Origin of the sequence: Stenotrophomonas sp. AS012628, assembly GCF_010608305.1 — a bacterium.
Classification (GTDB): Bacteria; Pseudomonadota; Gammaproteobacteria; order Xanthomonadales; family Xanthomonadaceae; genus Stenotrophomonas; species Stenotrophomonas geniculata.
The window spans coordinates 41,275-98,945 of the sequence record NZ_VMBJ01000001.1 but is presented as its reverse complement, the minus strand read 5'-3'; the positions used below and the strand labels follow the sequence as shown (position 1 = coordinate 98,945).

General features: G+C 65.9%; 48 protein-coding genes. 22 read left to right on the top strand and 26 right to left on the bottom strand.

From position 1 onward, the window contains the following. Nucleotides 1–417 precede the first annotated feature (417 nt). The gene (locus G5A07_RS00430) at nt 418–978 is read left to right on the top strand and encodes a fasciclin domain-containing protein (protein WP_043395883.1); all 561 of its coding nucleotides are present in this window, start codon (nt 418–420) and stop codon (nt 976–978) included. Nucleotides 979–1,074: 96 nt separating this feature from the next. Here the strand turns inward: G5A07_RS00430 and G5A07_RS00425 are convergent, their stop codons facing one another. Together G5A07_RS00425 and G5A07_RS00420 are read right to left on the bottom strand one after the other, a co-directional pair. Continuing rightward, nucleotides 1,075–1,287, bottom strand: coding sequence for a hypothetical protein (locus G5A07_RS00425; RefSeq protein WP_010485683.1), 213 nt, complete (start codon nt 1,285–1,287; stop codon nt 1,075–1,077). A gap of 106 nt (nt 1,288–1,393) precedes the next feature. Further along, entirely contained in the window at nt 1,394–2,575 is a 1,182-nt protein-coding gene (locus tag G5A07_RS00420) for a serine hydrolase domain-containing protein (RefSeq protein WP_111098463.1), read from the bottom strand. Nucleotides 2,576–2,869: 294 nt separating this feature from the next. On the opposite strand from G5A07_RS00420, the gene G5A07_RS00415 reads away from it, so the two are divergent. Then, on the top strand, nt 2,870–4,117 hold the full coding sequence (locus tag G5A07_RS00415) for an arsenic transporter (RefSeq protein WP_019337719.1): 1,248 nt from the start codon (nt 2,870–2,872) through the stop codon (nt 4,115–4,117). Between the two features lie 24 nt (nt 4,118–4,141). Here the strand turns inward: G5A07_RS00415 and G5A07_RS00410 are convergent, their stop codons facing one another. The 5 genes from G5A07_RS00410 to G5A07_RS00390 form a co-directional block, all read right to left on the bottom strand. Continuing rightward, nucleotides 4,142–5,575 carry a porin gene (locus G5A07_RS00410; protein ID WP_191862320.1) on the bottom strand — a complete coding sequence of 478 codons (1,434 nt, stop codon included), beginning with the start codon at nt 5,573–5,575 and terminating at the stop codon, nt 4,142–4,144. A gap of 134 nt (nt 5,576–5,709) precedes the next feature. After that, a complete protein-coding gene (locus G5A07_RS00405) occupies nt 5,710–6,486 on the bottom strand; it encodes an ABC transporter permease (protein WP_005409726.1) in 777 nt (258 codons plus the stop codon). Further along, entirely contained in the window at nt 6,470–7,303 is an 834-nt protein-coding gene (locus G5A07_RS00400) for an ABC transporter ATP-binding protein (RefSeq protein ID WP_143993698.1), read from the bottom strand. Before G5A07_RS00400 ends, G5A07_RS00405 begins: the two co-directional genes overlap by 17 nt. Before the next feature lie 14 nt (nt 7,304–7,317). Beyond that, a complete protein-coding gene (locus tag G5A07_RS00395; protein ID WP_191862318.1) occupies nt 7,318–8,376 on the bottom strand; it encodes an ABC transporter substrate-binding protein in 1,059 nt (352 codons plus the stop codon). 76 nt (nt 8,377–8,452) lie between these two features. After that, the gene (locus tag G5A07_RS00390) at nt 8,453–9,574 is read right to left on the bottom strand and encodes a 4-oxalomesaconate tautomerase (RefSeq protein ID WP_019337723.1); all 1,122 of its coding nucleotides are present in this window, start codon (nt 9,572–9,574) and stop codon (nt 8,453–8,455) included. A gap of 109 nt (nt 9,575–9,683) precedes the next feature. Between G5A07_RS00390 and G5A07_RS00385 the strand changes: the two genes are divergently transcribed. Further along, nucleotides 9,684–10,586: a LysR family transcriptional regulator gene (locus G5A07_RS00385; protein WP_010485668.1), complete on the top strand. Its 903-nt coding sequence runs from the start codon at nt 9,684–9,686 to the stop codon at nt 10,584–10,586. A 61-nt stretch (nt 10,587–10,647) separates the two neighbouring features. Here the strand turns inward: G5A07_RS00385 and G5A07_RS00380 are convergent, their stop codons facing one another. The 3 genes from G5A07_RS00380 to G5A07_RS00370 form a co-directional block, all read right to left on the bottom strand. Then, nucleotides 10,648–11,028 (bottom strand): hypothetical protein, encoded by a 381-nt coding sequence (locus G5A07_RS00380; RefSeq protein WP_019337724.1) that lies wholly within the window; start codon nt 11,026–11,028, stop codon nt 10,648–10,650. Between the two features lie 276 nt (nt 11,029–11,304). Continuing rightward, complete coding sequence (locus G5A07_RS00375) at nt 11,305–12,189, bottom strand: methylenetetrahydrofolate reductase (RefSeq protein ID WP_019337725.1); 885 nt, start codon at nt 12,187–12,189, stop codon at nt 11,305–11,307. Beyond that, on the bottom strand, nt 12,189–13,103 hold the full coding sequence (locus G5A07_RS00370) for a LysR family transcriptional regulator (protein WP_019337726.1): 915 nt from the start codon (nt 13,101–13,103) through the stop codon (nt 12,189–12,191). Before G5A07_RS00370 ends, G5A07_RS00375 begins: the two co-directional genes overlap by 1 nt. Nucleotides 13,104–13,178: 75 nt before the next feature. On the opposite strand from G5A07_RS00370, the gene msuE reads away from it, so the two are divergent. From msuE to G5A07_RS00355, 3 genes are read left to right on the top strand one after another with little or no spacing between them, the layout of a single operon-like run. Beyond that, the gene (msuE, locus tag G5A07_RS00365; RefSeq protein ID WP_043395912.1) at nt 13,179–13,766 is read left to right on the top strand and encodes an FMN reductase; all 588 of its coding nucleotides are present in this window, start codon (nt 13,179–13,181) and stop codon (nt 13,764–13,766) included. A 56-nt stretch (nt 13,767–13,822) separates the two neighbouring features. Continuing rightward, nucleotides 13,823–14,800 carry a DUF1852 domain-containing protein gene (locus G5A07_RS00360; protein ID WP_109814153.1) on the top strand — a complete coding sequence of 326 codons (978 nt, stop codon included), beginning with the start codon at nt 13,823–13,825 and terminating at the stop codon, nt 14,798–14,800. A gap of 39 nt (nt 14,801–14,839) precedes the next feature. After that, a complete protein-coding gene (locus tag G5A07_RS00355) occupies nt 14,840–15,874 on the top strand; it encodes a methionine synthase (RefSeq protein ID WP_049433748.1) in 1,035 nt (344 codons plus the stop codon). On the opposite strand, the gene G5A07_RS22350 is transcribed toward G5A07_RS00355, so the two are convergent. The 4 genes from G5A07_RS22350 to G5A07_RS00340 all read right to left on the bottom strand — a co-directional run bounded on the left by G5A07_RS22350 (nt 15,831) and on the right by G5A07_RS00340 (nt 18,878). After that, complete coding sequence (locus G5A07_RS22350) at nt 15,831–16,403, bottom strand: hypothetical protein (protein WP_262405764.1); 573 nt, start codon at nt 16,401–16,403, stop codon at nt 15,831–15,833. The two genes, G5A07_RS00355 and G5A07_RS22350, sit on opposite strands and share 44 nt — an antisense overlap. 78 nt (nt 16,404–16,481) lie before the next feature. Beyond that, complete coding sequence (locus G5A07_RS00350; RefSeq protein ID WP_191862317.1) at nt 16,482–17,297, bottom strand: trypsin-like serine protease; 816 nt, start codon at nt 17,295–17,297, stop codon at nt 16,482–16,484. A 134-nt stretch (nt 17,298–17,431) separates the two neighbouring features. Further along, nucleotides 17,432–17,743, bottom strand: a complete 312-nt coding sequence (locus G5A07_RS22555; protein ID WP_316248764.1) for an excalibur calcium-binding domain-containing protein — start codon at nt 17,741–17,743, stop codon at nt 17,432–17,434. A 130-nt stretch (nt 17,744–17,873) separates the two neighbouring features. Further along, nucleotides 17,874–18,878, bottom strand: a complete 1,005-nt coding sequence (locus G5A07_RS00340) for a PHB depolymerase family esterase (RefSeq protein ID WP_191862315.1) — start codon at nt 18,876–18,878, stop codon at nt 17,874–17,876. A 221-nt stretch (nt 18,879–19,099) separates the two neighbouring features. Between G5A07_RS00340 and G5A07_RS00335 the strand changes: the two genes are divergently transcribed. Genes G5A07_RS00335 through G5A07_RS00320 form a run of 4 tightly spaced genes read left to right on the top strand, consistent with a single transcriptional unit; the run spans nt 19,100 to nt 26,024 of the window. Next, the gene (locus G5A07_RS00335; protein WP_191862426.1) at nt 19,100–21,274 is read left to right on the top strand and encodes a TonB-dependent receptor; all 2,175 of its coding nucleotides are present in this window, start codon (nt 19,100–19,102) and stop codon (nt 21,272–21,274) included. Nucleotides 21,275–21,306: 32 nt separating this feature from the next. Continuing rightward, nucleotides 21,307–22,185 carry an alpha/beta hydrolase gene (locus G5A07_RS00330; RefSeq protein ID WP_010485642.1) on the top strand — a complete coding sequence of 293 codons (879 nt, stop codon included), beginning with the start codon at nt 21,307–21,309 and terminating at the stop codon, nt 22,183–22,185. Continuing rightward, nucleotides 22,182–22,658 (top strand): MaoC family dehydratase, encoded by a 477-nt coding sequence (locus G5A07_RS00325; RefSeq protein ID WP_049448092.1) that lies wholly within the window; start codon nt 22,182–22,184, stop codon nt 22,656–22,658. Before G5A07_RS00330 ends, G5A07_RS00325 begins: the two co-directional genes overlap by 4 nt. 36 nt (nt 22,659–22,694) lie before the next feature. After that, on the top strand, nt 22,695–26,024 hold the full coding sequence (locus G5A07_RS00320; RefSeq protein WP_191862314.1) for a PAS-domain containing protein: 3,330 nt from the start codon (nt 22,695–22,697) through the stop codon (nt 26,022–26,024). 4 nt (nt 26,025–26,028) lie between these two features. Here G5A07_RS00320 and G5A07_RS00315 read toward each other — a convergent pair whose 3' ends face one another. Further along, entirely contained in the window at nt 26,029–26,703 is a 675-nt protein-coding gene (locus G5A07_RS00315; RefSeq protein ID WP_010485636.1) for a response regulator transcription factor, read from the bottom strand. A gap of 129 nt (nt 26,704–26,832) precedes the next feature. Here G5A07_RS00315 and G5A07_RS00310 point away from each other — a divergent pair, with 129 nt between their 5' ends. Then, on the top strand, nt 26,833–28,479 hold the full coding sequence (locus G5A07_RS00310) for a fatty acid--CoA ligase (RefSeq protein WP_191862313.1): 1,647 nt from the start codon (nt 26,833–26,835) through the stop codon (nt 28,477–28,479). Between the two features lie 19 nt (nt 28,480–28,498). Here the strand turns inward: G5A07_RS00310 and G5A07_RS00305 are convergent, their stop codons facing one another. Together G5A07_RS00305 and G5A07_RS00300 are read right to left on the bottom strand one after the other, a co-directional pair. Continuing rightward, entirely contained in the window at nt 28,499–29,098 is a 600-nt protein-coding gene (locus G5A07_RS00305) for an NADPH-dependent FMN reductase (protein ID WP_010485632.1), read from the bottom strand. Nucleotides 29,099–29,235: 137 nt separating this feature from the next. Further along, nucleotides 29,236–30,885 (bottom strand): ABC transporter ATP-binding protein, encoded by a 1,650-nt coding sequence (locus G5A07_RS00300; protein ID WP_262405763.1) that lies wholly within the window; start codon nt 30,883–30,885, stop codon nt 29,236–29,238. 173 nt (nt 30,886–31,058) lie between these two features. On the opposite strand from G5A07_RS00300, the gene G5A07_RS00295 reads away from it, so the two are divergent. The 4 genes from G5A07_RS00295 to G5A07_RS00280 are packed head-to-tail and all read left to right on the top strand — an operon-like array spanning nt 31,059 to nt 36,995. Further along, on the top strand, nt 31,059–33,443 hold the full coding sequence (locus G5A07_RS00295) for a TonB-dependent receptor (protein ID WP_191862312.1): 2,385 nt from the start codon (nt 31,059–31,061) through the stop codon (nt 33,441–33,443). A 10-nt stretch (nt 33,444–33,453) separates the two neighbouring features. Continuing rightward, nucleotides 33,454–34,917: a DUF3526 domain-containing protein gene (locus G5A07_RS00290; protein ID WP_191862311.1), complete on the top strand. Its 1,464-nt coding sequence runs from the start codon at nt 33,454–33,456 to the stop codon at nt 34,915–34,917. Then, entirely contained in the window at nt 34,914–36,272 is a 1,359-nt protein-coding gene (locus G5A07_RS00285; protein WP_191862310.1) for an ABC transporter permease subunit, read from the top strand. The genes G5A07_RS00290 and G5A07_RS00285 overlap by 4 nt, the downstream gene beginning before the upstream one ends. Before the next feature lie 12 nt (nt 36,273–36,284). Continuing rightward, a complete protein-coding gene (locus tag G5A07_RS00280) occupies nt 36,285–36,995 on the top strand; it encodes an ABC transporter ATP-binding protein (RefSeq protein ID WP_191862309.1) in 711 nt (236 codons plus the stop codon). Here G5A07_RS00280 and G5A07_RS00275 read toward each other — a convergent pair. The 3 genes from G5A07_RS00275 to G5A07_RS00265 form a co-directional block, all read right to left on the bottom strand. Next, on the bottom strand, nt 36,992–38,764 hold the full coding sequence (locus G5A07_RS00275) for an asparagine synthase-related protein (protein WP_262405762.1): 1,773 nt from the start codon (nt 38,762–38,764) through the stop codon (nt 36,992–36,994). The genes G5A07_RS00280 and G5A07_RS00275 overlap by 4 nt on opposite strands. Before the next feature lie 81 nt (nt 38,765–38,845). Beyond that, nucleotides 38,846–39,547, bottom strand: coding sequence for a lasso peptide biosynthesis B2 protein (locus G5A07_RS00270; RefSeq protein ID WP_049481139.1), 702 nt, complete (start codon nt 39,545–39,547; stop codon nt 38,846–38,848). A gap of 83 nt (nt 39,548–39,630) precedes the next feature. Continuing rightward, on the bottom strand, nt 39,631–39,783 hold the full coding sequence (locus tag G5A07_RS00265; RefSeq protein WP_162531805.1) for a hypothetical protein: 153 nt from the start codon (nt 39,781–39,783) through the stop codon (nt 39,631–39,633). 192 nt (nt 39,784–39,975) lie between these two features. Between G5A07_RS00265 and G5A07_RS00260 the strand changes: the two genes are divergently transcribed. Next, nucleotides 39,976–40,902 (top strand): hypothetical protein, encoded by a 927-nt coding sequence (locus G5A07_RS00260; RefSeq protein WP_191862307.1) that lies wholly within the window; start codon nt 39,976–39,978, stop codon nt 40,900–40,902. A 68-nt stretch (nt 40,903–40,970) separates the two neighbouring features. Here the strand turns inward: G5A07_RS00260 and G5A07_RS00255 are convergent, their stop codons facing one another. Together G5A07_RS00255 and G5A07_RS00250 are read right to left on the bottom strand one after the other, a co-directional pair. Continuing rightward, the gene (locus G5A07_RS00255; RefSeq protein ID WP_191862306.1) at nt 40,971–41,714 is read right to left on the bottom strand and encodes a FadR/GntR family transcriptional regulator; all 744 of its coding nucleotides are present in this window, start codon (nt 41,712–41,714) and stop codon (nt 40,971–40,973) included. Nucleotides 41,715–41,816: 102 nt separating this feature from the next. Then, the gene (locus G5A07_RS00250) at nt 41,817–44,705 is read right to left on the bottom strand and encodes a TonB-dependent receptor (RefSeq protein ID WP_191862305.1); all 2,889 of its coding nucleotides are present in this window, start codon (nt 44,703–44,705) and stop codon (nt 41,817–41,819) included. A 241-nt stretch (nt 44,706–44,946) separates the two neighbouring features. On the opposite strand from G5A07_RS00250, the gene G5A07_RS00245 reads away from it, so the two are divergent. From G5A07_RS00245 to G5A07_RS00220, 6 genes are read left to right on the top strand one after another with little or no spacing between them, the layout of a single operon-like run. Then, nucleotides 44,947–46,386, top strand: a complete 1,440-nt coding sequence (locus G5A07_RS00245) for a polysaccharide lyase 6 family protein (protein ID WP_191862304.1) — start codon at nt 44,947–44,949, stop codon at nt 46,384–46,386. Further along, the gene (locus G5A07_RS00240; RefSeq protein WP_019336530.1) at nt 46,383–48,611 is read left to right on the top strand and encodes an oligoalginate lyase; all 2,229 of its coding nucleotides are present in this window, start codon (nt 46,383–46,385) and stop codon (nt 48,609–48,611) included. Before G5A07_RS00245 ends, G5A07_RS00240 begins: the two co-directional genes overlap by 4 nt. Continuing rightward, entirely contained in the window at nt 48,608–49,912 is a 1,305-nt protein-coding gene (locus tag G5A07_RS00235) for an MFS transporter (RefSeq protein WP_191862303.1), read from the top strand. The genes G5A07_RS00240 and G5A07_RS00235 overlap by 4 nt, the downstream gene beginning before the upstream one ends. A 60-nt stretch (nt 49,913–49,972) precedes the next feature. Next, nucleotides 49,973–50,725, top strand: coding sequence for a glucose 1-dehydrogenase (locus G5A07_RS00230; RefSeq protein ID WP_049409649.1), 753 nt, complete (start codon nt 49,973–49,975; stop codon nt 50,723–50,725). A gap of 14 nt (nt 50,726–50,739) precedes the next feature. After that, nucleotides 50,740–51,927, top strand: a complete 1,188-nt coding sequence (locus G5A07_RS00225; protein WP_049481124.1) for a GDSL-type esterase/lipase family protein — start codon at nt 50,740–50,742, stop codon at nt 51,925–51,927. Between the two features lie 10 nt (nt 51,928–51,937). Next, a complete protein-coding gene (locus G5A07_RS00220) occupies nt 51,938–52,957 on the top strand; it encodes a sugar kinase (protein WP_019336526.1) in 1,020 nt (339 codons plus the stop codon). Nucleotides 52,958–52,974: 17 nt separating this feature from the next. On the opposite strand, the gene G5A07_RS00215 is transcribed toward G5A07_RS00220, so the two are convergent. The 4 genes from G5A07_RS00215 to G5A07_RS00200 all read right to left on the bottom strand — a co-directional run. Continuing rightward, nucleotides 52,975–53,973 (bottom strand): retropepsin-like aspartic protease, encoded by a 999-nt coding sequence (locus G5A07_RS00215; protein ID WP_262405761.1) that lies wholly within the window; start codon nt 53,971–53,973, stop codon nt 52,975–52,977. Nucleotides 53,974–53,994: 21 nt separating this feature from the next. Further along, complete coding sequence (locus G5A07_RS00210; protein WP_191862302.1) at nt 53,995–55,446, bottom strand: S41 family peptidase; 1,452 nt, start codon at nt 55,444–55,446, stop codon at nt 53,995–53,997. An 87-nt stretch (nt 55,447–55,533) separates the two neighbouring features. Beyond that, complete coding sequence (locus tag G5A07_RS00205; RefSeq protein ID WP_191862301.1) at nt 55,534–57,108, bottom strand: CocE/NonD family hydrolase; 1,575 nt, start codon at nt 57,106–57,108, stop codon at nt 55,534–55,536. Nucleotides 57,109–57,262: 154 nt separating this feature from the next. Continuing rightward, the coding region (locus tag G5A07_RS00200; protein WP_191862300.1) for a YadA C-terminal domain-containing protein at nt 57,263–57,671 on the bottom strand (409 nt) is incomplete at its 5' end.

Sequence of the window (57,671 nt, the reverse complement as noted above, 5' to 3'; positions counted from 1 at the left end):
GACCTCGGGCCCGGGGTGCCACGGAAACTGCAGGTGCTCATGAAAGTCCCCTCTGACATACGATCGAATGGATGTACCGCCCCCTCCCAGGGGCACGCACGGGCGTGGCCCGCATTCCAAACCGAACAGCACGGGTGCTCGGGCACGCCGCGACTTACACTTGCTTTTCAAGCCTGCCAGGACAAACACGCGGCAAAGAAGGCAGCCTCCCGGACCCTGGATCCCCGTCCGACTGGTAGCGCTACCATCTCGTTGCAGCGGAGAGTAATCACCGAGGTTCGCCGTTGTCACCATGCAGCGCAGCAAAACCGGCAGCGCGCGAAACAGCTGCTGACTCGGCCGTTGCTGCATCCGGTCACGCTCGCCCGCCGTAGGAAAGATGCCCGCGCTTGCGGGTCATCCAGAAAGGAACGCACCGTGAACGCTCTTCAGCGCATCGCCGCCGCAGTCGGCTTCGCCGTACTCGTTTCGTCCGGCTCCTCAGTTTTCGCCGCCAACACCGTCATCGTGGGCGGGGCAGAAATGTACCCCACCAGGACCATCGTCGAGAACGCCGTCAATTCCAAGGATCACACCACGCTCGTTGCAGCGGTCAAAGCAGCCGGCCTGGTCGACACCCTCAACGGCACCGGGCCCTTCACTGTTTTCGCGCCCACCAATGCGGCCTTCGAAAAACTGCCTGCAGGCACTGTCGATACGCTGGTGAAGCCGGAAAACAAGGCACGGTTGACCCGGATCCTGACCTACCACGTCGTCCCGGGCAGCTACAGTTCGGCCCAGCTTCTGGCCGATGCCCGCAAGCACGGCGGCAAGGCCACCCTGAAGACCGTACAGGGTGAGCCTCTCACCGTGGCGCTCCACGATGGCAAGCTCTGGGTGATCGATGCAGAGGGTGGCAAGGCAGGCATCAGCGTTGCAGATGTCAGCCAGTCCAACGGCGTCATCCACGTGGTCGACACCGTGCTGATGCCCAAGTAGGCGTCCTCATGCAACGGGCATCCGGCGCGATGCCCGTTGCCCGGGCCGGTCATTCCGCCGTCAGCATGCGGATGCCCGGCCGGCATGGCGCAGTGGCTACCACACCGGTCCCAGCAGCTTCGTCACTTCGGCCTCCAGTTTCTGCGCGGCCTCGTCCTGGGAGGCGACCTTGATGCACAACCCCGACTGTGCCGGTCCCGGCACCAGCTGGTAGCGGTTGATGGTGCCGCCACCTTCACCGTCCAGCGCTACCCGCGCCACTACCGTTCGGCCATTGGCGTGGAAGGTCCAGTCCTGATAATCAAACATGCTTCAGTAGGTGTGCGGCCAAGATGTCATCCCACTTTAGGCGGCACGACAGTGAAGAACGCTCCAGGAAGATGTTCAGCGCGCGTGGACATGATGACGACAGGGCCTATTGCAGTGTCCGCGCCAACTGCAGGACATCGGCGAAGAAGGAGGGATAGTCGTCCTGTGGAGCGCTGTGGCTCTCGCGCCGGTGGATCAGGCGCACTGCGACGACACGCTGTTCCGGGATGATCATCATGTATTGGCCCAGGTAGCCGTTGGCGGCGAAGCCGACGACCGGCCCCCGTGTGATGTCGTAGAGATCGGCAAGCTTCAGCCCTCGCCCGGAGATCTGGCTGCCGTAACGCTGCGACCAGTCCGCGCCCAACTGATCGGCAAGGAAGGCCACCAGCGCGCTGCGGCTTTCGAATGCACGCCCTGCACTGGCCTGCAGTGCGCGCTGCACGTCGTCGTCCACCCTCCTTTGCACCAGCAGATCCTGTAGCCGGGGCTTGAGCTGGTAGCGTTCCCAGGCCGGTACCCGCCACCACAGCAGCCCGACATCTGGCGCACGGGCGCTTTCGGTCGTCATCAACGCGACCGACTGCTCACTCAGGAGACGTTTGCCATCCGGCGCCACGCCTCCTTCCAGCAACAGTTGCCCGATGGCGGCAAGATCGGCCGCGCGCAGGGACAGCCCGGCCATGCCCAGCGGGGTGCCTGCCTCATCCTTCATCCAGGTGTAGTGGGCAATGCCCAGGGGCTTGAAAAGACGCGCGTCCACATAGGCATCCAGCGGCTCGCCTGCCAGGCGCTCGACAATACCGGGCAGCAGGTTGGTGGCCTTGTTGTTGTAGGAGAACACGGTACCCGGGGCATCGCTCAGCTCGGCGGCCAGTGCCAGCCTGACCAGGTCCGGGGCCCCTTCCAGCTCTTCGCCCGCGTTCGCCACGTTCTGCAGGCCCGAGGTATGGTCCAGCAGCATGCGCACGGTAATGGCGCGCTTCCTGCCCTGCTTCCATTCGGGATAGATCTGGCTGACCGGCGTATCGATCGAAGCCAGCTTTCCTTCGTCCAGCAGCAACGCAATGGCGAGCGCGACGACCGACTTGGTGGCCGACATCAGGTGAACCGATTCCTGCCCCGCGGCGGGCTTCAGCTCAAGCAGCGTTTCCCGGTCGTGCATCACCAGGACCGCATCGGAATGCGCGGCGCGCGCGTTGCGCTCGATCGCGGCAAGGGCTTCGGCACGCGTCGCCGCTTGGGTGGGCCCGGCGATGCCGAACACCAGGGCCAGGGCGCAGGACAACCAGCAGGATCTTGGCATCGCAATCTCGTCCAATGAGCGTGTGTGCAGTTTGACTACATGTGTAGTCAAACTGCAGTGCCTGAAGTCATGCCGCGCTTGAGTGCTGAAGGTGGGCTGGGCGCCGCCCCGGCCCACCTGCAGCGCGGTCGACTGCAGCGGTCGCCATGCCGCGCCGCACGGTATGATGCGGCGACCCGGAACCTGCGATGATTGCAGCGGCCGCCCATCCGCTGATCGCGCGCGCCAGGACCCCCTGCGCCGGGGTCGCTGCCGGTGCCGCTGAAGCCCCACTCCATGCTCGCCCCCCAAGCCCCCCTCGTGATCTGGGCAGCGGTCGCCGTTGCCACCATCGGCCTGCTGTTCCGTCCTTTCCGCATCCCCGAATATGTGTGGGCGTTGTGCGCTGCCGCCCTCTTGCCGTTGCTGGGCGCGGTGTCGCTGCACACCGCATGGGGCGCGGTGGCCGAAGGCCGCGACGTCTACCTCTTCCTGGTCGGCATGATGATGCTGGCCGAACTGGCGCGGCGCGAAGGCCTGTTCGATTGGGTGGCGTTGTACGCGGTCCGGCATGCGGGCGGATCCGGGCGACGCCTGTTCGACCTGGTATTCCTGGTCGGCACGCTGGTGACGGTGTTCCTGTCCAACGATGCAACGGCCGTGGTGCTGACCCCGGCGGTCTACGCCGCCTGCAAGGCGGCGCGCGCCAATCCCCTGCCCTACCTGTTCGTCTGTGCCTTCATCGCCAATGCGGCCAGCTTCGTGCTGCCCATTTCCAATCCGGCCAACCTGGTGGTGTACGGCCAGCACATGCCGCCGCTGCTGCAGTGGCTGGCGCAGTTCGCGCTGCCGTCGGCGGCGGCGATCGGTGCCACCTACCTGGTCCTGCGCTGGGTGCACCGGCGCGAGATCGCCCAGCCGCTGGTGGCCGCGCCGGCGCATCGCCCGTTGACCGACGGCGGCCGGCTGAGCGCACTGGGCGTGCTGTTCACCGGCACCGTGTTGCTGGTCACGTCCGCCTTGAACGGGCCATTGGGCCTGACCACGTTCTGCGCGGGCACGCTGACTGTGGCGGTGGTGGCGATCCGCCAGCGGCGCAGCCCGCTGCCACTGCTGCGCCACGTGTCCTGGGGCGTGCTGCCGCTGGTGGCGGGACTGTTCGTGCTGGTGGAAGCGGTGGCGCAGACCGGTGTCATCCAGAGCGCGGCCGACGCCCTGCAGGCCCTGGCGCAGGCATCTCCCCGCCAGGCCAGCTGGCTGGCCGGTGGCGCGGCTGCGCTGCTGAGCAACGTGGCCAACAATCTGCCGGTCGGCCTGGCCGCCGGTTCGCTGGGGCAGATGGCCGACCTGCCGGCGCAGACCCGTGCCGCATTGCTGGTCGGTGTGGATCTGGGACCCAACCTGTCGGTCACCGGTTCGCTGGCGACGATGCTGTGGCTGGTGGCGCTGCGCCGCGAGGGCGAGCATGTCAGCGCGCTCGACTTCCTGCGCGTCGGCGCGCTGGTGATGCCGCCGGCGTTGATCGGAGCGTTGCTGCTGCTCTGATCGGCGCGCGAGCGGCATGCGCTTCTAGAATGCCACCTGCAGGCGGGTATTGAAGGTGGTGCCTTCATCCCTGCCCTGGCCGGTGCCGCTGCGCTTGCGGGTCTGCCAACGGATCGCCTCGAACATCACGCGGCTGAAGTCGTTGAGATACCAGTTCGCACCCAGCGTCCACGCGTGGCCGGTACCGCCACTGGGCAGCTCGGCATAGTCCACATCCTCGTAGCGCCCCTTCAGTTCCCATGCCCCGGCGCCGCCGCGGGTGACAGGATCGGCCACCTTGACCCGGCCCCAGGTGCCGGCCTTGCCCGAATAGGCCGGCCTTGCACCGGCCAGGAACCAGCCAGCCGAAATCGCCCAGGCCTGGTGGTCCAGATCGTAGCGCCCGCTGGCGTCGGCCCCGCGCAGGTTGCGCGTACCCCATTCGCCGGTCGCCCAGGCCGGCCCGAAGAAGCCTGCCAGTTCCGCGCCATGGGCCGTGCTGCGCTCGGCGCCCAGCAGTGTGCCCGGCGCGATCTTGACCAGGTCGTTGAAGTGCCCGGCGATGGCCGAACTGCGGACGACGCCGCTGGCCCCTGCGGCGATCTCCTCGTGGAAGGCCCAGGCCCCCAGGTGCACCGTGACCGCTTCGTTGGCCACCGGGTTCCAATGCACGCGCGTGGCCCAGGTCTGGCTGTCGTTGTCGGTGCCGGTGTTGTTGAGATCGTTGCCGGCCACCGACAGGCTGGCATGCCAGTCCTTGCCGTACACGCGCTCGGTCAGGCCGACACCGAACAGGCCGCGCTGCGGCAGCATCAGCGTGCCGACCACGTTGCGGTCCTGGAACGGCGTGTTGGACGTGCTGCTGGAGCCGTCGATACCCCGGTCGTTGAGGCGGTTGCCCACGGTCAGGTCGGCCGGCAGCCCGAACAGGCGGTGGTCCACGGTGGCGTAGACCGACTTCCACGCCACCGCGTTGTCGGCGAAGTCACCTTCCACCGCCCAGCCGAGGATGCCGTAGCGGCCTTCGGCGCCCAACCGCACCGAGCGGATCTCGGTACCGGAGATGTTGCGGTCACTCACTGAGGATCCATCGGTGCTGGATGCGTCGACGAACAGGCGTCCGCGCGGACGGAACACCACGCTGCCATCGGCACTGCTGAATTCCGGTGCGCCCTTGGACCAGGTGACCTTGGGCGCCTTGGCCTGGCTGGATTCCAGTGCGGCAATGCGGGTGTCCAGCGCGGGAGCCTGCGTTGCGACCGCCGCGCCGGAAGTGCCGCGCCCGCCTTCCACGGCACGCAGGCGCGCCTCCAACTGCTGGATCTGCAGCGCCTGCTGCTGCACCAGGCGTGATAGTTCGGCCTGGCTCAGTGGTGCGGGAGGGGACGAAACAGCCTGGGCGCCAACATGGCCACTGGCCAACAGCAGGCCAAGCGCGACCGGCAGCACTGCCAGCGGCAGCACGGTGGAATGATTCATGGGCTCTCTCTCCGGCCAGCCGGCCCCCTGGCCCGGCGCTGGCCTGTTGCGGTGGTGCGGGGGAAGATCGGGGGAGGAAGTGCGCGCCGCCGGATCGGTCCGGCGGCGCGGCGGGCCGGCTCAGCGCGGCCGGTTCAGCTGGTGGCCTGTGCCTGGGCGTTGGGACGCCAGGTGATCAGCTTGTTCTCGACCACGTCCAGCAGGGCGTCGATGACCAGCACGAAGGCGGCCAGGATGATGATGCCGGCGAACACGCCCACGGCATTGAAGTTGCCCTCGGCCTGCGCGATCAAGTAACCCAGGCCCGCCGAGGCCCCGAGGTACTCACCGATGATCGCGCCGACCACCGCGAAGCCCACCGAGGTGCGCAGCGAGGACAGGATCCAGCTGGCTGCTGCAGGGAAGTAGACATGGCGCAGCAGGTCGCTACGGCTTGCGCCCAGGATGCGGGCATTGGCCAGCACCACCGGATTCACCTCGCGCACGCCCTGCATGGCATTGAAGAACGTGGTGAAGAACACCAGGGTGACCGCCAGCGCCACCTTCGACCACAGGCCCAGCCCCAGCCACAACACGAAAATCGGCGCCAGCACTACGCGCGGAATTGCGTTGAAGCCTTTGATGAAGGGGTCGAGGATACGCGCCGAGCGTCGGCTCAGGCCCAGCCACACGCCGCCAGCCACACCCAGGCCGGTGCCGATGATGTAGCCCAGCGCGGTTTCGGTCAGGGTGATGTAGACGTGCTGGTAGAACGAGGTATCGGACAGCCAGGTCCAGGCCTGCTGCACGATCGCTGTTGGCGAAGGGAAGAAGAACGGATCGATCACGCCCAGCGCGATACCGCCTTCCCAGCCGCCGAAAACGGCGACTACCAGGGCCAGCTGGATGAATTTGTCAGTCTTGGCGTGCATAGCTCTTCTCCACTTCGCCGCGCAGGCAGGCCCAGATGTCGCGGTACAGGTCGGTGAAACGGTCATCCAGCTTGATCTCGGCCACATTGCGCGGACGCTCCAGATCCACGTCGAAGCTGCGCACCACGCGGCTGGCTGGGCCGGAGGACAGCACCACCACGCGATCCCCCAGGGCGATCGCTTCTTCCAGATCGTGGGTGATCAGGATCACCGAGCGCCGGTCCTCCTGCCACAGGCGCAGCAGCTCGTTCTGCATCAGGTGCCGGGTGTGGATGTCCAGCGCCGAGAACGGTTCATCCATCAGGATCACCTTCGGCTCGACGATCAGCGCCTGCGCCATCTGCACGCGCTTGCGCTGGCCACCGGACAGCTGATGGGGGTAGCGATGCTCGAAACCGGCCAGGCCGACCTTGGCCAGCCACGCGTTGGCCTTGGCCTTGCGTTCGGCTTCGGGCACGCCGCGGAAGCGCAGGCCGAGTTCAACATTCTGGTAAGCCGTCTTCCACGGCAGCAGCGCATCCTGCTGGAACAGGTAGCCGACCGACTCCTGCACACCGCTGACGGTGCGGCCGTCGATGCTGACCTGCCCGGAAGACGGCTTCAGCAGACCCGCCACGGAATTGAGGATGGTGCTCTTGCCGCAGCCGGTCGGGCCGACGATGGCAAGGAACTCGCCGTCACCCACCTGGATGTCGACATCACGCACGGCGGTGAATTCGCCGAAGGACATGGTCACCTTGTTGAGGGCGACCATGGTCTGTGCAGGCTCCAGCTGCGGCGCGCCGTTGAGCTGGCGCACGGTGGCATTGAGGGCCATGGGGTTACCTCCGCTTACGGTTGGGCCGCCGGCGCCGCAGCGTTGGCACGCTCGACGAAGGCATTGGTGTAGGTCCTGGACAGATCGATGTTGGCCTTGGCCACATCCGTGTTGAACTCGCGCAGCACCTTCAGTGGGGTTTCCAGGTCGGCCGGCGTGAAGTGACCGTCCCGGGTAAAGATCGCGCGGGCGTTCTCCACCGCGCGGGCATAGGTGGCGCGGTCGCCGGAGACGTAGCTGTCCGGCAGGGCCGCGACGATCTCCTCGGCGCTGTTGTCGGCGATGAACTTCAGCGCCATCTGCTCGGCCCGGGCAATCTTCGCGGCCGCCTCCGGTCGCTTGTCCAGGAAGCTCTGGTTGGCGTACATCACCGAGGTCGGGTACAGGCCGCCATAGACCTGGCGGGCGCCGTCATCGCTGCGCGCGTCGAGGAGGATCTTCCCGACCTTGCGCTCGGTGATCAGGGTGGCGGCCGGGTCGTAGTTGACCAGCAGGTCGATCTTGCCCTGCTCCAGCGCGGCGACCGCTGCGGCGCCCGAGCCGACGCCGATCAGCGAGATGCTGTCGGCCGGAATATCATGCTGGGCGAGGAAGTGACGGACGAAGAAGTCCGACGATGAGCCCGGCGCGGTGATCCCGACCTTCTGGCCCTTGATGGTTTCTGGTCGCGCCGGATCGAAGCTGGCATCCTCGCGGCCGGCCATCACCAGCCCCGAATTGCGCGAGAGAAGTACGAAGGCCACCACGTCCTTGCCCTTGGCCTGCATCTGGATGGTGTGGTCGTAGAAGCCGACGGCCACGTCGGTGGAATTGGCCACCAGCGCCTGCAGTACCTTGGAGCCGCCCTGGGCGAAGTTCTCGGTCTTCACTTCGAGACCGACATCCTTGAAATAGCCCTTTGCGTCGGCGATGAAGAACGGCAGGTTGTTGAGGTTGTAGGAGCCGACGCTGATGCGTACCGGTGCATTGTCACCACCGCCGGCGGATGCGCCTTCGGTGCGCCCGCTGTTGCTGCATCCGGCCGCGGCCAGACCAGCCGCGCACAGCGCGGCCATCAAGAACTGCTTGTACATCATCCCTCCCAGGAGTGAAGCATCTACGTTGTGGTGGCGGGGCAGGCACGCCTGTGCCGACCCAGCCGGTTTCAGATCATGCCGCTGACGTCCATTGGCGGTCTTGGGTGCTACTGGCCGTGGCATGCGCGGGCGACGTTGCATATACCCGACCGTCGAACAGCCGGCGTGCGGTGCGGACCACGCTGGCAATCACCGGCGAATCGCCCGAGCTGCGACTGAGACCCACCTCCAGGGCCCCGCTCGGATGTTCGAGGGTAATGCTGCCGGGAACGGACAGGCATCCGACCAAAGTGTGGGCCAGCGTGCCCGGCGTGACGGCGGCGGTGGCCAGGCCGACCGCGCCGGTAATGGCCAGTGCGGTGTGGCATTGGTGCGGCATGAAATAGCGCACCTGCAGATCGCCCCCCTGTTGCGGCGCCGACAGCAGCACCGGCTTGGGAATGACCTTGTTGCCGGCGTCGGCGATGCCCATGCGGGCACCTGCCTCGATGCGCAGCGCTTCCAGCCGGCGCATGAACGCCGCGTCCGCGTTCAGTTCGGCGGGCGAAGCATCACCACGTACGCCCAGGTCTTGGGCACGCACCAACATCATCGGCATAGCGCAGTCCACCAGGCTGACCGGGACGCCATCGATGCATTCCTGCGCGTGCCCGCTGGGCAGCAGCTTGCCGGTGCGGGCGCCCGCGGCATCAAGGAAGGAAAGCCTGACCGGCGCAGCCGAGCCCGGCGCGCCGGCAATGCGCGTATCGCCGCGGTAGACCACGTTACCGCCCGGCGTTTCCACGGTCGCGATGATCAGCTTGCCGGTGTTGACGTTGTGGATGCGCACCTCGGTCTGCGGATCCTGAGCCTGCACCAGCCCCCGCTCGATGGCATACGGGCCCACCGCCGCCAGCATGTTGCCGCAGTTGGGCGAGGTATCCACCACCTGCTGCTCTACCCGTACCTGGGCGAACAGGTAGTCGACATCGGCGTCCGGACGGCTGGAGCGGTCGATGATCGCCACCTTGCTGGTCAGCGCGTTGCCTCCGCCGATGCCATCGATCTGCAGCGGATGCCCCGATCCCATCACTTCCAGCAGCAGGCGATCGCGTTCGGCGGTGTCCGCCGGCAGGTCGCTGGCCAGGAAGAACGGGCCCTTGGAGGTGCCGCCGCGCATGAGCACGCAGGGAATGCTGAGCAGATCGTTGGACATACGTGTGCTAGATTGATGCGTATAGGGGATGAATGACCCCTCTGTGATTCGATACTGGCATGACCCCAATTGATCTGTGAATTGCTGATTTTTTGATGATTGATACCTGATGAGCATCAATTGCGAAATCCTCGATCTGCGTGCGTTCCTGCTGGTGTCGGAGACACGCAGCTTTCATCGGGCCGCGGAAATCCTTCACGTCTCCCAGCCAGCACTCAGCCGGCGGATCCAGAAGCTGGAACAGGCGGTGGGGTCGCCGCTGCTGGAGCGCACCACGCGCAGCGTCAGTACCACCGCTGTCGGCGAGAACCTGCTGCCGCTGGTGCGCCGCATGCTGGAGGAATTCGATGGATCACTGTTCTCGCTGCGCGGCCGCGAAGACACCCGCGGCGCGACAGTGACCATCGCCTGCCTGCCGACGGCGGCGTTCTACTTCCTGCCCAGCGTGATGGCGCGTTTCCACGAAGCGCACCCGAACGTGCGCTTCCGCATTCTGGATATCCCGGCCACGGAGGGACTGCAGGCAGTGGAACGTGGCGAAGTGGAGTTCGGCATCAACTTCATGGGCGCCAACGATCCGAATCTCGATTTCGACGTACTGGCAGAGGACCCGTTCGTGCTGGCGTGCCGTCGCGATCATCCGCTGGCGCGCAAGCGCAAGGTGGAATGGGCCGACCTGGCCGAGCACCAGTTGATCACCGTGCATCGCACCAGCGGCAACCGCACGCTGCTGGATGGTGCGCTGGCGCGCGAGAACCTCAAGTTGAGCTGGCACTACGAAGTGACCCACCTGTCGACGTCACTGGGCATGGTCGAGGCGGGCATCGGGGTGTCGGTGCTGCCGAAGATGGCTACGCCAGATGGGGATCACCCCACCCTGGTGACGCGCGCGATCGGCAACCCGGTGGTGTCACGCACGATCGGCATCGTCCGCCGCCGCGGCGCCCTGCTCTCGCCCACGGCGGAGCGATTCCTGCAGATGCTGATGAGCCAGTGGCGTGGGGAGGCGTGAGCAGCCCCGCAGTTCACGCACCCATCCGTTCCGGCACACTGGGCGCTGACAGGGTCGCCCTTCATGACGAGGCCGCGAAGATCGACGCAATACCTGCAAGCGATCCCACGGCCACCCATGAGAGCGTGGCGAATGCAGTCAGCAGTACCTTCCGGTGGACGGCCTGCGCTTCGTTCTGGGCCTCCGACCGTCGCGCATAGGGCCTGGAGAAACCCAGCAGTTCGCCGGTGACAGTCAACACCCCCATCAGGATCAGTGCGGTCACGCAGAAGCCGAACATGGAGCCTATGAAGGCCAAATGGCGGGTGTCGCCGATAGCCGGCTGAGTCCCGGCCAGGGCTTCCACAAGTTGCCCCGTCCACCGTGCGGGCAGCCAAGCCAGGGCTGCGACAATGCCGAAGTGACTGGCCACGTTGATCCAGAACCAGGATGTGGTCTTCATGACGTCAGCGTTTCCGGTGTTGGCCAGTGGCGGGCATCGTGACGCCTGCGCCAGCCCCGCGCAACGCTGCATGGGGAAGCCAGCCAGCGGCCGGCACTACCAGGTCAATCAGCCTGCGGTTTCCAGCCCCTTGCCTGCCGCATCCATCCGCAACGAGGCCAGGTACCGGCAGTACTTGCCGACGAACATGAGCGGTCCCTTGGTGAGCGGTGGCGAGGGGCCCTCGCCTTGGCGCTCACTATTCGCTTCCGCCCCAATGGCGACCAGTGACAGCTGTCAGTCTTCGTGGATTACGCCGCGCGCACCGCGACCACGCTGCCGGTACTGCTCGATCCACTCCAGCGAGGGCGCAACACCGCCGAACGGGAACAGGTGCGGACTGACCTGGCCATGCGCGCTGGTCAACCCCTTCACCAGGCGATCGACGAAAACCTCCGGCCCCGCCGTTCCGAGCAGGCGGCCGATCGAGATGCCATACCGGGCGAGCATCGATGCACTGGCGCCTACGCCGCACATCGCCGCATAACGCAGCAAGCGGGTGATGCTGGCCGGACCCGGCACACCGACCAGCACCGGAACGGTGATGCCACGCGTGCGCAGTGCATCCAGCCAGGTCAGCACGGTATCGGCATCGAACGCGAACTGGGTGACGATCAAGGGGGCCATGCCGCGTGCTTCTATGCGCTGGCATTTGTGTTGAAGCGCCTGCCAGCGTTCGTCACTGCTCATTACCGGGTGGCCTTCCGGATGCCCGCCGATGGCGGCGACCTTGATACCGTGTCGCTCCAGAAGGCCGGTCTCGATGATCGACGCGCTGTCTGCAAATGGTCCGATGGGCGTGGCCAGGTCACCCGCGATCAGCAGGCAACGCGCGACCCCGGCTTCGCCGGCGGTACGTTCCAGGAAGCGTTCAAGCGCTGCGTGTGACCCGATACGCCGCGCGGAGAGATGCGGCATCGGCTCGAAGCCGAGCTCGCGCACCGCGCATGCGGCGGCCAGGCGTGCGTCGTCGTCCTCGCTGGCCAGCCAGGGAATGGAGATGATTGTGCCGCGCGGTATGCGGGCCGCCTCGGCGCGCAGCGCAGGCATGGCTTTCGCGCTGACTTCCAGTGAAAAGGCGTTGATGAAGGCTTCCGCGTGCGCTGAGGTACCGACCGGCATCAGCGCGCCTCGCGTGCATTGCCGGCAAGCGGCGAGCTGTTGCGGGCCAGTTCGATGAAGGCCTGCAGGTAGTCGATACCGGTATCGGCCTCGCGCGCGCCCAGGTAGATCTGCTTGGGGATGCCCTTGGCGCCCAGCCGTACGGGCACCACGTCCATGCGCGTGGCGTACTCCTCCACCAGCCAGCGCGGCATGGCAGCCACGCCGCGGCCGCTGGCCACCATCTGCATCATGATGTCGGTGGTTTCAATGGCCTTGTGGCGCCGCGGCGTGATGCCGGCCGGCAGCAGGAACTGGTTGTAGATGTCCAGGCGCTCGAACGGCACCGGGTAGCTGATCAGCACTTCCTGGCCGAGCTGGCGCGGCTTTACGTAGTCCACCTTGGCCAGGGCGTGGTTGCTGGCCACCACCAGCACCTGCTCGTAGTCGAACACGGGAATGAACTTCAGGCCTGGCTTCAGCAATGGGTCGGGGGTGACCAGCAGGTCGATCTCATAGCCGAACAGCGCGCCGATGCCGCCGAACTGGAACTTCTGCTTGACGTCCACATCCACGTCCGGCCATGCCGCCAGGTACGGCGAGACGATCTTCAACAGCCACTGGTAGCAGGGATGGCACTCCATGCCGATGCGCAGCGCGCCGCGCTCGCCCTGTGCGAACTGGCCCAGCCGCTCCTCGGCCAGGTCCAGCTGCGGCAGCACGCGGTTGGCGACTGCCAGCAGGTATTGCCCGGCCTGGGTCAGCCGCAGGCTGCGGCCTTCGCGCAGCCACACATCGGTGCCGAGCTGCTGCTCCAGCTTTTTCATGCTGTGGCTCAGGGCTGACTGGGTCAGGTTGAGCACGCCGGCCGCGGCGGTGAGCGAGCCCTGCTGCTCAACCTGCTGCACGATGCTGAGGTGGATCCGTTCCAGCATGACGATGAATCTCGCTCATGGATTGGTGAAGTAATACCATTTTACGTCATGGAAGGCACTGACTAGGATCGGGTCATGCTTTCACCTGCCCACCCCCTTCGAATCGTCGCCGTCTCCGGCGGATTGCAACGCCCTTCCAGGGCCGCCACGCTGGCCGAGCATCTGCTGGACCTGATCGGCGAGGACATCCATTGCGAGCAACACCTGATCGAACTGGGCGAGCTGGCGCCGCAGCTGGCCGGCGCACTGTGGCGCTCACAGTTGCCCGACGCTGTGGAGCGGCAGCTGGTTGCTGTTGAACAGGCCGACGTACTGGTGGTGGCAACGCCGGTCTACCGCGGTTCGTACACGGGGCTGTTCAAGCACTTCTTCGACTTCATCCACCAGGACGCACTGGTCGACACCCCCATCCTTCTGGCCGCCACCGGTGGCAGCGAGCGCCACTCGCTGGTGATCGACCATCAGCTGCGCCCGCTCTTCAGCTTCTTCCAGGCGCGCACCCTGCCATTGGGTGTCTACGCCACCGATCGCGATTTCGCCGACGGCCGCGTGCACAGCGACGCCCTGATCGAGCGGGCGCGACTGGCGGTACGGCGGGCCATGCCGCTGCTGGCGCTGCCCCGCCATCGTGCCACCGCCCTTGAGGCCGCCGCAGCGCTTTGAATGCCGGATGCCCTCGCCCGCATCCGGATGCCACCCCGCAACACGGAACGCCGCCCATGACGACCGACACCTTCACCTTCAGCATCACGCGCATCCCCTTCAACGAGGACTACCAGCCCGCCGATGGCACGCGCATCACCACCAATTTCGCCAATCTGGCGCGCGGCGCATCCCGGCAGGAGAACCTGCGCAACACGATCAGCATGATCAACAACCGCTTCAACGATCTGGCGCACTGGGACAACCCGAGCGCGGATCGCTATGCGGTCGAGCTGGACATCATATCGGTGGAGATGCACATCGACGGCAGCGATGGCCGTGATCCGTTCCCGTTGATCGAGGTCCTGCGCCCAACCATTGTCGACACGCAGACCGGTGCGCGTACCGAGGGTATCGTCGGCAACAACTTCTCGTCCTACGTGCGCGACTACGATTTCAGCGTGGTGCTGCCGGCCAGCAACGAGGGCAAGGCCACCTTCGGCATTCCGGAAGGCTTTGGCGACCTGCATGGCAAGCTGTTCAAGCACTTCCTGGAGTCTGACGCCTACCGTGCCAACTTCAGCAAGGGGCCGGTGATCTGCATCAGCGTATCCAGCAGCAAGACCTACCACCGCACCGAGAACCACCATCCGATCCTGGGCGTGGAATACCGCCAGGGCGAGTTCTCTCCCACTGACCAGTATTTCGACAAGATGGGCCTGCAGGTGCGCTACTTCATGCCACCGGGCAGCGTGGCGCCGCTTGCCTTCTACTTCCAGGGCGACCTGCTGGGGGATTACTCGAATCTGGAACTGATCGGCACCATCAGCACGATGGAAGCGTTCCAGAAGATCTACCGCCCGGAGATCTACAACGCCAACTCTGTGGCCGGCAAGGTCTACCAGCCCAGCCTGAAGCACCAGGACTATTCGTCCACCCGCATCGTCTACGACCGCGAAGAGCGCAGCCAGCTGGCGGTCAAGCAGGGCAAGTTCACCGAAGAACACTTCATCAAGCCGTATCGCGCCGTGCTTGAGCAGTGGGCTGCCCGCTGATCCATCGATTTTCCATTCGCCCCCAGGAAACAAGACGCAATGTCGACGAAGAAACTGCTCCCTACCTCCACCGCCGGCAGCCTGCCCAAGCCGTCCTGGCTGGCAGAACCCGAAAAGCTCTGGTCGCCCTGGAAGCTGCAGGACGAAGGCCTGACTGAAGGCAAGCAGGATGCCCTGCGCCTGTCCCTGCAGGAACAGCAGCATGCCGGCATCGATATCGTCAGCGACGGCGAGCAGACCCGGCAGCACTTCGTCACCACCTTCATCGAACACCTCAGCGGCGTTGATTTCGAGAAGCGCGAGACCGTGCGCATCCGCAACCGCTACGATGCCAGCGTGCCGACCGTGGTCGGCGCAGTGAGCCGTCCGAAGCCGGTGTTCGTGGAGGATGCGAAGTTCCTGCGCCGGCAGACCACGCAGCCGATCAAGTGGGCACTGCCTGGCCCGATGACGATGATCGACACGCTGTACGACGCGCACTACAAGAGCCGTGAGAAGCTGGCCTGGGAATTCGCGAAGATCCTCAACGAGGAAGCAAAGGAGCTGGAAGCCGCTGGCGTGGACATCATCCAGTTCGACGAGCCGGCCTTCAACGTGTTCTTCGACGAAGTGAACGACTGGGGCGTAGCCGCGTTGGAGCGTGCGATCGAAGGACTGAAGTGCGAGACCGCCGTGCACATCTGCTACGGCTACGGCATCAAGGCCAACACCGACTGGAAGCAGACGCTGGGGTCGGAATGGCGGCAGTATGAAGAGTCGTTCCCCAAGCTGCAGACCTCCAACCTCGACATCATCTCGCTGGAATGCCACAACTCGCACGTACCGATCGACCTGATCGAGCTGGTGCGTGGCAAGAAAGTGATGGTCGGCGCCATCGACGTGGCGTCCAGCACGGTGGAGACCGCCGATGAAGTAGCCAACACCCTGCGCAAGGCCCTGCAGTTCGTGGATGCCGACAAGCTTTACCCGAGCACCAACTGCGGCATGGCGCCGCTGGCCCGTGAAGTGGCACGGGGCAAGCTGCGTGCGCTCAGCGAAGGGGCCCGGATCGTGCGTGAGGAGCTCTCGGCGTAGTCCTGGCTGGGGATGTGTTCCCGTTTCGGCGCGGGGAGGATGGAACCTGGCCGGGTACAGACCAGGTTCCACCTCGTCCCTGCACCTCGGGCCTGGCGGCCATCATGCGCGGCCTTGGTGCCAGCGCTTCCTTGATCCGCCCCATCTCCCCTGCCCCGGCTTCAGCCAGGCGCCGGGCCTGCTGCCGCTGCTCCCGCGTCAGCACCTGCGAGGGCACGGCGCCCGCGCCGGGCGCAACAGCCACCAACCGCGCCACCGCATCGCGCAGAGGCAACTGCGGGCAGAGCCGTGCAGCACACCAGCGCTCGGCGTAGCGCTTGGCCTGACGGGTGCTGGTGGCGGACACGACCTTGGCCTGTGACATCTTGCGTGCGTCCAGGTACAGGCGGAACCCGAGCGCGGCATGCGGCACGATACGGGCCACCGAACGGCCGTTCAACCACAGATCCCAGCGCTCGCCGCTCTGCACCCACCCGGATGGCCGGGAGGCGGTCATGCACGCAGGGAATTTGAACGAAGAAGAGGCCATGGCGGGAAGGATACGAACACCCGTCGCATGACTTGAGACCGGGCGAACACCTGCGCGGAAGGCTGCCCGGATGCACTATTAACGTGACGCATTACGCTCGATGATGCTTTCGATCCAGTTGAGGTAGCGGGACACGCGGACGTTGTAAACCACCTGGCCATAGAAGCCCGCCTCTAGCGCATGCTCGGGAACGGCGGTGATCCAGGAGCCGAGGCCCACCAGCTGCCAGGTCCCTTCCTTACTGATCAGCAGCGGGCCGCCGCTGTCGCCGTTGCCGAGCACGCCCTCAAGGGGAAGGCCCTGCGGAGGTGGATCGAACCGGTACCAGAGATAGCGCGTGTTGCCGCCGGTGATCGCGTTGCAGGCTCGCCGCAGCGTCGTACGATGCGGCCCGCCGGGCGCCAGCCCCACGGCACCGTTGCCGGTGGCGCCTTTCCCTATCAGGGAGGCGACCTGCGTGACCTCGTCGGCGCCACGGTAGAGTGCGACCGGCGGCACACCGCTCACCGGGGCGGCAAGTCTGATCAGTGCAATGTCGTCCGACGCTGCCAGAAACGCATGGATTTTCGATGCGCTCCCGGTTGCCATCGCTTCCTTGCCCAGCGCCTCGGGCATCCTCCGGTAGCCGGGGTTCAGGAAGACACGCTCGACGCCGTAGCCCTTCCCATCGATGGTAATCGTGGCATCCATCCCCTCCATCGGCGCGGCATGCGCGGCAGTCAGCACCCACTGCGGTGCGATCAGGACGCCGTGCCCCTCGCCCGGCATGTCTGCCAGTGCCGGGAACACCGATGCGTCGATCCGGTACCTGGCATCGTCAACATCATCGCGGATGACCACGGCACCGGCGGCGAACGGGAGCGTGGCCAATGCCAGGAAAATCCAGCGGTTCATGATTGCTTTCATCCTTGCAGTTCAATCACAACAGCCTAGGGGATATCCCTGCAATACGGGGAGATCGTGCGACCACTCCCGGCGATGGCCGACGAACCCGGGGAAACGGGAGTTGAAGCCAGGTGGGCCATGCCCTACCTGCGGCCTCGATAGGGTTCGCAGCCCACGCCGTCATTGTCACGATCGAGGTGCGGGCCATACCCCGGATCATCACGCCGTACCGGCGCAACCCCGGCGGCGCGGGCCTCCGCGCAGTTGGCAAATGCCCGGGAACCGCGCGCGGGGGCAGGGGCGAAACTGCTGCGCGGAGTGTCGACGTATCGAGGGGCGGCTGGAGCGCCTCGATGGCAGTGATACTCACCCGTTTTCCGGTTGGTGTGGCAACCCTGCTTGTCGAGCCCGCCCGGATGCGCGAGCGCATTGTCGGACAGTGCCAGTGCGAGCATGCCGGATGCAGCCAATACGATGGAATCTCGGCGCCGGGTATCCATGCCTTCCCCCTGTCAGGCAATCCTGCCAAAGGGAAGGCTAGCATGGTGTCTCGACCGCCAGGCTTGACGCTGCAGCGGCGACCACTCAGCGCTGGTAGTCCTTCAGGAACAGCCAGGTGATCAGCGTGGCATCCGGCCCCTTCGGGTCGGTGAATGGCAGGCCCGACTGGCTGCCGCTCCAGGCATGCCCCATGCCCTGCACCACATAGTGCTGGACCAGCGTCCTGCCGCCGTACGCGTAGGTGTCGACGGTATACGCGCGGCCGCCCGGCACCTGGCCGTGATAGGTGCTGGTCGGCACGTACTTCACCGAATCGTTGTCCATGCCGTCGTCGGCCAGGTCATTGGTCTGCAGGAACTGGCGCACGGCCTGCTGCCCGTTCACCGGGTTGACGGTGAGGTCGGCGCTGCCATGGAACACCAGCACCGGCAGCGGTCGCGGCGACGGCGAACCCGAACACTGCCATGCCAGGCGACCGTTGCTGTCCGGCGAGTAGATGCTGCCGGCCAACAGTGCGTAGGCGCTGCCGGAAATCGTGGTCGCGCCCTTGAACATGCCACCGGAATGGATGGCACCTGCGGCGAACACGTCCGAATAGCAGCCCAGCATGATCGAGGTCATCGCGCCGCCCGCCGAAATGCCGGTGACGTACACGCGATGCGGATCAACACTGTAAGCCGCCTTCACCTTTTCCACGATGCCGGCCAGGAGCGAGGGCTCGCCACTGTCGCGTGCCTGGTTGATCGGCAGCTGCCAGTTCCAGCAGCGGGCCGGATTGGAGGTGACGTTCTGCCGCGGGTAGACCACGATGAAGCCTTCGGTGTCGGCCACATCGTTGAAGCCCGAGGCCTCGCCCATCAGGTTCGGCCCGGTCACGCAGCCGTGCAGCACCAGCAGCAGAGGCAGCGGTTGTGTGTCGTCGTAGCCGGCGGGCACCCACACCTGGTATTCGCGGGCGCCGAACAGATTGCCGTACAGGCCAATGTCCCAATGCCCGGCCGGGCCTGCGGCACCGGCGCTGCCCGCCATTGCCAGCCAACTGCACAGCACCAGCAGTACAACCTTGATCGAATCGATTCCGGATTTCATGGCCAGATCCTCATGCGTGAGTCGTGGATGAAGGGGTACCGGGATGCGCTTCCGGCTGGGGGCGCGCCCAGTATCCGCATCCGGCGGCCGCTGCCGACTGGACCTAGGTCCACTCGCCGCTGCCCGATGACACCGCTAGCCTTCGCTGCAGGGGTGGCAATGGGCCATCTGCAAGCACCTGTCTGGGGGAGGACCGAATGAAACGGAATTGTTTGAGTCTCATGATCGGCGCGCTGCTGGCTTCCGGGCCGGTACTGGCACAGGAAGCGCCCCAGGCCACGCCGACGGCGGGCAGGACTGCATCACCCACCAACCTGGACAGCATCAAGGTCACCGCACGCAAGCGCGAGGAAACCCTGCAGGAGGTGCCGGTTGCCGTCACTGCGTTTACCTCCGAGGCGCTGGACAAGATGAATGTCCAGGACATCAGCGACCTGGATGCGCAGGTGCCCAACCTCACCATCTACGCTGCCCGCGGCGCCAGCAGCACGGTCACCGCCTACATCCGTGGCATCGGCCAGTCCGATCCCACCTGGGGCGCCGATCCGGGCGTGGGCATCTACCTGGACGACGTCTATATCGCGCGCCCGCAGGGTGCGCTGCTGGATGTGTTCGATGTCTCGCGCATCGAGGTGCTGCGCGGCCCGCAGGGCACGCTGTATGGCAAGAACACCATCGGCGGCGCGATCAAGTACATCTCGCGCGGCCTGCCCACCCAGGCCGAGGGCTTCGCCCAGATCACCGTGGGCAACTACAGCCAGCTGGATGCGAAGGCGGCCATCGGCGGCCCGATCGGCGGTGCCGACAGCGGCCTGCGCGCCCGTGTAGCGGTGGCCAGCATGAACCACGACGGGTTTGGCGAGAACACCTTCAACGGCCAGCCGGTCAGCGACAAGCAGATCAACGCGGCACGCCTGAACCTGGGCGCGTATGCGGGCGATGACTTCGACGTGCAGTTCGCACTGGACTGGATCGACGATCAGTCCGGCATGCGCGGCTCGAAGATGCTGGCGCCCAATCCGTTCCTGCGCGCCTACCCGCCGATGGACAGCCGCTATGACATCCGCTCGGGCATGCGCAACCTCAACAACGTGGAGAGCAAGGGCGCCTCGGCCACGGTGAACTGGCGGCCGAACGAAGACATCGCACTGAAGTACGTGATCGCCAAGCGTGAATCGGACAGCGAGGCCAACATCGACTTCGATACCGCGCCGGTCAAGCTCGCCGACGTGGGTGGCACCTACCACGACGACCAGGTCAGCAACGAAGTGCAGTTGAACTACGATGCCGGCGGCCGGGTGCGCGGCGTGGTCGGCCTGTACCAGTTCAGCGGCGAAGCTGGCGGGCAGATCCAGAACAACTACTTCAGTGCGCAGTTCGCCGACAACCAGGGCAAGGTGCTGACCGACAGCATCGCGCTGTACGCGGACTGGACCTTCGACCTGACCAGCAGACTGAAGCTCGATGTCGGCGCCCGCTACACCGACGAGGACAAGCGCGCGATCGTGCTGAACCGCCTCTACGCCGACCCGGGCTTCAGTCGGCCGGCGGCGGTGACCGCCGATTTCGACAAGAAGACCAACTTCAAGAACGTCTCGCCCAAGGTCTCGCTGGACTACCAGATCACCCCGGACATCATGGTCTATGGCCTGGCGACGCGTGGCTTCAAGTCCGGTGGCTACAACATCCGCGCCAACGCGGTGGCGGTACCGCGCTCGGCGGAGCCGTTCGATGACGAGACCGTGGACAGCTACGAAGTCGGCAGCAAGATGGCCTTCCTCGACCAGCGCCTGTTCCTGAACCTGTCGGCGTTCTACAACAAGTACAAGGACATTCAGCTGTCGGTGTTCACCGGCCTGGATACCAACGGCGATGGCATCGACGATTCCTTCTTCGGCGACTTCACCAACGCCGGCGCCGGTACCGTCAAAGGCCTGGAAGTCGAGTATCAGTACCTGCCCAGCCAGCACTGGCTGATTTCCGGCAACCTGGCATGGCTGGATACCAAGTACGACGAGTACATGGACCGCGGCATCAACGTGGCCAGGCAGATGAAGTTCACCAATGCCCCGGAATTCTCTGGTGCGTTCAACGTGGAATACCGCACCGACCTGGCCAACGGCAGCAACCTGTCGGCACGGGTGAGCTACAGTTACCAGAGCGAAGTGTGGCCGACCACCGACCTCAGCCCGGTGATCCGACAGCAGGGTTACGGGCTGGTCAATGCCGGCGTCATCTGGCGCTTGGATGACGCGTGGACCTTCTCGCTGCAGGGCACCAACCTGGCCGACAAGGAATACCGCACCACCGGCTACAACATCCCGGCGGTCGGCACGCTGATTGGCTTCTATGGCCCACCACGCGAATATAGCCTCAGCGTCCGTTACGATTTCTAGCGCATCCGTTACGATCTTCAGGAAGCTTCTGCATGACGCAGTCTTACGACGACCTGTACTGGAACAGCAATGATGGATTGCGCCTGCATGCGCGCGACCATGCACCCGATGCGGGGCAGGCAGCGCGTGGCACGGTGGTCTGCATTCCAGGACTGACCCGCAATGGTGCCGACTTCGATGCGCTTGCCAATGTACTCACCGCCGAGGGCTGGCGCGTGATCGCGGTCGACCTGCGTGGTCGTGCAGGCTCGGAACGCGCATATGACCCGTCCAGCTACAACCCGCGTGCCTATGCGGATGACATGGTTGCGTTGCTGCGCTCGCAGAACGTCGACAAGGCGGTGTTCATCGGCACCTCGCTGGGCGTGCTGGTGACCATCACCCTCGCCTCGCGCGCGCCCGGGCGGATTTCCGGGGCGGTGCTCAACGATGCCGGCCCCAAGGTGCCACGCGAGGCGCTGGCACGGATCGGCAAGTACGCCGGCAAGCCGGTCCCTCCGATGGACCTGGTGCAGGCCACGGCCTACGTGGAATCCATCGGCAAGGCTGCGTTCCCGCGCTTCAGCACCGACGACTGGCGGCAGATGGCGGTGCGCACCTTCCGCCCGCGCAGCGATGGCCTGCTGGAACTGGACTACGACCCGGCAGTGATCCGTACTACCCGGCCATGGTTGCTGTGGCTGTTGCGTCCGCTGCTGTGGCGTGCGGTCCGCGGGCTGACCGCACGGGTGCCGGTGCTGGTGGTACGCGGTGCGCTGTCCGACATTCTGCCGGCCGATGTCGCGCGGCAGATGGCGGCCACCTCGGAAAGTGCCCGCCTGGTGGAGGTGCCCGATGTGGGGCACGCGCCGATGCTGTCCGAGCCAGAGGCGCGTGACGCGATCCTGACCTTGCTGGAGCGTGTGGCGTGAGTGCGGACAGCGACCTGCCTCCCGCCCTGCAGGCGTTGCAGCAGTGGGCCGCCAGTGAGCGGCTGAGTGGCGTGACCCGCGTGGACCAGGCGCGCATCGATGCTTTTGCCGACGCCACCGGTGACCACAACTGGATCCATGTCGATCCAGCGCGGGCGCAGGCGCAGATGCCGGGTGGGCATACCATCGCACATGGCTTCCTGTTGCTCTCGCTGACGGTGGAGGACGATGTGGCCGCCCTCGTCGGCTTCCCCGGCATCGCCCATGCGCTCAACTACGGCTTGAACAAGGTCCGCTTCCTGGCGCCGGTGCCGAGCGGGTCCGAGGTGCGGGTACGCTCGCAGCTGGTGTCACTGGATGCGCGCCAGCCCGGCCAGTGGCTGCTGACCCAGCGCAAGGCCGTCGAGCGGGTCGCCGATGGCGAGCTGGCACTGGTCGCTGAGCAGCTGTCACTGATCGTGATCGCCGCCTAGCACCACCCTGCCCGCTTCTCTCCCTACACTGGAGCGATGTTGACGCCCTCCATCGTCCTCTTCGCCTGCATTGCATGGACCGCACTGCTGTTTGGCGTGGCGCTGTGGGGCGAGCGCCGCGGGCACCGGCTTTCGAAGGCCTGGCCGCTCATCTATGCACTGTCGCTGGCCGTGCACTGCACCGCGTGGACCTACTACGGTGCGGCCTCGCAGGGGCTGCAATGGGGTTTCCCCATTCCACCGACCCTGGCCGGCATGGCGCTGATCTTCGCGTTGGGCCTGCCGTTCCTGCTCCGCCTCGGGCGGCTGGCCAAGCAGCACAACAGTGCCACCATCGCCGATCTGGTCGTTGCACGACTGCGTGCCGATCGCGGCCTCGGCTTCACTATCACCCTGGTGGCGCTGTTCGGCATCATTCCCTACATCGCACTGCAGCTGAAAGCCGTCAGCCAGGGGCTGGGTGCCCTGCTGGGTGATCGGTTCGCGCCTGCCGGTGCGCAGCTGGACATGTCGTTCTGGTTCGCGCTGACGATGGCCGCGTTCACCCTGCTGTTCGGTGCACGCAAGGCCTCGGCTACCGAGCCCAACCGCGGCATCGTGGTCGCGCTGGGCCTGGAATCGGTGCTGAAACTGGTCGCACTGCTGGCCATTGGCCTGTATGCGGCGCTGTCCGTGCACAAAGCCGGCACGCCGCTGCTGGAGAAGATGGCGCAACTGCCGCCACCGGCCATCGTGCCGGACTATCTCACCATGGTCGCGCTGGGGGCGATCTCCGCGTTCACCCTGCCTCACCAGTTCCACGTCGGCGTGGTCGAGCTTCGCCAGACCTCGGACCTGAAGACGGCACGCTGGATGTTCCCGGTCTACCTGCTGCTGATCGGTCTGCCGTCGGTGCCGATGGCATTGGCCGGTGCCGCGCAGCTGCCGGCCTCGGTATCACCGGACCTGTACGTGCTGGCGCTGCCGCAGGCCGGTGGCCATCATCTGCTGGCGCTGCTGGCCTATCTGGGCAGCCTGAGCGCGGCCACCGGCATGATGATCCTCTCCGGGCTGACCCTGTCGATCATGCTTGGCAACCACGGATTCGGTTCGCGCCTGCTCGGCGGCATCGAGGGTGGCGTGGCCAACGCCGATCTGCGCCCGCGCGTGCTGGCGTTCCGCCGTGCCGGCATCCTCGCCGTGTTCCTGATGTCGTGGCTGTACAGCCGCGCGATGAGCGACACCGAGGCACTCAGCGATTTCGGCCTGATGTCCTTCACCGCCCTCTCGCAGCTGGCACCGGCTGTGCTGCTGGCGGTGTATCGCCCACGTACGCCCTCCGCGGCCATCATGGCCGGCATTGTGCTGGGCTCGTTGGCCTGGCTGTGGCTGGTACTGCTGCCGATGGTGATCCCGGCCGCGACGCCGTCGGTCGGCGCTGACGGGCTGCATTGGTTGTCGGTGGTCTCGCTGCGCGTGCAGCCGGGGCATATCGCCATCAGCATGGGGGCCAGCCTGGCGGTCAACCTGCTGGCCGTGGCCCTGGTGTCGCGGGCCGTGCGTCCGTCCTTGCCGCGGAGGCGGGATGCGGTGGCTGCGGCGTCCCTGCGCAGGACCGCCGGACGCTTCCTTGGCCAGGAGCGTGCGCGCCAGCTGCTGGAGGGCCACGCCGGGCAGATGCTGGATGACGACCGGGTCACCGCCGTCGAGCGTGAGCTGACGGCCGTGGTCGGCGCAGGCATGGCACGGCTGTTGGTCGAAGCCGCACGCGAGGGCGGCGCCGCGCCGCTGGATGCGGTGACCCGCGCCGTCGGCGAGGCCACCCAGGTGCTGCGCTTCAACCAGCGCCTGCTGGAAGCTGCGCTGGAGAACATGAGCCAGGGCATCAGCGTGGTCGATGCGCAGCTGCAGCTGGTGGCCTGGAACAGCCGCTACGCCGCGCTGTTCAAGTTTCCGCCGGAGCTGCTGCAGGTCGGGCAACCGGTGGTCAACCTCACGGCATGGGCACTGGGACAGCTGAAGATCGGCGACGGCCCTGGCGACACGCCGACCAAGGCATTGCAGCGCCGCGTCGCGCATATGCGCCGTGGCACGCCACACCTGTCCGAACGGATCTTCCCCGATGACACCATCGTCGAGATCCGCGGCAACCCGATGCCGGGCGGTGGCTATGTAGCCACCTTCACCGATGTCACGGCGTTCCGCCGCGCGGAAGATGCGCTCAAGCGCAGTAATGAGAATCTGGAACGCCGGGTACAGGACCGCACCGCGCGGCTGCAGCAGGCGGTACAGGAGGCCGAGCGCGCGAACGCGGCAAAAACGCGCTTCCTGACGGCGGTCGGCCATGATCTCATCCAGCCCCTGCATGCGGCCCAGTTGCTGACCGAGGCGATGTCGCAGCACATCGAGTCCGAGTTCCTCGACAGTTTCCTGCGGCAGATCCGCGGCGCATTGGATTCCACTGATGACCTGCTGTCCGGCCTGCTGGATATCTCGCGACTGGAAGCCGGTGGGCTGGTGGCCGATCCGCGCCCCTTCGCGCTGTCGACCGTGCTGGATCCGCTTGCGCAGGAGTTCGCAGTGCTTGCGGCGGCGCGTGGCCTGCAGTTCCGCCACGTGCGGAGCCAGGCCTGGGTCCATAGCGACCCGCTGCTGCTGCGCCGGGTGCTGCAGAACTTCCTGGCCAACGCCATTCGTTACACCCGCCATGGCGGTGTCTTGCTGGGTGTACGCCGCCAGGGGCAGGCACTGATGATCGGCGTGCATGACACCGGCCCCGGCATTGCTCCGGAGCAGCAGGCGGTGGTGTTCGAGGAGTTCCACCGGGTCGATCGCAGCAACGGGCAAGGACTGGGCCTGGGTTTGACCATCGCGCACCGCATCGCCGACCTGCTGCATGCACCCTTGCACCTGCGCAGCGTACCCGGGCATGGCTCGGCCTTCTCGATCAGCGTGCAACGCGCAGCACCCCCTGTGACCCCGCGCAGTCCACCACCGACGGGCGGCAGCAGCGCCCTGAAGGGAATTCGTGTACTGGTGGTGGACAACGACCCGGACGCACTGGAGGCGATGCGGCAGCTGCTGCATTCCTGGGGTTGCGATGTGATCGCGGCAGGCAACGCCGATGACATCGGACCCTCAGCGCACGAGGCGGCGCTGTGGCTGTTCGACTATCACCTGGATGATGGCGATACCGGTGTTGCGCTGTGGAAGCGGCTGGTGGGCATGCATGGGCCGCGGCCGACGGTGATCCTCAGCGCCGATACCGGCAGCGATACGCGCGAGGCGGTGCGCGGCGTTGGGCTGTCCCTGCTCAACAAGCCGTTCAAGCCGTTGGCGCTGCGCTGGGCGATCAACCACCTGCTGGCGACCACTGCCACGCCCTGACCCATCAGGGCTCGGGAAGCTCTTCGATCTGCCGGGACGGATCGGCCAATCCCATTTCGTGCAGCACGCGGATGGCCTGCGCGCGGTTGCGCACGCCCAGCCGCTCCATGATGCGTGTCATGTGTGCCTTGACCGTGCGCAGCTGTACGCCCAGCCGGTCGGCGATCTGCTTGTTGAGCAGGCCCTCGGCCACCAGCCCCAGCACCTTGTACTGATGTGCCGACAGGCTGGCCAGTCGTGCGGCCAGGTCGGCATCCCTGCTAAACGGTGCCACCCGCGCCACCGGCTCGCGCAGCAACGCTGGAATCCAGCGCTCACCCTCCAGCACGGACTGCAGCGCGGACTGCAGTTCGTTCAAGCCCGAGCTCTTGGGCAGGTAGCCTGCGGCGCCGAGGTCGATGGCACGCCGGATGACCTGCGGCTCCTCGTTGGCGGAGACGATGATGATCGCCAGGCCCGGCTGCAGGGCACGGATCGTGGCCAATCCGGCCAGCCCGTGGTTGCCGGGCATGTGCAGGTCAAGCAGCATCAAGTCGATCGACTGGTTCTCGATCACCTCCAGCACGCCGTCCAGCGAATCAGCCTCGCTGATCTGCAGATCGGCGACCGCCTCTTCCGCCGCGCGATGCAGTGCCGCACGGAACAAGGGGTGATCATCGGCGATGAGCAGGGTTGGCATGTCCTGGCGAGATTATCAAATCGGCTGCGCGCGGGAACAGGTACCTAGGTACGCTGGTACAGCAGGAAGGGCTTGCTAGTGTGGGGCGGAGAAGGCCGGCGACCGCAACGCCGTCCACGAGGAAATGCCATGTCATCCGCCCCCACTCCCGATGCCCATGCCTATCCACTGCTGATCAAGCAGCTGCTGCTGATGCCGCTGGCGGTGAGCCCTGGACAGGAAATCGTCTACGGCGACCAGGTACGGTTCGATTACCGCACCCTGCACGCGCGCATCGGCCAGCTGGCAGGCCTGCTGACCTCGCTGGGAGTCGGCCACGGCGACACGGTGGCGGTGATGGACTGGGACAGCAACCGCTACCTGGAGGCCTACTTCGCGGTGCCGATGATCGGTGCGGTGCTGATGATGGTGAACGTGCGCCTGGCCCCCGAGCAGATCGCGTACACGCTGAACCACAGCGGCGCGCGGGCGATCCTGGCCAACCGCGAGTTCCTGCCGCTGCTGGACGCCATCGACGAGCAGCTGCCGGACCTGCGCACCCGCATTCTGCTGGACGATGCCGATGGCCCGCTGCCGCCAGGCTTCGCCACCGAGTACGAAACGGGCCTGCGTGATGCCACGCCGGTCGTCCGCTTCCCGGACTTCGACGAGAATGCCCGTGCCACGGTGTTCTACACCACCGGAACCACCGGGTTGCCCAAAGGGGTCTATTTCAGCCACCGGCAGCTGGTGCTGCATTCGCTGGCGGCGATGGCCGCGCTCGGCGGCGCCCCCCGCCAGGGCCGCCTGCACCGTGACGACGTCTACATGCCCATGACCCCGATGTTCCATGTGCACGCGTGGGGCCTGCCCTACGTGGCTACCGCGATGGGCATCAGGCAGGTCTATCCGGGGCGCTACCTGCCTGCGAAGCTGCTGGCGTTGATCGCGCGCGAAAAGGTGACCTTCTCGCACTGTGTGCCAACCATCCTGCACATGCTGCTGGAGCATCCGGACGCGGCGCAGACCGACCTGGAGCGCTGGAAGGTGATCATCGGCGGTGCCGCCCTGCCCCGTGCCCTGGCGCAGCGTGCACTGGCACGGGGCATCGATATCTTCGGCGGCTATGGCATGTCCGAGACCTGCCCTCTGCTCACCATCGCCCAGATCGACGTGGACAGCGTGACCGATGCCAACGAGGTGCTTTCATTGCGCACCAAGGCCGGCATTCCGGTGCCGCTGGTGGACCTGCGGATTGTCGACCCGGACATGGGCGATGTCGACCACGATGGCGTCGCCACCGGCGAAGTGGTGGCACGAGCCCCCTGGCTGACCCAGGGTTACCTGCACGATCCGGACGCTTCGGCAGCGCTGTGGGCGGGCGGCTACCTGCACACCGGCGACATCGGCAACATCGATGTAGGTGGCTACCTGCGCGTCACCGATCGCATCAAGGACGTGATCAAGACCGGTGGCGAATGGATCTCCTCGCTCGCGCTGGAAGACATCATCGCACTGCACCCGGCGGTCAGCGAGGTCGCGGTGATCGGTATCGCCGATGCGAAATGGGGCGAACGGCCGCTGCCACTGGTGGTCAGGCAGCCCGGCCGTGATGTGTCAGAGGCGGAGATCATCGAACTGGTCGCAGCGCGCAGCCGTTCCGGAGACATCTCACGCTATGCGATTCCGGAGCGTGTCAGCTTCGTGGATGCGATCGAGCGGACCAGCGTGGGCAAGATCAACAAGAAAAAACTGCGCGGGCTGCATGATCCGGGCGCTGGCACCGGCGGGCGCTGACGCCCTCTGCCGGCACGACTCAACCGCGCGATGCCCTGCCCTGCAGCAACTGGACCCAAGCCTGGAATCCCTCCAGGAAGCGCTGCAGGCGCTTGCGCGTCGCCGCGTCGAAATCGTCCGCGTCATTGTTGTAGGCGGCCGCTGCTTCGGCCACATAGAGCTGTGGCGAGGCCATGGTCAATGCCCCCATGGCGGTCAGTGTATGGCGCAGCTGCGACTGTGCCAGTTTGGTGCCCCAGTGACCCGGCGTGGCGCCGATGATCGCCACCGGCTTGGCCGAAAGGACCGTGCGGTATTCGGCATCCTCGCGGGACAGCCAATCGAGCGTGTTCTTGAGTACGCCGGGCAGGGACTGGCTGTACTCCGGCGTGGCGATCAGCACGCCGTCAGCGGCTGCAATGGCCGCGCGCAGGCGCTTGACCCCGGCAGGACCGGCCGGATCGGCGGCTTCCAGGTCTTCGTCGAACAGCGGAATATCGGCAATGGTGTCATGCACGGTCAGCAGCAGGCCCGCAGGCGCGGCGCCTGCCGCGGCCCTGATCAGGCGACGGTTGTAACTGTTGCCACGCAGGCTGCCGGCAAACGCCAGGATGTTCAGTGGTGGAGGGTTGTCGGGCATGCGGGATTCCTGGGATAAGTCGGTGCGGGGTCACGGGCCAGGCGTCGACTGCACAGGTGGCACCGGGAACGGTCGCGCACAGCGTACCCCAGAAGCATCGCGCCCCAGCTGCAGGTGCAGGTGTCCGTCATGTCGCGTCAGCCCGTGGCCAGCACGATCACCTGGTCGGCTGCGGTCACCACGCTGCGGCGATGGGTGATGGCCACGATCGTGACATCACCGGCAAGCGCGCGGATATGGCCCATGATCTCGCGCTCGGTCGCCTCGTCCAGCGCCGAGCTGGCTTCATCCAGGAACAGGATGGCGGGCTCTCCGTAGAGTGCACGCGCAATGGCGATGCGCTGCCGTTCCCCGCCGGAAAGTTTCAGGCCACGCTCGCCCACGGTGGTTTCAAAGCCTTCGGGCAGCGCGTCGATCAAGGCCAGGATCGACGCCTGGCGGGTCGCGCGGCGCAACCGGGCGTCGTCGCGCGGGCGCCCCAGCAGGATGTTGTCGGCCAGGCTCTCGTTGAGCAGGATGACATCCTGGGGAACGACGGCGACGGCGGCGTGCCACGCGGCACGGTCGATGTCGGCCAGGTCGATGCCATCCACCAGGATGCGACCGTGCTGGGGCTCGATCGACTTCAGTGCCAGCTTGAACAGCGTCGACTTCCCTGCCCCGGTCTCCCCCATCAGGAAGTTGATGCCGCCGCGCCCGGCGTGGAAGGACGCATCCCGGACGCCACGGCCATTGCCGTAGCGATGGCTGACATGCTGGAACTCGATCCGGCCGCATTCTCCGTGGAATCGGCCGGCGTTTGCTGCCTGCCGCTCTTCGGGTGCCGCCCACAGGGCCGATAGCGGCGTCAGCAGCGTCCACGAACGGGCAACGTCATCGATCGAGCGCGCCATCATTTCAAAGGGCATGTTGAGCTGCAGCAACAGCAGGTTGAACAGCACGATATCGCCGACGCTCAGGTCACCGCTCTGATAGCGCGGGAGCAGCAGTACGAAGGTGACGATGAACTCGATCGCCAGGCCGATGCCCAGCAGCGCGATGAAACCGATCCGCTGCAGCACGTACGCCCGCCAACTGTCGCGGACCTCCAGGGCCTTCTGCTCGAAGCGCTGGATCATCCACGCGCTGCCGCCGAACTGGCGCAGCGTCTCCATCGCATTCATCGCATTGCCGACGAAGCGCGCATTCTGCTGGCCCGCTTCGACCGCCGCCTCACGATGGATCCGTGCTCGCCGCGTAGCGATGGCCGAGAGCGTGACGGCCACAGAACCGTAGCCCAGCACGATCGCCACCATCTGCAGGTTGATCAGCGCACCCAGTGTCAGCAGGGTCAGCAGGATCTGCAGTGCGCTGGGAATGAACACCACCAGGCCAAGCTGCACCACGATCTTCAGGGCGTTGCGGCCCTTCTCCCCGGCCACCTGCAGTTCGGCTGCGTTGTAATCCAGGAAGAAGCCGTATGTCTTCTTCAGCAGCCGCGCGAAGTAGCGGGTGCTGGTGATGAAACCCAGGTTCTCGCCACTGAGGAACGACAGGTACTGCACGGTGTTCTGCAGGATGCTGGCGGCGCCGAGCATCACCGCGTAGAGCAGGAACCCTCCCGCCAGTTCACGGATGCCTTCCGTGCTGATGCGGTCGATCAGGCGCGAGAACAGGTACGGCGCTGCCACCGTGGCCAGGCTGGAAAGCACGACGATGGCGGCAATCAACAGCAGCAGCCTGCGGTCCGCCTTCCAGTACGCGGTGAGGATCTCGGTGACCGGCGGCGGCAGCGCGAACATTCTCATCAGCGTCGGTCCGGCATCTGTGCAGTGGCTCCTGTGTGGCGGTGCCCCTGCCGTCGCCCTTCGGCACAGCAAGAGATCGTCGCGCATCTTGAATGATATGATATAACATCGCCATTGAAGGCGCGATGGCTCGTGCCGCAGACCAACATCCGATGAGATCGATGGACCGGGGCATGAACAACGCATCCACCGCCAGGCCGGCGGCATTGGTGGTCGCCAGCCTGGCCGCCGCTCTGCAGCTCAACGCGCCGGCAATGGCGCAGGATGCCAGCGTTCCCGGCAGTCCTGTCCAGGGCGACCGGCGATCCGATACCGCCACGCTGGACAAGGTGATGGTCATTGGCAGCAACATCCGCGATGCCATTGGCGGCGGCGCCTCCCCGGTCATCGTGATCGACCGGGAGGCCATTGATCGAACCGGGGTGGCCTCGTTGCAGCAGCTCTTCGAGAAGCTGCCGCAGAACTTCGGCGGTGGTGCCAACGGCGCCAACGTCGGCAACCTCGGCGTCGACCGCGATACCGGCAACAACTTCGGCCAGGGCACCGCCATCAACCTGCGTGGCCTCGGCACGGGCACCACGCTGACGCTGATCAATGGCCACCGCGTGACCCCCTCTAACCGCTATCAGTACGTCGACATCTCGCTGATTCCGCTGAGTGCCATCGAGCGCGTGGAGATCCTCACCGATGGCGCCTCGGCCATCTACGGCACCGACGCCGTCGGCGGTGTGGTCAACATCGTCCTGCGCCGCGATTTCACCGGCTATGAAACCTCACTGCGCTACGGCAGCGTCACCCGCGGCAACATGGACGAATACCAGGCATCGCAGTCGGCCGGCTGGTCGTGGGAGGGTGGCCACCTGATGGCCAGCTACGAGTTCCTGAAGCAGGGCAACCTCGCCGCCGTCGACAAGGACTTTTCCCGGAACGTTACGGTCAGGCCCTACGACATCTATCCCGGTTCGAAGCGGCACAGCCTGTATCTGGACGGCGTGCAGGAGCTCAGTGATGTGCTGACGCTCAACCTGACCGGCTCCTTTGCCAAGCGCGAGATGGACACCACCATTTCCGGCACCGCCGACGAGACCCGCCTGTTCCCGCACACGCGGCAGTTCGATGTGTTCGCCGGGCTTACTCTCGAGCTTCCGCGCCAGTGGCAGGCCCGCCTGAATTCCGGATTCGGCAGGAGCGACGTCTCCTACGAGAGAACGACCATCACCGGCAGCTCGGTCAGCACCGCGCCGCCGACGGATACGAACTCCGAATCGCGCTATCTGGAAGTGATCGCCGACGGCGAGCTGTTCAATCTTCCGGCCGGCGGCGTACGCGCGGCATTCGGTGCGGGCTACCGCCGCGATGGCTATGAACTGCTCGACCACCGCGGGCTTGAGAAGCCGCTGGATCTGCAGCGCGCGATCCGTTCCGCTTTCGCTGAGCTCAACATTCCGCTGCTGGCAGACATGCCTGGCGTTCGTCGGCTGTCGCTGACTGCGGCCGCACGCTACGACGACTACAGCGATTTCGGTTCCACCCTCAATCCCAAGCTCGGCCTGCTGTGGGAAGCAACGGAAGGACTTTCATTCCGCACCAGCTACGGCCGCTCCTACCGGGCGCCGGTCTACCAGGACATGCAGCTGAACAACACCGTGGTGGTGGCCAAAGTACCCAACCCGAGCGCGGCCAACGGAAGCACGGTGCTGATGATGCTCTCCAACGGCAACCCGGATCTGGGGCCCGAACGTGCCAAGACCTGGACCGGCGGCTTCTCGTTCGCGCCCCCGTCGCTGCCGGGCCTCAAGATCGACGCGAACTACTATCACATCGAGTATGCCGACCGGATCGGCAGCGGTTTCGGCGGCAGTTTCCCGTCGCTGTTCCTGCAGTCCACCGCGCCCTATGCGGACCTGCTGACCGTCAACCCGACGCCGCAGCAGATCCAGCAGGCGCGCCAGCTGGGTGCCTCCGGCCTGGGCCTGTTCGTATCGCGGGTGGGCCCTTATGCCCTGGCACCAGGAACCGATGAAACCAGCAGCGAAGTCATCCTCGACAACCGCTTCCGCAACAACGCGTTCACGTCGCAGCGCGGCGTCGACTTCAATGCCTCCTACGATTTCGACGCTGGCCAGACCCGCATCGCGTTGAACCTTGCCGGCCAGTACATCATCGATTCCAAGCGCCGCGTGACCGCCACCTCGCCCGAGGTGGACGCGGTGAATGCGGTGTACTTCCCGGTCGACCTGAAGGTGCGCGGCGGCCTCGCCATGAGCCACCGGCAGGTTGCCGGCGGGCTGTTCGTGAACTACGTGGACAGCTATCGCGATCCCGCCAACCGCGCCGACCCCCATGTCAGCTCGTGGACGACGGTCGACCTCAATCTCAGGTATGACTTCAGCGGTGCTGCCGGTGCCGGACAGGGCACTTCGCTGGCCTTCAACGTGCAGAACCTGTTCGACCGGAATCCGCCCTTCATCGTCAACAGCATCAACACCGGTTTCGACCCGACCAATGCAACGGCGCTCGGCCGATTCCTGTCCATGACATTGACCCATCGCTGGTAGGGCGCCCGCCATGAGCGATGCCTCCCCCACCTTCTCCAGACCCGCATCCGCCGTGCGCCAGACGCTGGCCGTTGCCGCGACCCAGCTGAAGCTGATGTGGCGCGAGCGGCGCCTGTTATGGCTCGCGCTGACCCTGCTGCTGCTTGCGGGAGCGTCGGTTACCACGGGCGCAGCACGGCTGGCGCAGCAGGCCCAGGAGCGCCAGATCGTAGCGGAGCAGGAGGCCGGGCTATGGGACAGCCAGGGCACGATCGACCCGCATGCTGCCGCGCACGTCGGCCGCGCCATTCCCGCGCCGGTGCGGCCGCTGGCGGCGCTCGACCCGGGCATCACGGATTTCGTCGGCACCTCGGTGTTCATCGAAGGCCATGCGCAGAACCCGGCCCGGCACCGACCCGTCGACGCCGGCACCGCGCTCAGCCGGTTCGATGGCTTCTCCGCCGCATGGGCGCTGCAGGTCGTGGCGCCTCTGCTGATCATCCTTGCCGGATTCGCCAGCCTCTCCGGCGATGTCGCCCGCGAAACCCTCCGCCAGGAGCTCGGCAGTGGTGCATCGGCCCACGTCCTGATCGGCGGCCGGCTGATCGCGCTGGCAACGGCATCGCTGCTGCTGGTGCTCGCCCTGCTGGCGGTCAGCCTTCCGGGCATGGTCGGCCGCACCCTCGGCACGGCCGACATCACGGCGCTCGTTGCGATGTTCGCGGCGTATGCGCTCTATCTCCTGGTGTTCTGCGCCATCACCATCGGTGTCTCGGCGCGCTTCAGCGCAGCACGCACGTCGCTGGTGGTGCTGCTCGGCTTCTGGGTGGTGGCCACCCTGCTCGCGCCGCGGGTGGCCCCCGCACTGGCCGAGTCGCTGTATCCCACGCCTACTGCACCCGCGTTCCGGGCGGCGGTCACCGAGGACGCGGAGCACGGCGCTGATGGTCACGACCCGGCGGACAAGCGGCTGGACGCACTGAAAGCAGAGATGCTGGCACGCTACCAGGTGAAGGACGTGGACGATCTTCCGGTCAACTTCCGCGGTGTGGCGCTGGAGTTCGCCGAAGCGAATTCCACCGAGACCTACAACCGCCACTTCGAGCGCATCTACGCCACCTACCAGCGGCAGGCGATCACGCAACGCGCCTTCGCGGCGCTGTCCCCCACCCTCGCGCTGCAGGCCGTGTCACGGGCACTGGCGCGCACCGACTTCCCTGCACATCTGGCGTTCCTGCGCGGGGTCGAGGACTATCGCTACCGGCTGATCCAGGCACTCAACCTGGAAGTGAAACAGCACAAGGCCGCGAACGGCAGCAAGCATCTGGCCGATATCGCGACCCTTACCCGCTCCGTGGCGTACAGCCCGCAACAACCCCCGCTGGGCCACATCGCCGCGGCACAGTCGGTGAACTTCGCCATCCTGCTGGCCTGGGTGCTGCTGGCCCTGGGGCTGGTGTTTACGTCCGCGCGGCATCTCGGGAGTGCCCCATGAGCAGCCTGTCGATCGCAGGGCATGAGATCCGTCGCCTGCTGCGTGACCGGGCGTTGCCGGTGCTGCTTGGCCTTCTGGCGGTGCTGGCGGCCTTTGCAGCATGGAATGGCAGTGCGTGGGTCGGGCAGCGCGAGGCAGCCATCAGCCTGATCAACGCGGAAGAACAGGATGCCAGGGACCGAAGCCGGGGATTCGTTGGCAAGGCACCGTCGGTACTGCCCCGCGTCCAGCCGGTGCTCCCTCCCGGCCCGATGGCGGCATTGTCGATTGGACAGGCGGACGCCTACCCCTACACCGCCGACGTGGTTGCGCTGGGCGACCGTAGCCAGCTGCTCAGGCATGTGTGGTCCGACATCGGCAATCCTGCCGTGCAGGCCGCTGGCCGATTCGACCTGGCCTTCGTCATTGTCTTTCTGCTGCCCTTGGTCATCCTGGCGACCACCTTCGACCTCTGGTCGCGCGAACGCGAGCGCGGCATCACCGCGTTGATGTTGTCACAGCCCATCGCGGCGGGACGGCTGATCGCGGTCAAGGCCCTGGCCCGCGCTGCCATCGTGCTGCTGCCTGCGCTGGCGATCATCCTTGCCGTTGCCGCTGGTTCGGGGGCCACGAGTCCTTCCGGCCTGGCCGCGCTTGCCCTGATCGTGCTCGCCTACGGCAGCGTCTGGCTGGCGCTGGCGGTGCTTATCGGCTGCTTCGCCCGGCGCAGCACCGAGGCCGCGATCGCTTCCGGCGCACTGTGGCTGCTGATCGTTGTCATGGCCCCGTCACTGGTCCTGGCAGCGGTGAACCTGAGGGTTCCACCGCCCTCGCAGATGCAGCTGGCCACCGCGTTGAAGGCGCAACTGGCCGACACTGCCCGCCAGCAGCAGCTGCGCCACGCGGCAGCCTCCCCCGCCACGCGTTCGCCAGCACCGCGCATTGCGGACGCCGTGCGCGTGGCCTATGCCGATCTTGTCCAGGCCGATCAGGCCATCGCGCCCTTGATCGCCGCGCACACGGAGGCTGAGGACGCGCGGCGCCAGGCACTCGACCGGGCGCGCCTGCTGCTGCCTTCGGTCGCGGTGCAGGATGCACTGGACCGCCTCGCCGGATCCGACGCCGACCGGGCGCTGGCGTTCCAGCAGCAGGTCCTCGCGTACTGGCACGCACGTCGGCAGCTGCACAAGGACTATCTGGACCGTGACGTGCCACAGACGCTGGCCGAGTACGACGCTCTGCCCCGTTTCGAATTCCAGGACACGGCGGGCGCCCTGCAACGCGGTGTACTGATCGACCTGGCCGCATTGGCCGTCGCCACTCTGCTTCTGCTGATCGCGGCCTGGTCGATGCGGCGTCGGCTGGCCACCCCCTGAGGTACATCACACATGCTGACTGCAACGCATCTGGTCAAGGAACACGGCACGCATCGGGCGCTGGATGATGTGAGCTTCACGGTGCGCCCCGGCGAGATCTTCTGCCTGCTGGGTGCCAACGGGGCCGGCAAATCGACCACGATCAAGCTGTTCCTGGGCTTCCTCGAACCCACCTCCGGATCCGCCGAGGTTGATGGGCTCAGTGCCTGGCAGCAGCCACACGAGGTACGCCGGCGCCTGTTGTACATCCCGGAGAACGTGGCGCTGTATGACGAACTGACCGGCTATGAAAACCTGGATTACTTCGCGCGCCTGGCTGCGGTGGAGCAGCGCTCGTCCGCACGGCTGAAGGACGCGCTCAGGTCCGCTGGCCTGGCACCCGAGGCATTCGGGCGACGCGTCGGGCATTACTCCAAGGGCATGCGCCAGAAGGTGGGCATCGCGCTGGCCATCATCAAGGAAGCCAGGGCGCTGCTCCTTGATGAGCCGACGTCCGGCCTGGACCCGACCGCCTCGGCCGAGTTCCACGAGCTGATCGTGCGCCAGCGCGATCGCGGCACGGCGATCCTGATGGCCACCCACGATCTGTTCCGTGCGCGCGAAGTGGCGACCACCATCGGACTGATGCAGGCCGGCAGGCTGCGCAGGACGCTGGATGCCAGCACGATCACCGCCAATGATCTTGAGAACCTCTACCTTGAGGAAATGAGCCGGAGCGCCTAGGCCGCGCCGGCCGCAGGCACGCCTGGCCGGCCCATCCAACGCCTGAGCCACGCTTCGATGTTGACCTGCGGGCCGAAGATACCCAGCACCTGGGATGAGTGATCGGGGCTGACCCTGCGGATGCCCGCGTCGGCCGATGCGCTGTCGATGTAGCCCCGCCGGGCCAGCAGGCCATCCACCAGCAGGCCCCTGATGAACTGCTGATGCCGCTGGGTGACCGCCACCGAGTGATCGTCCAGGTAGGACTTCACCTTGCGCGAGAGCAGCGCCTGCGGCAGCAGGCCCTGCAGTGCACGACGCGCGATCGTCCTGTCTTCCGCGCCGGCCATCAGCAGGTGCAGCGGCAGGCGGGCGAACAGTTCCACCACAGGCTGTGCGCTGATGGGTGATACGCCGTGCCAGCGTCCTGCACCCTCGAAGGGATCGAGCACGCTGGTCGGGAAGATCATCCGGCCAATGTGCGCCAGCTTGTGCGGAGAGAGCCTGTACCCCTGTGCGCGTGCATGCCGCAGCCAGGCCGGCGGCAGGCCATCCTGTTCGGACGCATCCACCTTCACCCATTCGCACGGGTTGCCCCAGCGGCCGTTGATGCTGCCTGGCTTCTTGAACACGCCATGGACGAAGGCATCCTTGAATACCCCGTACAGCGAATCGCCCGACTGCGCAGTTTCGAACGCGACACGGAAGAAGTCGCGGTCGATCCCACGCCGCCACGCATAATCGATGGCAGCGGCATTGCCCTTGAAGCGGAGGAAGACCGCATCGCCGCCGACACCGGTGAACTGCACCGTGTCCGCGTCAACATCCACGTCGCGCCGATGCAGCAGGTAACCCGAGCAATGCGCAGGACGCGCGGTTCGCGGGAAGTCCATGATCTCTTCCAGCGAGCAGTGCGGCTGCCGTTGGTACTCGACGAACTCGCAGCTTCTTCCGGAGGATTCACTGGCACCGGCAACGGCCATGCGCGCGAACATGCGCTCATCGGCACCAATGCCGGCATCGTAGTGATGGACGCATTTCACCTCCGGTGCGGAGGGTGCATGCAGCAGGCCGGCGAGGACGATGGAGGAGTCCAGCCCGCCGGACAACTGAAGCTGGATGCATCGATGCTGGCTCGCCAGCGCACCAATGCAGCCCAGCAGCGTTGCACGTGCCAGCTGCACGGCTTCCTCCAGATCTTCGATGGGCGCTTCACTGGCCTGCCGCACCACATCCCACTGGTAGTGCCGGCCGATCGGCCGGCCATCACGGATCGTCACTGCCTCGCCCGCCTCGAGCGCGGTGACCTCCTCGAAGCCTGTCTGCAGGCCGTCACGGAACGGGAACAGCAGCGAGTAGGACAGGAACGACCAGTCGACGTTGAAGTCACCCACTCCCAGCAGCAGGCAGTCTTCCATGCTCGAAAAGACCACCGTCAACTGATCGACCGTGGTCATGTAGCACGGAATCTCCGCCGTCGGATCGCGCAGCACGAACCAGCGGGCGGTATCCGGCTGGTAGCCCACGGCAACGTAGCGCCCCCAGTACTGCTCCACCAGGCTCCTGCCCTGCGTACTGCAGGCGCTGTCTGCGGATGCAGCATCGGGAAATGCCTGTGCGGGAACGGTATCGGCGGCGAACACCTTGTGGAACAGCTTGCCGAGTATCACCAGCGGGCCGGACCGGCTGTACTCGAAGTAGCCCGGGTTGTCGGTCTGGGCATAGATGGCGCCGCCGCAGCCCTTCATCACGCAGGCGATTCCGGGGCGGCCCGCTTCGATCCGTTCCATGGCCTGCAAAGCCTGCGCACGAGCGGATTCGGAATGTTCGTTCCAGAACAGAGCGATGTATCGGTACATGCCTCAAGCCGGTTACAGCACCAGGATGGGCGTCATCCGGCGCAGATTGAAGGGGATGTCGGTCAGGACCTGGTCGCCGTGCTGCAACCAGCAATGCGCTGCGAACGGCTGGGTGCGCACCGCGAACACCCACGCGGGAACGATGCCGTACCGCGACAGGAACTCACGCATGGCCAGGCAGTAGAGGAAGCACTCATCGGTCTTCCTGAAGGCGATCGGTCGCAACCAATCGAACACCCGGACCAGGAGGGCCAGCTGCTGCAGATCCACCTCGCCCGGCGTAGCTTCCTGACCGCGCCTGCGGGCTGCCGACACCGTGTAGCTGAAAGGCAGGAACGTCCTGCTGCAGGCCGCGCGCGTGACCGAGGCCAGGAACCGGCGCACATCGCGGGCCGTGATCGGCGGACATCCTCGGGACTCGCCCTCGCGCACCCAGTGCCGGGGCAACGCGATTTCGGCGCTTGCTGCGGATTTGCCACGCAGCGGATCCTGGGTGATCAGGCGCCGATCAAGCAGCGACTGCAGCATCCTCGGCCTCGGCGCTCCATCGGAGGCCAGGGGCCAGTCCTGCACCAGCCCGCCAAGCGCCGCCGCTCCGCGCCGATCGATGGAGAGATAGCTGCCGGAGGCCTGATCAAGAATGACCATTGCGTCACCGGTCACACAGACATGTGCGTGCTTCGAAAGAAAGTAGGTGGTTTCAGGCTGGTCCATCGCGAGCGTGATCTCATGCTGCTGCAGGCATCAGAGCGGTGCATGCGGGGGCATGCACCGCAGGTCATGCAGGGTGCGATGGATCAGGGCGAGGTGGTCGGGAAGACGCCATCCCACAACGTGCCGTGGTTGTGCGCCTTCGTTTCGGAAACCACCGAGCCCAGCTCGATCAGTTCACTCTGATCTTCGTGATTCTGCTCACCAGCCACTACGCCCAGCTCAATCAGTTCGTTCATGAACATCTCCTCTAGTCAGTGGATGCACCCACGCGATGCAGCGGATGCAAAGCGGCCAAGCCAGCGTCGCCCTGCGTGTTTCAGGACGATTGCCGCCAAGGCACGTAAATGTTACGATATAACATATTATTTTGGTGTGACGGCCGACCGTGATCGGGCGTCGCTGCAGCGACTCCCAAGAGAGCGAGATGGATGCCCACCGAGATCAATGACGATGGCCTTGATTCCACCCTTCTGCTGAAGGGCCTGTTTCCGCTGCCGAAGTTCATCCGCTTCGTCAGGGAGCGTTGCCCACCAGGAAGCTTTGATGAAGCGATGCTGGTGGAGCAGTGGCGGGAAGCCCGCGCCCTGGTGCGTCGCCTTCATCACGATGAAGCAGACCACGCCGATGCCATGGACGTCCTCGACCTGCCCGAAGAGATGCGGCCACTGGCCGAGCAGGCTCTTCGCCAACCCTCGATGCACCGCATGACGAGCATCGTCCCACGCAGTTGGAAGATGGTGGAGATCGACCGGCTGGTGGTCTTCCAGGAGTGCATCAACCTGCGCCACATCGATCAGCTTGCAGCGGCCACGGCCGCGTCACCCGATGCAAGCGAGATCATGGAGCTGGTGGCGCGACGTGGACGCCACGCACATCCGGATGTGCGCTTTACCCAGTCCGATGGCATCTACACGTTCGCATCTGCGTCCAACGACCTGCGCTTCCTCGACGTGGCGACGATCGACCCTCGCACCATCGCCGGTTACGAGCCGTTCGGCGCAGCCAGCCACGCCCTTGTCGTCTATCTCGGTTTCAGCGACAACCTGATCAGCGCCACACGCATTGGCCGCCGGATCATCCTGACCAACGGCTCGCACCGGCTGTACCTGCTGCGCAGGCTCGGCTTCCGCCATGCCCCCTGCCTGGTGACCGATGCGTCCGACAGCGATCTGTCCGACGTGTTGCTGCCCGCCGCGGTGAAGCAGGATCGGCCGTTCTATCTGGGCGCTTCGCGACCGCCGATGTTCAAGGACTACCTGGATCCACGCCTGACCTGCACCGTGCCGGTCACCCGCAAGCACTATGCGCTCAGGGCCAAGCTGGATCTGCAGCGGATCACGGTTCCAGCGGTGTAGAAAGGCCGTGGGCATCAAGCCCGACGGCGGTAGCCAGCCACATCAGGTCGTCGCCCGCAGAACGCCTTTCAGATACGCGTCGTCGCCATGAACCGTTCGCGGTCCTGCTGCGTGCGGCGGCGGATCTCCTCCAGCGCCTGGCTTTCGGTTGCCTGCAGCATGGCTTCGAACAGGCGCTGGAAGTGATGGCGCATCGCATTGCGTGCGGCCACCGGATCACGCGCACGCAGGGCTTCGAAGATGGCCATGTGCTCGTCGGCACGGCTGGCGCCATCATCGTGGCAGACCCGGGCATAGACCTCGCTCACCCGCGGCAGTTCGCTGCGCATGCGCCAGATCTGCTGCACGAAAAATTCCACCACCGGGTTGCCGGAAAGCCGTGCGATGGCCAGGTGGAAACGGCGGTCGTACTCGCCGGCTTCGGCGTCGCTCAGGTCGCGACGGCACAGCGCTTCGGCCAACAACTGCAATTCGGCAATGCCGGCATCATCCAGATTGCTGGCAGCCAGCGCGGCAGCCTCGGCTTCGAATACCGCGCGGGCAGCGGTGAGGTCGAAGGCGCTGACATCCGGCAGCCCGCCGGACGCCTGCGTCGGGCGCGGCTTCACATGCACGCCCGAACCGATGCGGATGGCGATCCAGCCCTGTGCTTCCAGTGCGATCTCGGCTTCGCGGATGGTGACCCGGCTGACACCGAACCGTTCGGCCAGTTCACGCTCGCCCGGCAGCCGCGAGCCCGGCGGAAATTCGCCGTCCTCTATCAGCTTGCGGAGCTTGGCAGCGATGGTCTGGTAAAGGCGGTTGGCGGACATGCGGCTGACCCTTGGCGATTCCCTCCGGGTCCCTGCCCTGCCACCGCGGCCGGCAAGGGTCCGGTTGGAGCGACGGCGCGACCACTGGCCGCGCCGCCCTGTTCAGAACTTGTATCGTACACCGAAATACGCACGCCGCCCGTAGGTCACCACTTCGCGGAAGTTCCCATAAAGCGGCTGGTAGGCCACGCGCGGCTCGTTGGTCAGGTTCATCAGCTCCAGCGACAGCGACAACTGCTTGTTCACCCGGTAGCGCAGGCGCAGGTCCACGCTGGTGTTGTCATCATAGTAGCGGTTCTGCTGCGCGGTGTTGCCGGTGAAGTCCTGGTAGTAGTGCGAGCGGAACTTGCCGATGGCCTGGATGTTGAAGCGCCCGACGTCCCAGTAGATCGAGCCGGACAGGACGTGCCGCGAGAAGCCGCTGAGACCCGCCGGCGGCACGATCGCCGGAATGATCGTGCCATCACTGGCCAGCTGCTCGCCCAGTCGTGAGTCCTGGGTCCGGTAGTCGGCATCGGCGTAGTTGTAGCTGACCTTGAAGCCCAGCCCGTCGAACGGCTTGGGCAGGTACGACAGTCGATGGGTGGCGGTCAGCTCGAAGCCGGTCAGCGTGCTGTCCTCGTCGGTGGTTACCTGCTGCCGCACCGGCACAGTCACGCTCTGGCCGTCGATGGTGTAGGTCTCCGGCACCAGCGCAGTGGTGGTGCCGCCGTTGAACTGCTTCCAGTACACCGCGCCGGCCAGCATCGTGTCCGGGTTCGGGTACCACTCCAGTGACAGGTCGCCGTTCCAGGACATCAGCGGCTGCGCCGCCGGGTTGCCACTGGCGCTGATGTCATCCAGCGCATCGGCCAGGTTGCCGTAGGTGGCATCACTGCTCACGTTGATGGTGCGCCCCGCACCCAGCGCGGCGATGTCCGGCCGTGACATCGCGCGGTATGCACCGACCCGCAGCAACACGTCCGGGCGCAGTTCGAAGGCCGCGTTGAGGCTGGGCAGCAGCTTGTCGTTGCCCGCCTTGAACACCTGTGTGCTGTACTCGCCGGTGGGTTGCAGGCGGATCGTCCCGTCACCGTTGTCCTCGATACGCAGGCCGGTACGCACGCCTTCGGAGCGAACATCGGTCTTGACCCAGCGCAGGCCGAGGTTGCCGGTCACCGGCAAACCGAACAGGCTGCTGCTGAACTCACCCAGCAGATAGAGCGCGCGTGTCTTCTCGGTGATATCGACATTGTTCGGATCCTGGAAACCCGGATCCAGCCCGCTGTCGAGGCTGCCACGGAACGACTGGTATAGGCAGTTCGGATCGAAGTACGCCCACGAGGAGATCGTGTTGCCGCTGGCGGCATCCATGAAGTCATCCTGGGGGAATGGTGCGCGGCAGGCCTGGTTGGCAGCGATGATCTTCGCCTTGTCGGCCGCCACGCGCTGGTCGTAGTCGGTTACCAGGGTGTTGTCGCGCAGGCGGTAGTCGGCCTGGCTGGCGCGCACGCCGCCCTTGATGCGGGTGAAGAAACCGGACTCGGGCATGAAACTGGCATCGAAGCGGCCGGCCTTGATCTTGTGGTCGTTCTCCGTTGCGCTTGAGGTCACCCGCGCCGCCCCGGTGTAGGCGTCCCAGTTGGTGGGGTCGAAGTTCGGCGCCAGCGCAACACTGGGCACTTCGCCGTGCCAGTCCCAGTCATAGTCCACGTAGCCGGTGGCACCACTGCTGATGCCGGGCACGACGGCATTGTTGACGTCGCGCTGGTTCGCGCGCAGGCGGGTCATGCGCTCGCTATCGAGGCGATTGGTGTGCGAGTACGAAAGATCGGTGGACAGCTCCCAGGCCGGGGTCGGTCGCAGGATCAGGTTCAGGCCACCCCCGGTGTATTCCTCGCCACGCCAGTAGCGGTTGGAGGTGGAGTCGATCGAGGTGCTGCCATGCAGGTGGCGCACGATGCCCTCTGCGTCCACGTCGCGCTGGGTGATGCCGCGACGTGCGTTGGACAGGCTCAGATCGCTGCGGTTCTCGTACCAGTTGCGCTCGGTGTGTTCGAAGTCGAGATTCACTTCAACCACGTCATTGGGCCGCCACTGCAGTGCAGCGAACTCGCTCTGGCGGTCGTTGCGCTCCTGCTTGAGCCGGTAGATGCGGCTGCTGGGCACCAGGTAGTAAGGTGCGCCGTTGGCGATGGCCTGCGCGGACACTTCATTGCAGTTGGCATTGCCCACGTTCTGCGTGCCATCGCAGGCATACCAGGTGGAACCGCTGGTGATGCTCTCTTCCGGATCGGTGCCGTCCAGGCGCTGGAAACCCAGCGAAATGCCCAGCTTCTGCCCGTTGCCGAACTCGAACTGGTCGATGTAGCTGGCGGTGCCGCGGTAGCCGATGCCGTCGTCGTCGCGGTACTTCTTGTCATACTCGGCCCAGCTGCCACGCAGATCGATCTGCGCCGCCCGCTTGCCGTACTCCAGTGGGCGCACTGTTTCCAGGCCGATGGTGCCGGCCACGCCGCCTTCGATGATGTCGGCGCGCTGGGTCTTGTAGATGGCGACCGTATTGATCAGCTCGGCGGGGAACATGTTGAAGTTCACCGAGCGGTCGCCACTGCCGTTGGTGATCTCGCGGCCATTGAAGTTGGTGCTGCTGAGGAAGGCGCCCAGGCCACGGATGGAGATTTCCGAGGCCCCGGTCTTGTCGCGGGTCGAGGCGGCGCCGGTCAGGGTCTCGATCGCGTCGGCCAGCGAGGGCGCCGGCAGGTCGCCGATGTCATCGGCCGAGAGCACATCGGCAATGACCGTGTCGTCGCGCTTCTTGTTGATCGAACTCTGCATCGATTCGCGGATGCCGGTGACCTGCACCTGGTCCAGGGTGGTGGGATCCTGCCCTGCTGCCTTGCTGGATTGCGCCTGGGCCGTGGGCAGGCCCGCCAGCACGGCAAGCAGCGCCACGATCAGGGGTGTGGGGGACAACGAGATGCTGTGCACTGCTCCGGCGGGTCGCCGCATGGTTTCCTCCTCCCAAAGGATCGCCTGCATGCCAGGCGTGGGACGCAGCTTCGGCACGGCGACATGAAAATGTCAACCAATTGGTATGTGAATGTTCAAATGCCTTTGATCCATACCAGTTGATCGCAATTTAATGTGCTTCTGCAGCATGACTTTGCGCGAAAGCTGGCTTACAACAGACCCGAAAGTGGTATGCAGACCCACCCTGAAACGACGGCCGGGCCGTCCCTGGAAGGATTTCATGCGCATTCACTCGCTGGCACGTCACCCGTCCAACTATCCATCACTGTTTTGCCTGGCCACTGGTCTGGTCATGTGCCTGACCACTTCAGCGGCAAGTGCTACCAGCTGGCTCGTCCACGATGTCGCTGAGTTCACTACCGCCACCTCGGCGCTGCAGCCCGGCGATGAGATCGTGTTGGCTGACGGCATCTGGACCGACGCCCGGTTGCTGCTGAAGGGCCAGGGCACGGCAGCCGCGCCGATCACGCTGCGCGCGCAGACCGCCGGCAAGGTCGTCTTCAGCGGGCGCTCGGACCTGCGCCTGGCAGGGAGCTACCTGCAGGTGTCCAACCTGGTGTTCCGCAACGGCTACGCACCGGGTGATGCGGTGGTGGCATTCCGCGAATCGAGCAAGGCCGTCGCCAGCAACAGCCGCGTCACCGGCCTGGTGATCGACGACTACACCAACCCCGATGCCAGCGACCAGGACTACTGGGTTTCCTTCTATGGCAGCCACAACCGCCTCGATCACAGCCAGCTGCGCGGCAAGACCAATGCCGGGCCGACCGTGGTGGTGGTGCGCGATGCCACCCAGGGCCTGGACAACCAGCACCGCATCGACCACAACTGGTTCGGCCCACGCCCAGCGCTGGGCGTCAACGGCGGTGAAACGATTCGCGTCGGCACCAGTGACACCTCACTGAGCAATTCCAACAGCACGGTGGAGAACAACTGGTTCGAAGGCTGCGACGGCGAGACCGAAATCGTCTCCAACAAGTCTGGCGGCAATACCTACCGCGGCAACGTGTTCTATCGTTCGGCCGGAGCACTGACCCTGCGCCACGGCAATGGCAACCGGGTGATCGACAATGTCTTCCTCGGCGACGACAAGGCCGGCACCGGCGGCGTACGCATCATCAACGCCGACCAGACCGTCAGCAACAACTACTTTGAACGGCTGGCCGGGTCCAGCAACCGTTCGGCACTGGCGGTGATGGATGCGCAGGCCAATCCGCCGCTGTCCGGCTATGCGCCGGTGGTGAATGCCACGATCAGCCGCAACACCTTCGTGGACGTGGCGAAGATCAGTTTCGGCGTCGGCCATGATGAGGCGAAGGGCATCGTGGTGGCCGCCAGCAACAGCCGCTTCACCGGCAACCTGATCGTCAACCGCACCAGCAGGAACCCGCCCAATGCCGCCAGTTCGCTGGCCGGTATCGACTTCAGTGGCAACGTGCAGTCGCCGGCAGCCAGCACTGTGTTCCCGGGAGGCGTAGAGAGCCGTGGTGTCAGCCTGCAGCAGGCTGATAGCGGATTGTGGGTTGCCACGCCTGCCCTGCCCGCCGTGGGTGCCGATCCTGCCCTGGCGATGACCGCGCGCGAGGCGACCGGCGTTGCCTGGTATCCCAAGGTGGGCGAAGTTGCCCTGTCACGCACCCGCAATGGAGTTGATCGATGAGGTTGCAGCCGCTGTTCGTCTCCCTGGCTTTGGCCGCCCCCTTCGCCCTGCTGCCGAGCGCATCGCTGTTCGCAGCCCCCACTGCTGCCGTGCGACAGGCCGAGGCCGCGCCGGTGCTGGTCACCGCCGCACAGTGGCAGCAGATGGCCAGCGAAGGCCGCCGCTACCCGTGGTTTTCCAAGGAACAGGCGCGCACCGAGGCGACGCTGAAGAAGATGATGAAAGCCGGTATCGACGTGCCGGTACCCAAGGACAAGGGCGGCGGGCGCACCCATGAACAGCACAAGCGCAACTACCAGGCGCTGCTGGCGGCGGGCACGCTGTACCGGCTGACCGGCGACAGGGCCTACGTGGACTATGCGCGCGACATGCTGCTGCAGTATGCCCAGCTCTACCCGACGCTGGGCCCGCACCCGGAAGGCCGTGGGCAGATCCCCGGGCGCGTGTTCTGGCAGGTGCTCAACGATTCGGTATGGCTGGTCAACGCCATCCAGGGCTACGACGCGATCCGCGACGCGCTGTCCGCCAGCGACCGCAACACCATCGAATCGAAGGTGTTCCGGCCAATGGCCGAGTTCCTCGTCAGCGAGCCGAAGAACTACGACCAGATCCACAACCACGCCACCTGGGCGGTGGCCGCCACCGGCATGACCGGCTACGTGCTGCGCGACCCTGAGCTGGTGGAGAAATCCCTGCGCGGCAGTCGGAAGGACGATCAATTCGGCTTTCTTCGGCAGATCGACCTGCTGTTCTCGCCCGATGGTTACTACGAGGAAGGCCCCTACTACCAGCGCTATGCACTGGCGCCGTTCCTGCTGTTCGCCAATGCCATAGAACGCAACGAACCTCAGCGGAAGATCTTCGCGCGCCGTGACGGCGTGCTGTTGAAGGCCGTGGATGTGCTGGTGCAGTCCAGTTACAACGGCTTGTTCTTCCCGATCAACGACGCCATCCTGGACAAAGGCATCGACACCGAAGAGCTGGTGGCCGGCATCGGCATCGCCTATGCGCGTACCGGTGATGACCGCCTGCTGTCCGTGGCCCAGCAGCAGAAGCGCCTGCTGCTTTCGCCCGAAGGGCTGGAGGTGGCGCAGGCGCTGGCGGCGAACAAGGCCAAACCTTTCGACTACAGGCCGATGCTGCTGCGCGACGGCCCTGACGGCGACCGCGGCGGCTTGGCCATTCTGCGCATGAACGGCGAGCGCGGCCAGGCGCTGGTGCAGAAGGACACCATGCAGGGCATGGGCCACGGCCACTTCGACAAGCTCAATTGGCTGTTCTACGACAACGGCAATCCAGTGGTGACCGACTACGGCGCGGCCCGCTTCCTCAACGTGGAAGCCAAGCGCGGCGGCATCTACCTGGCTGAGAACCGCAGCTGGGCCAAGCAGACCGTGGCTCACAACACCCTGGTGGTGGACGAGCAAAGCCACTTCAAGGGCGACTGGAAACGCGGCGAGGAACACGCGCCGCAGGTGCGCTTCTTCCAGGCCGATGCCGATACCCAGGTCGCCTCGGCAACCATGCGCGATGCGTATCCAGGCGTGATCTTCACCCGCACCCAGGCGCTGCTGCGCCACCCCGACCTGGGTCTGCCAGTGGTGCTGGATCTGTTGCAGGTGCACGGTAACAAGGCCGCGCGCTACGACCTGCCGCTGCACTTCAACGGTCACATCGTCACCACCGGCTTCGAGGCCGAACACTTCCCCGCCCAGCGCCCGGTGCTGGGCAAGGACAACGGCTACCAGCACCTGTGGCTGGATGCACGCAGCAAACCCGGCAGCGAACCGCGTTCGCTGGCCTGGCTGCTGGACGGCCGCTTCTACACCTACCGCTTCGGCAGCAGCGCACCCGCGCAGGCGCTGCTGGTGGAAAGCGGTGCCAACGACCCGGAATTCAACCTGCGCCGCGAACCGGCCCTGCTGCAGCGCGTGGAAGGCCAGAAGGACGTGACCTTCTTCAGCGTGCTGGAGCCGCACGGCGAGTACAACGGCACCGCCGAGTACGTGCACGGCGCAGACAGCCGCATCAAGGACATCGTGCGCACCCGTGGCAGCGATGCCGAGGTGATCGAACTGCGCCTTGCCAGTGGAGCCCGCATCGCGCTGGGCGTGGCCGATGACAGCAGCGCCAAGGGCGAGCACAGCGTGACCGTCGACGGCCATGCCTACGGCTGGAGCGGCAGCCACGCGCGCATGGACCGCAGCAAGGATGACGCGAAATGAACGGCCCTGCGGTGGTGGCCAACCTGCGCAAGGTGCCGGTGCGTTCAACAGTGCGCTGGCTGATCGTGGGCCTGATCGCCGTGGCTACGGTCATCAACTACATCGACCGCAACGCACTGGCGGTGATGTGGCCGGAAATCGCCAGGGAAGTGGGCGCGACCAAGGATGACTACGCGCTGCTGGTGACGGTGTTCATGCTGTTCTATGCCGCCGGCCAGTTCCTGTTCGGACGCCTGTTCGACATGATCGGAACGCGCCTGGGTTTCGCTCTGTCGATCAGCGTGTGGTCGATCTCCATCGCCCTGCATTCGGTCACCCATTCGATGCTGTCCTTCAGCCTGGTGCGGGCGATGCTCGGCATCAGCGAGGCCGGTGCCTGGCCAGGCGCGGTCAAGGCCAATGCCGAGTGGTTCCCGGCACGCGAGCGCGCACTGGCACAGGGCGTGTTCAACGCAGGTGCGTCGATCGGCGCGATTGTCTCCGCACCGGCCATCGCCGGCCTGTACCTGTGGCTGGGCTGGCGCGGCACCTTCGTGCTGGTCGGTGCGATCGGCTTCCTGTGGCTGCTGCCATGGCTGTTTGTCTACCGCGCCGGGCCGGACAAGCATCCGTGGATGAGCGATGCCGAGCGCCGGTTGATCCAGGAAGACCAGGCCGGGCAGCAGGCAGAGGTGGCACCGAAGGCCAGCGTTCGTGAGCTGCTGGCCCACCGGCAGAGCTGGGGCATGCTCGCCTGCCGCTTCCTGCTGGACCCGATCTGGTGGTTGTTCGTGTCCTGGCTGCCGATCTACCTGGCCGAAACCTTCGGCTTCGACATCAAGCAGATCGGCCTGTTCGCCTGGGTGCCGTTCGTTGGCGCGATGCTGGGCAGCCTCAGCGGCGGTTGGCTGTCCGGGCGGATGATCCGCGCCGGGCACAGCGTGGACCGCGCCCGCAAGCTGGCCATCACGCTGGGCTGCGTGATCATGGCCCCTGCCCTGCTGGCTGCCGTGCTGGCCAACCAGCCGCTGCTGGCGGTGCTGGCGATCGCTGCCGTGCTGTTCGGCTTCCAGGTAGCCATCGGCAACATCCAGACCCTGCCGGGCGATCTGTTCGACGGCCGCTCGGTGGGCACGCTGGCGGGCCTGGGGGGCCTGGCCGCCGTGGCCGGCACCTTGATCACCACCTGGCTGGTGCCGGTGCTGACCCGCCATTCCTACGCTCCGATCTTCATCCTCGTTGCCGCGCTGGTGCCGCTGTCGCTGGCTGCGCTGTGGTGGTGGACCGGGCCTATCCAGAAGCTCGACCGCCGCGCCGGTTGAGCCTGGGTCTCCTTCTTTTCCAAGTACATCCATTCCCCCGCAAACCAAGGAGTTTTCCGCATGTCGTTCCAGGACAAGGTGGCCATTGTCACCGGCGGCGGCCGCGATATCGGCCGCGCCGTTTCGATCAAACTGGCTGCCGCCGGTGCACGCGTCTGCATCAACTACGCCAATGATGAAGCCAGTGCCCAGGAAACGCTGGCGCAGATCCAGGCGGCCGGTGGCCAGGCCATCGTGCATCGCGCCGACGTCACCGATGCCGCTGCCGTCGCCGGACTGGTCGCTGCGGCACAGGCCGCGTTCGGTGAGCGCATCGACCTGCTGGTGAACGTGGCCGGTGGCATGGTGCAGCGTCGCCCGCTGGCCGAGATCGACCCGGCGTTCTTCCACACGGTGATGGACCTCAACATCACCTCCACCTATCTCACCACGCACGCGGTGGTGCCGCACATGCGCGAAGGCGCGGCCATCGTCAATTTCGCCTCGCAGGCCGGTCGTGATGGCGGCGGCCCGGGCGCATCGATCTACGCCACCGCCAAGGCGGCGGTGATGACCTTCACCCGCGCCATGGCCAAGGAGCTGGGGCCGAAGGGTATCCGGGTGAACGCACTGTGCTGCGGCATGATCGCCACCCGCTTCCACGACGAATTCACCAAGCCGGAAGTGCGCACGGCCGTTGCCGGCGCCACCCCGCTGCGCCGCCAGGGTGCGCCGGACGAAGCCGCTGACGCTGCTGTATTCCTGGCCTCGGATGCGGCGGCGTTCATCACCGGTGCGAATCTGGACGTCAACGGCGGCACCTACTTCTCCTGACTGGAATCCTGCTCATGCAGCGCTGGACGCTCCTGCTTTCATTGACGATCTGTTCCGCCGCGGCCGCGCCTGCCGCTTTGGCTGCACCGGTCTGGGTCACCGCCTGGACCGCCTCGCCGGCACCTGACCGCAAGGATGGCACCGCCGAGGCACCCGTACAGTTCGCCGCACAGACCGTGCGCCAGGACATGCGTATCGGCAGCCGTGGCGATGCGCTGCGCCTGCGCATAAGCAACGAGCTCGGCACGGCACCCTTGCGGGTCGAGGACCTGCGCGTGGGAGTAAAGAACGGCAAGGCCGCACCGCTGCCGGTAACGGTGGATGGCCGCGCGGTCATCGAGGTGCCGGTGGGTGCAGCGCTGCTGAGCGATCCGGTGCGGATGCCGGTGGCGGCGCTGCAGGAAATCAGCGTGAGTGCCTATTTCCCGCAGCCCACCCGTCCCGCCGTGCGCCGCACCGAGCTGCGGGTAGCGGACGGCAGGCAGGCAACCGTTGCCGACAGCGTGCGGCTGAGCTACCAGCAGAACGTGTTCTCGGCGGTGATGGTGCAGCGCGCAGATCGTCCCCAGGTGATCGTGGCGCTGGGCGACTCCATCACGGAAGGTGCCACAGCCCGTCGCGGCACCTTCAACCAGTGGCCGGAGCGGTTGGCGCAGCGCCTGCAGCAGGCCTGCCCGAACCGGTTCGTGGTGCTCAACCAGGGCATCAGCGGCAACAAGCTGCTTGACCATGGCCGCAGCCACAGCGCACTGTCACGATTGGATCGCGATGTGATCGCGGCGGCCGATGCCGATCAGGTGATCCTGTTCGAAGGCATCAATGACATCCGCCATAGCGGTGGCGCGCAGCCGCTGCCTGGCCGCAATGCGGCGGACATGCTGACGGGCTATCAGCAGGTTGCGGCGCGGCTGCATGCGCATGGCATCCGCGCCTGGCTGGGTACGTTGACCCCATTCGGCGGCTCCGAGCGCTACGAGCCCGTGTCCGCAGCCACCCGCACCACGATCAACCAGTGGGCACGCGGTGGGCAGACCGGGTTCGATGGCATCATCGATTTCGATGCCGCCCTGCGTGATCCGAAAGCGGCGGAATCGTTGCCCAACGACATCACCCGCGACCATCTGCATCCCAACGACGAAGGCTACCGGCGCATGGCCGATGCCATCGATCTGCGCATGCTGGGCTGCGCCACCGCCGACTGAGAGGGAACCGATGAGCCGCGTCGTTTGTTTCGGTGAGTTGCTGCTGCGCCTGGGTGCGCCGGGTCGTGAACTGCTGCTGCAGACGCCGCAGCTGCAGGTCCATGTAGGAGGCGCCGAGGCCAATGTTGCGGTCTCGCTGGCCTGCCTGGGCCACGATGTGCAGATGGTCAGCACGGTACCCGGCAACGCGCTGGGCCGGCATGCCGTGGCCGAGCTGCGGCGGCATGGCGTAGGCGTGGCCGGCGTGCGCGAAGTGGATCGCGACCGCATGGGCCTGTACTTCCTGGCGCCCGGTGCGGTGCACCGCGCCAGTGAAGTGGTGTATGACCGGGCGGGGTCTGCATTCGCAAACAGCAGCGCCGAGGATCATGCGTGGCCCGCTCTACTGTCCGGCGCGCAGCTGCTGCATGTCTCCGGCATCAGCCCGGCGCTGGGCGACAACGTGGCCGGGTCCGTGCTGGGGGCCGTGCGTGCGGCGCGCGCGGCGCGCGTCCAGGTGTCCTTCGACGGCAATTACCGTCCCTCACTGTGGCGACGTTGGGGCGGCGACGCCGGGGCGATCCTGCGCGAAGTCTTCGCCGAGGCCGACATTGTCTTTGCCGATCATCGGGACATCGAACTGGTGCTGGGGCTGCACTTTCCGCAGGACGATGCCGTCGCCCGGACCGAAGCCGCTGCGGCCGCCGCCTTTGCCGCCTTCCCGCATCTGCAGTGGTTGGCGTGCACCCAGCGCGATGTGGTGAGCGCAGACCATCACATCCTGGGCGCGCTGCTGCTCGGCCGCGACGGCTCGCGGGCGCAGGCACCACCGCGCCCGCTCCCCGGTATCGTTGATCGCATCGGGGGCGGCGATGCCTTTGCCGCCGGCATCCTGCACGGAATGCTGTCCGGGCTCGACGCAGAAAGCACCGTGCGCTTCGGACTGGCTGCGGGCGCGTTGAAGCACGCCATTCCCGGTGACTTCAGCCCGGTAGCTGAGGCGCAGGTGCTGGCCCTGCTGGGCGATGGAGGTGCGGATGTCCAGCGCTGAATGCCGAACGCGCGTGGTCACCCCGCCGGGGTGGCGACGAAGCGACGGTTGGGACGCAGATAGATGCTGCCGGAACGGGCATCCAGCAGGATATTGAACTGCTGCAGGACTTCGCTGCCAAGCGTCCCGTCGTCCGTGGAGCCATCGTCATCGACGGTGATCGAGGCTTTCGGCCCCTTCAGTTGCAGGGTCGAGATGCTGGCCACGGGCACGCGCACGTCCACCGCGCGGATCTTCCGGCCCGCGCTGCCGCTGAACTGAGATGTTCCAAGTCGTTCCGGAAACGCTTCCTGCAGGCGGTGGGCGCTGCCGAAGGCGTAGGACAGGTCGATGTTGCCGTTGCTGCCGGTGTCCAGGGTAAGCCAGGGTGCGAAAGTGCTGCTGCCGTTGCCGAGCGTGACCTGGATGGCTGGGACGTTGTCGATCCAGCGCACGTTGGCCCGGATATACCCCGCAAGGTCGGGAACATCGTCGTGCACGCGCAGCAGGCTGCGGTCGTAGTCGATCTCCAGCACCTTGCCCTGGAAGAAGGTCCAGCCCAGTACTGCATCGAAGGGGCGCCCCGTGTAGTCGATCACCACGGCCCCCATCGGTCGCTGCACGCCGCCGATCTGCACGGCGTTGTGCGTGCTGTAGTCGAGAAGCGTGACGCCATCGGAACCGGTGTTCTCACTCTGGTCGTCAATGACCAGCTTCGCGTCCTGCTGGATGCGCCTGGCAACGGCGATGGCCGACGCGCCTGTATCGACGAGAAAGCGCAGTGGTCGCGAGCCGTTGATCGTACCCTCCACGTAGATCCGGTGATCCTTGCCCAGCTCGAACGGAACTTCGGTGACCGCAGCACCTGCTGCGAAAGGCACCAGCATGATCAACATCGCGCATTGAAGCGCAGTACGAGGCAGTTCGCACATCCGAGGGCTCCTTCGGTCAGTAGAGCTGCAGCAGCGGTTGCCGGGCTCATTGCGGGTTGGATGCAGCTGCCGGTGAAAAGGTTTAATGCGCCGGAACTGCTTCACCGGTACGCCACCAGGACGGGATCATCGTCCGGAGATCCACGCCTCAAGTGCTGCGGTGTCCCGCATGTCGCCGGTATAGCGATGATCGGGCACGTGTGGTTCGTTCGAACCACGCACCCGCCCCCGGAACACCTTCATCGGCACCGAAATCCTGGCCAGCCCGCTTGGCAGCCGCTCTGGCCGCACGTCCATGTAGAGACTGTCGGCCGATGTCTCGACGCCCACCTGCACCGCGCCCAACCGCTTCCACAGGTCCAGCGCATTTAGGCAGGCCGAACCACAGGCTGCATCAGCCACGATCACCACCCTGCCCTTGCGCAGCGGTGCGGCCGGGCCTGAGGTTGGTGCTGTATCTGCGCTGGCCTCGGATGGCTCGCGCCACAATGCCTCACCCCGGCCGCGTGCCTGTGCCATGCCCGCCGTCACCGACTCCAGCATACGACGCAGCTCTGGCGACGCGTCGGGCGCCTGCACCAGCTTCTGCAGGAAGCTGCGCAACTGGGCGATGTTGGCCTCGGAGGTCCGCCACTCCACCCAGCTGGGGTCGGGCAGCACGTCCACGGCGGCCCGGCCCCAGATCAATCGCGCCAGTTCGATGCTCCATTGCGAAGCTCCGCCGCTGTTGCCGCGCAGGTCCAGCACCACCGACGGTGCCTGCTGCAGGGCTTCGGCTTTCGGAGCAAGCTGCTCAAGCAGGGCGGTCAGTTCCTTGAAGTTCTGCTCCGTGGGGTCGGCATTGAAGCTGCTGGTGGTGATCCAGTAGCCGCCATCGGGCATGATGTGCCAGCCGTTGGCCGGGCGGAAGCTGCGCCGGGTATCGGCCAGACGCTCCTTGCGCTGTGCCGCCTGCAGTGGCTGCCACTGCAGTGTGTAGGATTTCTCGTGTCCATCCACCTGGAAAACGCAGGTGCGCAGCGTGGGCACGAACGGATTGCCCTGATCCAGCAGCACTTCGCCACCGCCGTGGATGCGGCTGGCCTGCAGGTTCCAGCGCCCGCTGAAGTCCCCGATCCGGCGCGCAGCCAGCGTCTGTGCATCGATGCCATCACAGGACAGCAATCGCGCCCCAAGTGGCGGATGGCCATGGCCACCATCCACGGTCATGACCAACTGCGCATCGCCGTCGAAACCGGTCAGGAACCCGGGCCACTGCGTTGGAACATCGGGAGCGTCGGCAAGCGCGTTGAGGCTGACATGCCCATCGTTGAAGAACGCCGCATAGCCTTTCATCGCCCACCAGTAGCCCTGGTAGTTGGTGACCCGACCCGCACGCGAACGTGCAAGCGCCTGGGCCTCGTCGAGCTGCGCGCCGAACCCGGGATTCCGCAGATCCACTGCGCCCGGATGACTGCCACGCAGGGCGGCGTCGGCAGCGTCCAGATCCTTCAACAGCGTGTCCGGCCAATCGATCGGCGCACCTTTCGCGGTGGGTGCCGCGAGCACCGCACCGAGCAGCAGCCATGCAATGACCATGGATTCATCCGTTTGCCGGGACAAACACGAGTCTCGCAGTTTTCCGGCCCGGTGTACCGCGCCCGCCGCAACGGGCGCGGCCGCACATCAATGCAGCGGCACTTTCAGCACCGACGGCGCATTGGCTGGCGAGCTGAAGGTCACCGCCCCACCCAGCTGGCTGATGCCCGCATAGCGCAGGTCCACGGTATCGACCACCAAGGTCAGGCGGCTGCCGGCTGGAAGGTTCCAGCTGCTCGCTTCCAGCCGCAGGTCGAGCGTTTTCGCTTGGCCCGGCTTGGCACCGCGCAAGGTGTACGGCTTGTGGCTGATCAACTGACCATTGCCCAGCACATCCTCGGCGTACAGGTAGGCGTACAGCGTGGTGTTGGCACGGCTGGGCGTGACCGTCAGGCGCACTTCCGGCGCACCGTCCAGGCGTTTGGCGCTCCACTGGATCGGCCCCTGCCAGACACCGGCGGCACTGCGGCCAACAAACGGTACGTAGGCACCCGGCGGCAGGTTGATCATCTGCAGCGCGCCGGAGGCCATCGCCACGCCGGAATTGGCCGCAGTCAGCAAACCGCTGCCGATGCGGTAGTTCCAGCCGGTGCCGCCACCGTGCTCGGCCAGGCCGCCGGTCGGCAGCAGCAAACCAGAGGGTGCGGTCAGGCCGTAGCTGACCGCACCCTTGCTGGTCGCCTGCCAGTCCGGGTAACTGCTCCAGCTGCCCTTCTGTGACTTCAGCTGCACCGCCGGCTGGCGGTCGATGCCGTTGGCCACTGCCTTCAGATAGTGATCGAACCAGTCACCCACCTGGTCATAGACTTCGTTGGGAATGCCCAGTGCACCGAGCGCTTCGTTGAGCGCGTGGTCACCGTGGCGCAGCTGCAGCTGCTTCGGGCCTTTCAGCCGGTTGAAGAAATCAACCAGCTGGCCCGGCGGGAACAGGCTGTCGTTGAAGGCGTTGGCCAGGAACACCGCCGGCTGGTTGGCGTTGATCTCGTCGATGCTGGCCGCGGGACTGCGCTGCGCCGCCACCGGCAACAGCGAATCCACCGCGCCCTGGTAGTTGCCCGCCAGAACATTGCGGTTGATCGTGGCCAGCTCCGCGCCAGGGCGTCCGGTCACCAGGCCGGCCGCAACCAGCAGTGCGATGCCCTGCGCGCTCGGGGTGTCGTTGCTGTACAGCGAGGCCTGCAGATCGGCCCAGCCACTGAGCGCGGCCACGGCCTTGATGCGCGGATCGCGTGCCGCCGCCAGCAGGCTGGTGCCCGCACCGTAGGAGATGCCCGAAACGCCGATCCGGTCCGGGTCAGCGCGGGTGTTGTCCAGCGCCCAGTCGATCAGCGCGCTGACATCCTCCACCGTGGAGGGCCCGGCGATGTCGATGCTGCCGCCGGATTCCCAGAAGCCACGCGAGCTGTAGCTGATCACCACATAGCCGCGCTGTGCCAGCGACTGCGCCACCCCCACGTACTCCACGCTGGGCACCGCCCAGCTGCTGGGCATCACCAGCAGCGGATAGCGCCCGCCGCCCGCATCCTGCGGTTCGATGACGAAGGCCCCGAGAGGCGTTCCATCCCAGCCGGCAATGGTGCGATGGGTGGTCTTGACCGTCGCGGCCCAGGCAGTGGGCGCCAGGCCGGTCAGCAGGATCAACAGCAGCAATACCCTGCGCATCGTCGTCTCTCCCCGTCGGTGGTGGTGCAACGGGTTGGACCGTACCAGTGCGAATGGTGCGTGGCACCTTGCGACGCAGCATGACGTTTGCTGCACGTTCGCAGCGCTTGTTGGCTGAACAGGGGGCGCTGCACGCCCCCTGCCCTGCATTGCCTTACAGGTCTACGCCGAAGCCCATGCCGGCAGACCTCTCGCCATTGCTGAAGGCACCACCCAGCGAGAAGGAAGCACGCTCGCCGATCCGTTTACCGTATCCGATCGACAGCGCCTGCTCGCCGCCCTGGAAGCCGGCACCCACCGCAATGCGACCGCGCGGGCTCTGTGAGCCGGCGGCGTTGATGGCCATGTTCAACATCGCCGAGCTCATCGCGCCCATGCGATCGATCCGCTGGTCCTGATGACGCAGGCGGCGTTCCATCTCCTGCTTCAGCCCGTTGTTGTCCAGCGCGAACTGCGCCAGGCGCTGGTCGGTGTAGGCATTGGCCGTCGTCACCGCCTGCGCGGACTTCGTATCGGTATAGGAGTTGGCCGAGGAGAGCGTGGTTGCGCTACTGGCATCGGTA

Coding starts and splice junctions, on each gene's coding strand:
- G5A07_RS00425 (WP_010485683.1), bottom strand. CDS start 1,287: ATGTTTGATTATCAGGACTGGACCTTCCACGCCAATGGCCGAACGGTA.
- G5A07_RS00415 (WP_019337719.1), top strand. CDS start 2,870: ATGCTCGCCCCCCAAGCCCCCCTCGTGATCTGGGCAGCGGTCGCCGTT.
- G5A07_RS00410 (WP_191862320.1), bottom strand. CDS start 5,575: ATGAATCATTCCACCGTGCTGCCGCTGGCAGTGCTGCCGGTCGCGCTT.
- G5A07_RS00405 (WP_005409726.1), bottom strand. CDS start 6,486: ATGCACGCCAAGACTGACAAATTCATCCAGCTGGCCCTGGTAGTCGCC.
- G5A07_RS00400 (WP_143993698.1), bottom strand. CDS start 7,303: ATGGCCCTCAATGCCACCGTGCGCCAGCTCAACGGCGCGCCGCAGCTG.
- G5A07_RS00395 (WP_191862318.1), bottom strand. CDS start 8,376: ATGTACAAGCAGTTCTTGATGGCCGCGCTGTGCGCGGCTGGTCTGGCC.
- G5A07_RS00390 (WP_019337723.1), bottom strand. CDS start 9,574: ATGTCCAACGATCTGCTCAGCATTCCCTGCGTGCTCATGCGCGGCGGC.
- G5A07_RS00385 (WP_010485668.1), top strand. CDS start 9,684: ATGAGCATCAATTGCGAAATCCTCGATCTGCGTGCGTTCCTGCTGGTG.
- G5A07_RS00380 (WP_019337724.1), bottom strand. CDS start 11,028: ATGAAGACCACATCCTGGTTCTGGATCAACGTGGCCAGTCACTTCGGC.
- G5A07_RS00375 (WP_019337725.1), bottom strand. CDS start 12,189: ATGCCGGTCGGTACCTCAGCGCACGCGGAAGCCTTCATCAACGCCTTT.
- G5A07_RS00370 (WP_019337726.1), bottom strand. CDS start 13,103: ATGCTGGAACGGATCCACCTCAGCATCGTGCAGCAGGTTGAGCAGCAG.
- msuE (WP_043395912.1), top strand. CDS start 13,179: ATGCTTTCACCTGCCCACCCCCTTCGAATCGTCGCCGTCTCCGGCGGA.
- G5A07_RS00360 (WP_109814153.1), top strand. CDS start 13,823: ATGACGACCGACACCTTCACCTTCAGCATCACGCGCATCCCCTTCAAC.
- G5A07_RS00355 (WP_049433748.1), top strand. CDS start 14,840: ATGTCGACGAAGAAACTGCTCCCTACCTCCACCGCCGGCAGCCTGCCC.
- G5A07_RS22350 (WP_262405764.1), bottom strand. CDS start 16,403: ATGGCCTCTTCTTCGTTCAAATTCCCTGCGTGCATGACCGCCTCCCGG.
- G5A07_RS00350 (WP_191862317.1), bottom strand. CDS start 17,297: ATGAACCGCTGGATTTTCCTGGCATTGGCCACGCTCCCGTTCGCCGCC.
- G5A07_RS22555 (WP_316248764.1), bottom strand. CDS start 17,743: ATGCTCGCACTGGCACTGTCCGACAATGCGCTCGCGCATCCGGGCGGG.
- G5A07_RS00340 (WP_191862315.1), bottom strand. CDS start 18,878: ATGAAATCCGGAATCGATTCGATCAAGGTTGTACTGCTGGTGCTGTGC.
- G5A07_RS00335 (WP_191862426.1), top strand. CDS start 19,100: ATGATCGGCGCGCTGCTGGCTTCCGGGCCGGTACTGGCACAGGAAGCG.
- G5A07_RS00330 (WP_010485642.1), top strand. CDS start 21,307: ATGACGCAGTCTTACGACGACCTGTACTGGAACAGCAATGATGGATTG.
- G5A07_RS00320 (WP_191862314.1), top strand. CDS start 22,695: ATGTTGACGCCCTCCATCGTCCTCTTCGCCTGCATTGCATGGACCGCA.
- G5A07_RS00315 (WP_010485636.1), bottom strand. CDS start 26,703: ATGCCAACCCTGCTCATCGCCGATGATCACCCCTTGTTCCGTGCGGCA.
- G5A07_RS00310 (WP_191862313.1), top strand. CDS start 26,833: ATGTCATCCGCCCCCACTCCCGATGCCCATGCCTATCCACTGCTGATC.
- G5A07_RS00305 (WP_010485632.1), bottom strand. CDS start 29,098: ATGCCCGACAACCCTCCACCACTGAACATCCTGGCGTTTGCCGGCAGC.
- G5A07_RS00300 (WP_262405763.1), bottom strand. CDS start 30,885: ATGAGAATGTTCGCGCTGCCGCCGCCGGTCACCGAGATCCTCACCGCG.
- G5A07_RS00295 (WP_191862312.1), top strand. CDS start 31,059: ATGAACAACGCATCCACCGCCAGGCCGGCGGCATTGGTGGTCGCCAGC.
- G5A07_RS00290 (WP_191862311.1), top strand. CDS start 33,454: ATGAGCGATGCCTCCCCCACCTTCTCCAGACCCGCATCCGCCGTGCGC.
- G5A07_RS00285 (WP_191862310.1), top strand. CDS start 34,914: ATGAGCAGCCTGTCGATCGCAGGGCATGAGATCCGTCGCCTGCTGCGT.
- G5A07_RS00280 (WP_191862309.1), top strand. CDS start 36,285: ATGCTGACTGCAACGCATCTGGTCAAGGAACACGGCACGCATCGGGCG.
- G5A07_RS00275 (WP_262405762.1), bottom strand. CDS start 38,764: ATGGAACGGATCGAAGCGGGCCGCCCCGGAATCGCCTGCGTGATGAAG.
- G5A07_RS00270 (WP_049481139.1), bottom strand. CDS start 39,547: ATGGACCAGCCTGAAACCACCTACTTTCTTTCGAAGCACGCACATGTC.
- G5A07_RS00265 (WP_162531805.1), bottom strand. CDS start 39,783: ATGAACGAACTGATTGAGCTGGGCGTAGTGGCTGGTGAGCAGAATCAC.
- G5A07_RS00260 (WP_191862307.1), top strand. CDS start 39,976: ATGCCCACCGAGATCAATGACGATGGCCTTGATTCCACCCTTCTGCTG.
- G5A07_RS00255 (WP_191862306.1), bottom strand. CDS start 41,714: ATGTCCGCCAACCGCCTTTACCAGACCATCGCTGCCAAGCTCCGCAAG.
- G5A07_RS00250 (WP_191862305.1), bottom strand. CDS start 44,705: ATGCGGCGACCCGCCGGAGCAGTGCACAGCATCTCGTTGTCCCCCACA.
- G5A07_RS00245 (WP_191862304.1), top strand. CDS start 44,947: ATGCGCATTCACTCGCTGGCACGTCACCCGTCCAACTATCCATCACTG.
- G5A07_RS00240 (WP_019336530.1), top strand. CDS start 46,383: ATGAGGTTGCAGCCGCTGTTCGTCTCCCTGGCTTTGGCCGCCCCCTTC.
- G5A07_RS00235 (WP_191862303.1), top strand. CDS start 48,608: ATGAACGGCCCTGCGGTGGTGGCCAACCTGCGCAAGGTGCCGGTGCGT.
- G5A07_RS00230 (WP_049409649.1), top strand. CDS start 49,973: ATGTCGTTCCAGGACAAGGTGGCCATTGTCACCGGCGGCGGCCGCGAT.
- G5A07_RS00225 (WP_049481124.1), top strand. CDS start 50,740: ATGCAGCGCTGGACGCTCCTGCTTTCATTGACGATCTGTTCCGCCGCG.
- G5A07_RS00220 (WP_019336526.1), top strand. CDS start 51,938: ATGAGCCGCGTCGTTTGTTTCGGTGAGTTGCTGCTGCGCCTGGGTGCG.
- G5A07_RS00210 (WP_191862302.1), bottom strand. CDS start 55,446: ATGGTCATTGCATGGCTGCTGCTCGGTGCGGTGCTCGCGGCACCCACC.
- G5A07_RS00205 (WP_191862301.1), bottom strand. CDS start 57,108: ATGCGCAGGGTATTGCTGCTGTTGATCCTGCTGACCGGCCTGGCGCCC.